Annotated in this window: 56 protein-coding genes (1 of these 56 running past the window's edge); 19 read left to right on the forward strand and 37 right to left on the reverse strand. The window is 64.8% G+C overall.

Annotated elements, in window-relative coordinates; all coding sequences use genetic code 11:
- Positions 1-377: 377 nt before the first annotated feature.
- Positions 378-536, reverse strand: coding sequence for an integrase core domain-containing protein (locus ACJASC_RS11815; protein WP_415146220.1), 159 nt, complete (start codon positions 534-536; stop codon positions 378-380).
- Positions 537-830: 294 nt separating this feature from the next.
- Between ACJASC_RS11815 and ACJASC_RS11820 the strand changes: the two genes are divergently transcribed.
- Complete coding sequence (locus ACJASC_RS11820) at positions 831-2,090, forward strand: IS256 family transposase (protein WP_415146221.1); 1,260 nt, start codon at positions 831-833, stop codon at positions 2,088-2,090.
- A 76-nt stretch (positions 2,091-2,166) separates the two neighbouring features.
- Here ACJASC_RS11820 and ACJASC_RS11825 read toward each other — a convergent pair whose 3' ends face one another.
- On the reverse strand, positions 2,167-2,637 hold the full coding sequence (locus tag ACJASC_RS11825) for a Dps family protein (protein ID WP_415146222.1): 471 nt from the start codon (positions 2,635-2,637) through the stop codon (positions 2,167-2,169).
- A complete protein-coding gene (locus ACJASC_RS11830) occupies positions 2,634-3,122 on the reverse strand; it encodes a hypothetical protein (protein WP_415146223.1) in 489 nt (162 codons plus the stop codon). Before ACJASC_RS11830 ends, ACJASC_RS11825 begins: the two co-directional genes overlap by 4 nt.
- A gap of 200 nt (positions 3,123-3,322) precedes the next feature.
- Here ACJASC_RS11830 and ACJASC_RS11835 point away from each other — a divergent pair, with 200 nt between their 5' ends.
- The 11 genes from ACJASC_RS11835 (at position 3,323) to ACJASC_RS11885 (ending at position 13,845) form a co-directional block, all read left to right on the forward strand.
- On the forward strand, positions 3,323-4,180 hold the full coding sequence (locus ACJASC_RS11835) for an ABC transporter ATP-binding protein (RefSeq protein WP_415146224.1): 858 nt from the start codon (positions 3,323-3,325) through the stop codon (positions 4,178-4,180).
- Positions 4,177-5,187 (forward strand): FecCD family ABC transporter permease, encoded by a 1,011-nt coding sequence (locus tag ACJASC_RS11840; RefSeq protein ID WP_415146225.1) that lies wholly within the window; start codon positions 4,177-4,179, stop codon positions 5,185-5,187. Before ACJASC_RS11835 ends, ACJASC_RS11840 begins: the two co-directional genes overlap by 4 nt.
- Positions 5,184-6,233, forward strand: a complete 1,050-nt coding sequence (locus ACJASC_RS11845; RefSeq protein ID WP_415146226.1) for a FecCD family ABC transporter permease — start codon at positions 5,184-5,186, stop codon at positions 6,231-6,233. The genes ACJASC_RS11840 and ACJASC_RS11845 overlap by 4 nt, the downstream gene beginning before the upstream one ends.
- Positions 6,234-6,238: 5 nt before the next feature.
- Complete coding sequence (locus tag ACJASC_RS11850) at positions 6,239-7,111, forward strand: (2Fe-2S)-binding protein (protein ID WP_415146227.1); 873 nt, start codon at positions 6,239-6,241, stop codon at positions 7,109-7,111.
- Between the two features lie 115 nt (positions 7,112-7,226).
- A complete protein-coding gene (locus ACJASC_RS11855) occupies positions 7,227-8,186 on the forward strand; it encodes an ABC transporter substrate-binding protein (RefSeq protein ID WP_415146228.1) in 960 nt (319 codons plus the stop codon).
- Between the two features lie 22 nt (positions 8,187-8,208).
- Positions 8,209-9,168, forward strand: a complete 960-nt coding sequence (locus tag ACJASC_RS11860; protein ID WP_415146229.1) for an ABC transporter substrate-binding protein — start codon at positions 8,209-8,211, stop codon at positions 9,166-9,168.
- A gap of 150 nt (positions 9,169-9,318) precedes the next feature.
- Complete coding sequence (locus ACJASC_RS11865) at positions 9,319-9,993, forward strand: MotA/TolQ/ExbB proton channel family protein (RefSeq protein ID WP_415146230.1); 675 nt, start codon at positions 9,319-9,321, stop codon at positions 9,991-9,993.
- Position 9,994: 1 nt separating this feature from the next.
- Positions 9,995-10,378 (forward strand): ExbD/TolR family protein, encoded by a 384-nt coding sequence (locus tag ACJASC_RS11870; RefSeq protein ID WP_341213743.1) that lies wholly within the window; start codon positions 9,995-9,997, stop codon positions 10,376-10,378.
- A gap of 3 nt (positions 10,379-10,381) precedes the next feature.
- Positions 10,382-10,780 (forward strand): ExbD/TolR family protein, encoded by a 399-nt coding sequence (locus ACJASC_RS11875; protein WP_415146231.1) that lies wholly within the window; start codon positions 10,382-10,384, stop codon positions 10,778-10,780.
- Complete coding sequence (locus tag ACJASC_RS11880; RefSeq protein ID WP_415146232.1) at positions 10,777-11,661, forward strand: TonB family protein; 885 nt, start codon at positions 10,777-10,779, stop codon at positions 11,659-11,661. The genes ACJASC_RS11875 and ACJASC_RS11880 overlap by 4 nt, the downstream gene beginning before the upstream one ends.
- 138 nt (positions 11,662-11,799) lie before the next feature.
- Positions 11,800-13,845, forward strand: a complete 2,046-nt coding sequence (locus ACJASC_RS11885) for a TonB-dependent siderophore receptor (protein ID WP_415146233.1) — start codon at positions 11,800-11,802, stop codon at positions 13,843-13,845.
- 220 nt (positions 13,846-14,065) lie between these two features.
- Here the strand turns inward: ACJASC_RS11885 and pcaF are convergent, their stop codons facing one another.
- The 3 genes from pcaF to ACJASC_RS11900 are packed head-to-tail and all read right to left on the reverse strand — an operon-like array spanning position 14,066 to position 16,651.
- Entirely contained in the window at positions 14,066-15,262 is a 1,197-nt protein-coding gene (gene pcaF, locus ACJASC_RS11890; RefSeq protein ID WP_415146234.1) for a 3-oxoadipyl-CoA thiolase, read from the reverse strand.
- Position 15,263: 1 nt separating this feature from the next.
- Positions 15,264-15,947, reverse strand: a complete 684-nt coding sequence (locus tag ACJASC_RS11895) for a 3-oxoacid CoA-transferase subunit B (RefSeq protein ID WP_415146235.1) — start codon at positions 15,945-15,947, stop codon at positions 15,264-15,266.
- Positions 15,944-16,651, reverse strand: a complete 708-nt coding sequence (locus tag ACJASC_RS11900) for a 3-oxoacid CoA-transferase subunit A (protein ID WP_415146236.1) — start codon at positions 16,649-16,651, stop codon at positions 15,944-15,946. The genes ACJASC_RS11895 and ACJASC_RS11900 overlap by 4 nt, the downstream gene beginning before the upstream one ends.
- Before the next feature lie 132 nt (positions 16,652-16,783).
- Between ACJASC_RS11900 and ACJASC_RS11905 the strand changes: the two genes are divergently transcribed.
- Positions 16,784-17,545 (forward strand): IclR family transcriptional regulator domain-containing protein, encoded by a 762-nt coding sequence (locus ACJASC_RS11905; RefSeq protein ID WP_415146275.1) that lies wholly within the window; start codon positions 16,784-16,786, stop codon positions 17,543-17,545.
- On the opposite strand, the gene ACJASC_RS11910 is transcribed toward ACJASC_RS11905, so the two are convergent.
- The 7 genes from ACJASC_RS11910 to pobA are packed head-to-tail and all read right to left on the reverse strand — an operon-like array spanning position 17,525 to position 23,188.
- On the reverse strand, positions 17,525-18,592 hold the full coding sequence (locus ACJASC_RS11910; RefSeq protein ID WP_415146237.1) for a 3-carboxy-cis,cis-muconate cycloisomerase: 1,068 nt from the start codon (positions 18,590-18,592) through the stop codon (positions 17,525-17,527). The two genes, ACJASC_RS11905 and ACJASC_RS11910, sit on opposite strands and share 21 nt — an antisense overlap.
- Positions 18,589-19,389, reverse strand: a complete 801-nt coding sequence (gene pcaD / locus ACJASC_RS11915) for a 3-oxoadipate enol-lactonase (protein ID WP_415146238.1) — start codon at positions 19,387-19,389, stop codon at positions 18,589-18,591. The genes ACJASC_RS11910 and pcaD overlap by 4 nt, the downstream gene beginning before the upstream one ends.
- A gap of 11 nt (positions 19,390-19,400) precedes the next feature.
- Positions 19,401-20,237 carry a 3-oxoadipate:acetyl-CoA acetyltransferase gene (locus ACJASC_RS11920; RefSeq protein WP_415146239.1) on the reverse strand — a complete coding sequence of 279 codons (837 nt, stop codon included), beginning with the start codon at positions 20,235-20,237 and terminating at the stop codon, positions 19,401-19,403.
- Positions 20,238-20,246: 9 nt separating this feature from the next.
- A complete protein-coding gene (gene pcaG, locus ACJASC_RS11925; protein ID WP_415146240.1) occupies positions 20,247-20,849 on the reverse strand; it encodes a protocatechuate 3,4-dioxygenase subunit alpha in 603 nt (200 codons plus the stop codon).
- The gene (gene pcaH / locus ACJASC_RS11930) at positions 20,849-21,628 is read right to left on the reverse strand and encodes a protocatechuate 3,4-dioxygenase subunit beta (RefSeq protein ID WP_415146241.1); all 780 of its coding nucleotides are present in this window, start codon (positions 21,626-21,628) and stop codon (positions 20,849-20,851) included. The genes pcaG and pcaH overlap by 1 nt, the downstream gene beginning before the upstream one ends.
- Positions 21,625-22,002, reverse strand: coding sequence for a 4-carboxymuconolactone decarboxylase (pcaC, locus tag ACJASC_RS11935; protein ID WP_415146242.1), 378 nt, complete (start codon positions 22,000-22,002; stop codon positions 21,625-21,627). The genes pcaH and pcaC overlap by 4 nt, the downstream gene beginning before the upstream one ends.
- Positions 22,003-22,018: 16 nt before the next feature.
- Positions 22,019-23,188, reverse strand: a complete 1,170-nt coding sequence (gene pobA / locus ACJASC_RS11940) for a 4-hydroxybenzoate 3-monooxygenase (RefSeq protein ID WP_415146243.1) — start codon at positions 23,186-23,188, stop codon at positions 22,019-22,021.
- 104 nt (positions 23,189-23,292) lie between these two features.
- On the opposite strand from pobA, the gene pcaQ reads away from it, so the two are divergent.
- Entirely contained in the window at positions 23,293-24,198 is a 906-nt protein-coding gene (pcaQ, locus tag ACJASC_RS11945; protein WP_415146244.1) for a pca operon transcription factor PcaQ, read from the forward strand.
- Between the two features lie 9 nt (positions 24,199-24,207).
- Here pcaQ and ACJASC_RS11950 read toward each other — a convergent pair whose 3' ends face one another.
- The 9 genes from ACJASC_RS11950 to ACJASC_RS11990 form a co-directional block, all read right to left on the reverse strand.
- Positions 24,208-25,527 (reverse strand): TRAP transporter large permease, encoded by a 1,320-nt coding sequence (locus ACJASC_RS11950; protein WP_415146245.1) that lies wholly within the window; start codon positions 25,525-25,527, stop codon positions 24,208-24,210.
- The gene (locus ACJASC_RS11955) at positions 25,524-26,039 is read right to left on the reverse strand and encodes a TRAP transporter small permease (protein WP_415146246.1); all 516 of its coding nucleotides are present in this window, start codon (positions 26,037-26,039) and stop codon (positions 25,524-25,526) included. The genes ACJASC_RS11950 and ACJASC_RS11955 overlap by 4 nt, the downstream gene beginning before the upstream one ends.
- Positions 26,040-26,048: 9 nt before the next feature.
- Complete coding sequence (locus ACJASC_RS11960; RefSeq protein ID WP_415146247.1) at positions 26,049-27,062, reverse strand: TRAP transporter substrate-binding protein; 1,014 nt, start codon at positions 27,060-27,062, stop codon at positions 26,049-26,051.
- A 268-nt stretch (positions 27,063-27,330) separates the two neighbouring features.
- Positions 27,331-29,223 carry a bifunctional sugar phosphate isomerase/epimerase/4-hydroxyphenylpyruvate dioxygenase family protein gene (locus ACJASC_RS11965; RefSeq protein ID WP_415146248.1) on the reverse strand — a complete coding sequence of 631 codons (1,893 nt, stop codon included), beginning with the start codon at positions 29,221-29,223 and terminating at the stop codon, positions 27,331-27,333.
- A gap of 2 nt (positions 29,224-29,225) precedes the next feature.
- Positions 29,226-30,065 carry a shikimate dehydrogenase family protein gene (locus ACJASC_RS11970; protein WP_415146249.1) on the reverse strand — a complete coding sequence of 280 codons (840 nt, stop codon included), beginning with the start codon at positions 30,063-30,065 and terminating at the stop codon, positions 29,226-29,228.
- Positions 30,066-30,086: 21 nt separating this feature from the next.
- Positions 30,087-31,610 (reverse strand): tripartite tricarboxylate transporter permease, encoded by a 1,524-nt coding sequence (locus ACJASC_RS11975; protein ID WP_415146250.1) that lies wholly within the window; start codon positions 31,608-31,610, stop codon positions 30,087-30,089.
- On the reverse strand, positions 31,607-32,125 hold the full coding sequence (locus ACJASC_RS11980; protein WP_415146251.1) for a tripartite tricarboxylate transporter TctB family protein: 519 nt from the start codon (positions 32,123-32,125) through the stop codon (positions 31,607-31,609). Before ACJASC_RS11980 ends, ACJASC_RS11975 begins: the two co-directional genes overlap by 4 nt.
- Positions 32,126-32,210: 85 nt before the next feature.
- Positions 32,211-33,206, reverse strand: a complete 996-nt coding sequence (locus tag ACJASC_RS11985; RefSeq protein WP_415146252.1) for a tripartite tricarboxylate transporter substrate binding protein — start codon at positions 33,204-33,206, stop codon at positions 32,211-32,213.
- A gap of 118 nt (positions 33,207-33,324) precedes the next feature.
- Positions 33,325-34,257, reverse strand: a complete 933-nt coding sequence (locus ACJASC_RS11990) for a LysR family transcriptional regulator (protein WP_415146253.1) — start codon at positions 34,255-34,257, stop codon at positions 33,325-33,327.
- A gap of 282 nt (positions 34,258-34,539) precedes the next feature.
- Here ACJASC_RS11990 and ACJASC_RS11995 point away from each other — a divergent pair, with 282 nt between their 5' ends.
- Complete coding sequence (locus ACJASC_RS11995) at positions 34,540-35,484, forward strand: AEC family transporter (protein WP_415146254.1); 945 nt, start codon at positions 34,540-34,542, stop codon at positions 35,482-35,484.
- A gap of 219 nt (positions 35,485-35,703) precedes the next feature.
- On the opposite strand, the gene fucP is transcribed toward ACJASC_RS11995, so the two are convergent.
- The 8 genes from fucP to ACJASC_RS12035 all read right to left on the reverse strand — a co-directional run bounded on the left by fucP (position 35,704) and on the right by ACJASC_RS12035 (position 45,381).
- Positions 35,704-36,966, reverse strand: a complete 1,263-nt coding sequence (gene fucP / locus ACJASC_RS12000; RefSeq protein WP_415146255.1) for an L-fucose:H+ symporter permease — start codon at positions 36,964-36,966, stop codon at positions 35,704-35,706.
- Positions 36,967-37,365: 399 nt separating this feature from the next.
- A complete protein-coding gene (locus tag ACJASC_RS12005; protein WP_415146256.1) occupies positions 37,366-38,373 on the reverse strand; it encodes an aldo/keto reductase in 1,008 nt (335 codons plus the stop codon).
- A 79-nt stretch (positions 38,374-38,452) separates the two neighbouring features.
- On the reverse strand, positions 38,453-39,430 hold the full coding sequence (locus ACJASC_RS12010; protein WP_415146257.1) for a glycoside hydrolase family protein: 978 nt from the start codon (positions 39,428-39,430) through the stop codon (positions 38,453-38,455).
- Between the two features lie 125 nt (positions 39,431-39,555).
- Positions 39,556-40,650, reverse strand: a complete 1,095-nt coding sequence (locus ACJASC_RS12015) for an ABC transporter ATP-binding protein (RefSeq protein ID WP_415146258.1) — start codon at positions 40,648-40,650, stop codon at positions 39,556-39,558.
- A gap of 11 nt (positions 40,651-40,661) precedes the next feature.
- A complete protein-coding gene (locus tag ACJASC_RS12020; RefSeq protein WP_415146259.1) occupies positions 40,662-41,819 on the reverse strand; it encodes a carbohydrate ABC transporter permease in 1,158 nt (385 codons plus the stop codon).
- A 10-nt stretch (positions 41,820-41,829) separates the two neighbouring features.
- Positions 41,830-42,807 (reverse strand): carbohydrate ABC transporter permease, encoded by a 978-nt coding sequence (locus ACJASC_RS12025; RefSeq protein WP_415146260.1) that lies wholly within the window; start codon positions 42,805-42,807, stop codon positions 41,830-41,832.
- Positions 42,808-42,926: 119 nt separating this feature from the next.
- The gene (locus ACJASC_RS12030) at positions 42,927-44,282 is read right to left on the reverse strand and encodes an ABC transporter substrate-binding protein (RefSeq protein ID WP_021695623.1); all 1,356 of its coding nucleotides are present in this window, start codon (positions 44,280-44,282) and stop codon (positions 42,927-42,929) included.
- 76 nt (positions 44,283-44,358) lie between these two features.
- The gene (locus tag ACJASC_RS12035; RefSeq protein ID WP_415146261.1) at positions 44,359-45,381 is read right to left on the reverse strand and encodes a substrate-binding domain-containing protein; all 1,023 of its coding nucleotides are present in this window, start codon (positions 45,379-45,381) and stop codon (positions 44,359-44,361) included.
- A 97-nt stretch (positions 45,382-45,478) separates the two neighbouring features.
- Between ACJASC_RS12035 and ACJASC_RS12040 the strand changes: the two genes are divergently transcribed.
- A complete protein-coding gene (locus ACJASC_RS12040) occupies positions 45,479-47,065 on the forward strand; it encodes an alpha-amylase family glycosyl hydrolase (RefSeq protein ID WP_415146262.1) in 1,587 nt (528 codons plus the stop codon).
- Between the two features lie 399 nt (positions 47,066-47,464).
- Here the strand turns inward: ACJASC_RS12040 and ACJASC_RS12045 are convergent, their stop codons facing one another.
- The 6 genes from ACJASC_RS12045 to ACJASC_RS12070 all read right to left on the reverse strand — a co-directional run bounded on the left by ACJASC_RS12045 (position 47,465) and on the right by ACJASC_RS12070 (position 51,721).
- A complete protein-coding gene (locus ACJASC_RS12045) occupies positions 47,465-48,124 on the reverse strand; it encodes an HAD family hydrolase (protein WP_415146263.1) in 660 nt (219 codons plus the stop codon).
- Positions 48,124-48,360 (reverse strand): tautomerase family protein, encoded by a 237-nt coding sequence (locus ACJASC_RS12050; protein WP_415146264.1) that lies wholly within the window; start codon positions 48,358-48,360, stop codon positions 48,124-48,126. The genes ACJASC_RS12045 and ACJASC_RS12050 overlap by 1 nt, the downstream gene beginning before the upstream one ends.
- Positions 48,361-48,377: 17 nt before the next feature.
- Positions 48,378-49,217: a hypothetical protein gene (locus tag ACJASC_RS12055; RefSeq protein ID WP_415146265.1), complete on the reverse strand. Its 840-nt coding sequence runs from the start codon at positions 49,215-49,217 to the stop codon at positions 48,378-48,380.
- Between the two features lie 46 nt (positions 49,218-49,263).
- Complete coding sequence (locus ACJASC_RS12060; protein WP_415146266.1) at positions 49,264-50,016, reverse strand: AfsA-related hotdog domain-containing protein; 753 nt, start codon at positions 50,014-50,016, stop codon at positions 49,264-49,266.
- A gap of 25 nt (positions 50,017-50,041) precedes the next feature.
- Positions 50,042-50,605 carry a hypothetical protein gene (locus ACJASC_RS12065; RefSeq protein WP_415146267.1) on the reverse strand — a complete coding sequence of 188 codons (564 nt, stop codon included), beginning with the start codon at positions 50,603-50,605 and terminating at the stop codon, positions 50,042-50,044.
- A 174-nt stretch (positions 50,606-50,779) separates the two neighbouring features.
- A complete protein-coding gene (locus ACJASC_RS12070) occupies positions 50,780-51,721 on the reverse strand; it encodes a LysR family transcriptional regulator (protein WP_415146268.1) in 942 nt (313 codons plus the stop codon).
- A 73-nt stretch (positions 51,722-51,794) separates the two neighbouring features.
- Between ACJASC_RS12070 and ACJASC_RS12075 the strand changes: the two genes are divergently transcribed.
- From ACJASC_RS12075 to ACJASC_RS12085, 3 genes are read left to right on the forward strand one after another with little or no spacing between them, the layout of a single operon-like run.
- Positions 51,795-52,778: an aldo/keto reductase gene (locus ACJASC_RS12075; RefSeq protein WP_415146269.1), complete on the forward strand. Its 984-nt coding sequence runs from the start codon at positions 51,795-51,797 to the stop codon at positions 52,776-52,778.
- Positions 52,775-53,161, forward strand: a complete 387-nt coding sequence (locus ACJASC_RS12080) for a carboxymuconolactone decarboxylase family protein (RefSeq protein WP_415146270.1) — start codon at positions 52,775-52,777, stop codon at positions 53,159-53,161. The genes ACJASC_RS12075 and ACJASC_RS12080 overlap by 4 nt, the downstream gene beginning before the upstream one ends.
- Before the next feature lie 42 nt (positions 53,162-53,203).
- The gene (locus tag ACJASC_RS12085) at positions 53,204-54,394 is read left to right on the forward strand and encodes an MFS transporter (protein ID WP_415146271.1); all 1,191 of its coding nucleotides are present in this window, start codon (positions 53,204-53,206) and stop codon (positions 54,392-54,394) included.
- 293 nt (positions 54,395-54,687) lie between these two features.
- Here the strand turns inward: ACJASC_RS12085 and ACJASC_RS12090 are convergent, their stop codons facing one another.
- Positions 54,688-55,122, reverse strand: partial view of an IS256 family transposase gene (locus tag ACJASC_RS12090; protein WP_415146272.1) — the 3' portion only. Its footprint extends 771 nt past the window's final position; the window shows 435 of its 1,206 coding nt (coding positions 772-1,206); its start codon lies off the right edge, out of view; its stop codon occupies positions 54,688-54,690.

Below are 55,122 nucleotides of genomic sequence, written 5' to 3' on the forward strand. Positions count from 1 at the left end.
GGCGGGAAAGGCTCTCACCTCGCTGTCCGCTGGCTTACAGTTCTGTAAGGCAGCATGCCCAGAACGGACGCAACCAGTTTCCCGGTCATCCATGGCGATGCGCCGCAGCAGAGGAGCGGACTGAGCGAGTCTGTTAGTTGTGGAGGCCCGTAGGTGTTGCAATCTCCGGTGATGAAATAGAGATCCATGTATGGCGTTGCTCTGCCCCCTGAAAACGCGACCGTTTGAACTTGAAGTTTTGGGCTAAGCCCAACTCCACCCCGTCCCTGGCCCGGGCGCTATGCGACCTTTCGAGATGGTTCGAGTTGAGCCGCGAATGCGCTGGGGGTTGAGTTTCCCAGCGCCGAATACGGCTGATGGTCATTGTGATCGATCCTCTATTCATTGATGCGTTGGCGGGCGTCATCCATTGACAAGAGCCATGAGGCGTTCAGGCACTCCTGCCCGAGCCGGGCGTCGGAGGCCTCGATGTAAGCGTTGTCGCTGGGTTTCTCAGGCCGCGAGAAGTCCAGCCCCACCTTGTCGAGTAGGCCCACTGGTTGGGCAAACGGCTGGCAAATTCAGGCCCGTAGCACCTCTGAAAAGGAGGCCATGGGCGCCTGAGAAGACCTCACCTCGCGCAGTAGTCGGCCGTGACCTCCTTTTCAGAAGCGCTACAGCAGCGAGTTTATTTTGCGACGGCTATGGTACGCTCGCGTGCCGCGGGGGCCCATCTGACACGGAGAACGGCGCCCTGAGCTATGGCTGAAAATGGGTGATGCGGTCTGAGAAGGCGGCGTATCGTGGCGGGTGCTGAAGCCTGCCAGAACCTCCCGAAGGAGCGATACGCCATGAAGAACGATACTGACATCATCCCGCTTCGTCAGCCCCATTCGCTGGACGATCCCTTGACCGAGATTGCCCGCGAGGGGGCGCGTCGGATGCTGGCTGCGGCCTTACGAGCGGAGGCGGATGCCTTTGTCGCAGAGCTTGCCGAGACCCGTTTGCCGGACGGGCGCCAGCGCGTGGTTCGGCATGGCTACGGCCCCGAGCGTGAGATCCAGACCGGGATCGGCGGGCTCTCAGTCAGGCGACCGAAAGTCCGGGATCGGTCGGCGGAGAACGAAGCGGATAAGATCCGCTTCAATTCCGCCATCCTGCCAAGGTGGGCGCGGCGCTCCCGCAGCTTGGACGCGCTGCTGCCGGTTCTCTATCTCCGCGGCATCTCGACCGGGGACTTCCAAGAGGCCCTCGCGGCCCTGCTCGGCGAGAACGCCCCGAACCTGTCGCTTGGTGTGCTGTCGCGCCTGACCGGCGAATGGGAGGCAGAGTATGGGCGCTGGCAGCGCCGCGACCTCGCCGCGCGCCGCTACGCCTATGTCTGGGCTGACGGGGTCTATCTCCAGGCTCGGATGGAGCCGCAGGCCGAATGCATGCTGGTTCTCATCGGCGCGACGCCGGAAGGAAAGAAAGAGCTCGTGGGCTTTCAGGTCGGCATGCGTGAGAGCGCGCAGAGCTGGCGCGAGCTGCTGGTCGACCTCAAGGCGCGCGGCCTGACCTGCGCTCCGGAAATCGCTGTCGGCGACGGCGCGCTCGGGTTCTGGAAGGCGCTCGATGAGGTATTTCCCAGCACCAGGCACCAGAGGTGCTGGGTTCACAAAACTTCGAACGTGCTGAACAAGGTCCCCAAATCCCTCCAGCCCGCCGTCAAATCCGACCTGCGCGAGATCTGGCAGGCCGAAACCCGTGTCGCCGCCGAGGCCGCGCTGGACGTGTTCGTCGAGAAATACGGCGCGAAATACCAGAAGGCCGCAACCTGTCTGAGCAAGGACCGCGAGGCGCTGTTGGCGTTCTATGATTTTCCCGCCGATCACTGGGACCATCTGCGAACCTCGAACCCGATCGAGAGCGTGTTCGCCACTGTCAGGCATCGCACGGTTCGCACGAAAGGTGCGCTATCCCAGAAGACGGCTCGGCTGATGGTCTACAAGCTCGTGCAAGCCGCCGCGAAGGGATGGCGTCGCCTGAAGGGCGCCAACCAGTTGCCAATGGTGATCGAGGGCGTCAAATTCACCGACGGCGTCCTCGACGCCAAAAACCGCGCCGCCTGATCAAAGCGCGTCACCCAAACTCAGGCATAGCTCCGGCGCCCTCGGGGCGCCGCTCGACTGTCTTGGCCGCCGTTTGTCAGCCGAGGTGCGCGCGCAGCATCCAGGCGAACTTTTCATGGGTCCGCCCACGCTCGATGGCGAGATCCTCGGTCAGCGTATCGCCGTGGCCGGCCGCGAGTTCGCCAAGTCCTCCCAGCGTCGCGGCGATGGTCTCCTGAGCTCTCATCAGGATCTCGACCATCTCACGGTCACTTTGGTGCCCGTCATGCTCCTTGACCTTGGATCGCTGAAGCATCCCCGCGAGCTGACCCTCGGCATGGACATTCAATGCACGAATGCGTTCCGCCAGATCATCCTGAGCCTGGAAATGGTCTTCGTAGATTTCCTGGAACAAACGATGCAATTCGCCAAAGGCCATGCCGGTGACGTTCCAGTGGAAATTCTGGGCGAGCATCGTGGTCACGGCGGTTTCCGCCACGCTCTGGTTCAGCGCCTCGGCGATCTCCTTCCGAGCGTCGGGGCTCAACTCGATGGCAGGCTGTGTCATGACGCAATCCTTTCCAACTTCGGGGATGCCGGATCATCTGTCGCATCCGCCAAGCGTGTCAACGCGTCACTATCGGACGCGACACGGACGACCAGATGGACCAAAGATCGCCGAACCTGCGCTGGCACGCGGCTGTGCAGCAGGAACGTGGCGCTGGTCAAATCCTCGTCGCGCAGAGCGGCGATCAGGCGCAGCAGCCAGCTTTCGTCGAAGGACAGCGCTCGAGCGGTCGGTCGATAGAAGCGGGGGGAGCAGCCGAGCGCTTCGCCCAACGTCCTGATCAAGGCATCGAGCACGGTTTGCGGGGGGATGTCCCGCCGAGTGCCAACAATGGCACAGGCCTGCGCCAGCTCGATCCGGCTCCGAGACCGGCAGCGCAGCGCGGACAGGCGCATCTGGGCAAGCAGCCGCCGGTCCTTGGGCTCCAACGAAGCTCGCTGGTCGCTGTCAGGGACAACACGGGGACCGGAGGCGGCGAGGAACATAGCTTTATCCTGGTTCAGTATCGCTCGAGCATCTCGTTCTCCCGACAATCTCCATCGGGCATCACGTTGAAAAAGTGGGCGGTTAGACATCAGCGTCTACAGCTCCTTCTTCCGGCGCCTTTCATACCCGACCAATCTTGTCAGTCAACTTGTTTAATCCGACAGATTTGCTTAGGCATGAGTCGTGATGGAGGCAGAGCATGACCAGACACGACAATTCGGACGCTCCTGAAGAGAGCGCTGCACCCAGGCTTCGCGTGTCAGGTGTCTCGGTCGGCTATGGGTATGCGCCGATCGTCCGCGACGTGTCGCTCGATGTGCCCGACGGTGCCCTGACCGTGCTGGTCGGGCCGAACGGGTCCGGCAAATCCACGCTCATGAAGGCTATGGCGCGCGTCCTGCCCGTCAGCGTCGGGGAGATCACCCTCGATGGCCGTCCTATTCAGGCGACGCCGACACGCGAGGTCGCCAGGCAACTTGCGCTGCTGCCGCAGGGACCGATCGCCCCGGAGGGGCTGCGCGTGCGCGAGCTGGTGGCGCAGGGCCGCTTTCCGCACCAGTCGCTTTTACGGCAATGGTCGCGACGGGACGCCGAGGCCGTCGATGCTGCGATGCAGGCCGCTGACGTGATCCAGTTCGCGGATCGGCCAGTGTCGGATCTCTCGGGGGGGCAGCGCCAGCGCTGCTGGATCGCCATGGTTCTCGCCCAGGAGACCGGCATCCTGCTTCTGGACGAGCCGACAACGTTCCTCGATCTCAAGGTGCAGGTCGACCTGATGCTGCTGCTGCGGCGCATCGCGAAGGAAGAAGGGCGGACGCTGGTTGTCGTCCTGCACGAGCTCAATGTTGCGGCCGCCTTCGCCGATCGCCTCGTCATGATGAAGGAGGGCCGTATTGTTGCCGATGGCCCCGTGGAGAGCGTCTTCACCCCGTCCGCCCTCGACGAGGTCTTTGGTCTCGAGGCGAATGTCTTGCGTGATCCCGCGAGTGGCCGCCCGGTCTGCGTGCCCGCTGTCGAGCCGGCCGAGAGCGTCGCGCCCTGGCTTGCCGCGCAATGACGTCGCTTCCGACACGCTCGGCGTGGCGACGTGCCGGGCTTGCACCCGTATTGGGGCTTGCCGCGCTCGCGCTGGCCTTTGCATGGCATGTCTCGGTCGGGGCCAGGATGATACCGCTCGCGGTCGTGGCCGAAGCGCTGCTGTCATATGACAGTTCGGTCTTCGAACATGTCGTGATCGTCGATCTGCGCCTGCCGCGCGCGCTGTTGGCGGCGGTGGTCGGTGCCGCGCTTTCGGTGTCGGGCGCGCTCATGCAGGGCGTGACGCGCAACCCCCTGGCCGATCCGGGCATCCTCGGCCTGCTGATCGGCGCCTCCTTCGCGGTGGTGCTCTTCGTGGGCGTGTTCGACCTCGCCACGCCAGCCTTGATCCCACTGGTCGCGGCCCTCGGGGCGGTCATAGCGGCCATGGCCGTCTGGGGCATCGCCGCAGCCGCGCCGGGCGGGGCGATGCCGCTCACTCTCGTTCTGTCGGGGGCGGCGGTCACGGCCTTTCTCGCGGCGCTCGTGACCATCGCGAACCTGCTCGACGAGCAGAGCTTCGAGCAGTTGCGGGTCTGGATGACCGGCTCCCTTGCGGGCGCGCAAGGCGATGTCATTCGCTGGGCCCTACCCTGGTTCGGCGCCGGGCTGGCCGTGGCCTTCGCCGTCGCACGGCAAATCACGGCGCTCGCCATGGGGGAAGAGACCGCCATAGGCTTGGGGCTGAATATCGGACGATTGAAAGCGCTCACGTTGTTCGCCGTAGTGGCGCTGACGGCTGCCGCGGTGGCCATGTCCGGGCCGATGGGGTTCGTGGGCCTCGTGGTGCCGCATGCCGTGCGTCTCTTCGCAGGGCAGGACTACCGGCGGATCGTTCCATGGTCGGCGATCGCCGGCGCGGGCTATCTCCTTGTCGTGGACGTGGCCGCGCGGATGGTGCTGGCACCGGTCGAGATATCGACCGGCCTCGTCACGGCACTCCTCGGCGCGCCGCTCTTCGTCTGGCTGGTGAGGGCACGACTGTGAGCGCGGGTCTGCTTCTTAGGCTCGACGGGCCGGTCACCTACGCCCTGCCGATCCGGGCGCTCGGCGTGCTGGCGGTCCTGCTCGGCCTGACCTGCGCCTTCGTGCTTGCAAGCCTGATGGCCGGCAGCTACCCGCTCGAGGCCGCCGAGGTCGCCGCGACCCTCGCCGGACGGGCGCCTTCGGACATGGCGCAGACGGTGGTCTGGCAGTTCCGCTTTCCGCGCACCCTCGCTGCACTGGCGGCCGGCGCGCTGCTGGCTTTGTCGGGCGCGACGCTCCAGAACGTCACGCGTAATCCGCTGGCTGATCCCTCGCTGGTCGGGGTGAGCCAGGGGGCGGGCCTTGCCGTCGTCGCGGCGATCGTGGCCTGGCCCGAGTTGCCGCAGGCGCTGCGGCCCCTGCTCGCCTTTGGCGGCGCTCTCTCGGTGGCCGCGCTGATCCAAGGGATCGCCATGCGCAGATCGGGCGGCGCGACGATGCGGTTCATCCTGACCGGTATCGGCGTCGCGGCCTTCATCTCCGCGATGACCTCGGCGTTTCTGACCTATGGGCAGATCGACCGCGCGCTCTCGGCCTTGGGCTGGCTCGCGGGTTCCGTCCATGCGGCGGGCTGGGGCGAGGTGGCGATCCTGGGCGGCGCGCTGCTTTGCCTTGCCCCTGGCCTGGTCGCGGCCTCCCGCCCGATGGCAGCGATGCGCATGGGACCGGAGATGGCCGTGGGGCTCGGGCTGCGGGTCGGCCGGACTCGCATGGCGCTTGTCACGCTCTCCGTGGCCCTCGCCGCGGCGGCCGTGGCGATGGTTGGACCGATCGGCTTCGTCGGCCTCGTCGCGCCCCACCTCGCCCACCGGCTGGCGCGCTGCGCCATCGGTCTCCACCTCGCCCTCTCAGCGGCGGTCGGCGCGCTTCTGGTGGGCACGGCGGATCTTACGGGTCGTGTCGTCTTCGCCCCGGTTCAGATCCCCGCGGGCCTCGTGACGGCGGTGATCGGCGTGCCGCTCTTCGTGTGGCTCCTCCTCCGCACCAAAGGGAGGGAGACCTTGTGACGTCAATGATACGGCTGGAACGCACCGAGGCACGATCCCGTAGCACCGCGATCCGGGTCGATGCCGCCTGCCCCGATGTCGCGACGGTGGCCGCGCGCCTGCCCCGGCTGCGCGACGCCTTCTCGGCGCGGCTGCATGCGGGCCCTGCACCTGGAGAGGCGCTTCGCCTCGATGCGCCGGATGCGGCTCTCCTGGAGGCATGGCTTGCCGCAGAGATGCAGGCGCAGGACGGCGCCGACGACAAGCTCGCCGCGGCCTACCTGCTGGGTCGGATCGCCTTCGCCGTCAGCGAGGTGCTCGCGGCCCTCGCGCTGCAGGGCCTGCAACCCGCGCGCCTCGCGCCGGATGCCGTCGCGCTGACCGCCCGCCGGGCCGCGTGGCATCTCGATGGGCAAAGCGGCGAGGGCCGCGCCTATGACATCGTGCTTGCCGGGTCAGACCTCGTGCCTTGCGGCGCCCCCGCCGCGATGCTGGGCGCCGCGCTGCCCGAGTTGCTCGCCCCGCTCGTCCTGTATCTCATCGGTCGCTCGGGCCTGTCGCGGGGGGCGCTATGGCGGCTCGTCGGCGACGCCTTGTCGGGCGCGCTCCTGATGCAGGGCAAGCACGTCGGGCGAGAAGAGGAGGCCATGGAGATCGCCCATGCGGTCCTGCGCGATCGACAGAGCCCGCTCTATTCCCGCCAGACCGGCTACTTCCGGATCGATCTGCCCGAACGGCCGGACATCGCCGAATGGTTCCGGGTACGGGGCGGCTGCTGCCGCTACTACACGACGGAAGGCGGTGCATATTGTTCGACCTGCGTCCTGCGTGACCCCGAAAGCCGCGAGGCGCTGCTGCGCGCCCATCTGCGCCGCAAGCACGGGCTGGACGGAACATGATTGCACACGCCCCCGACCAAGCGCGCGGGTATTGCGGTCCACTCCCTGCCCGCCCCCTACCGCGAGATCCGTCGCCACGGGTTCGACATCCCATTTCGCACAACCGGAGAAGACCATGCTGCGCCTGACCACGGCCATTTCGACCATCATCGGCCTTGCGGGGCCTGTAGTCGCGCAGGACTACCCCATGACCATCGAGCACAAGTTCGGCACCACGGTGATCGAGGAGGCACCCGAGCGCGTCGCCTCGCTGGACTATGCCGGGGCTGACGATCTGCTCGCCCTTGGCGTGCAACCCGTGATCATTCGCCATTGGTATGGCGATTATCCCCGCTCAGTCTGGCCCTGGGCCGAGCCCCTGCTCGAGGAGACCCCGACGATCCTGCGCGGCCAGATCGATTTTGAAGCGATCGCCGCCGCCGAACCGGAGGTGATCGTTGCCCTGTGGTCTGGCATCACGGCCGAGGAATACGAGCGCCTGAGCCTGATTGCACCGGTCGTGGCAGTCCCCGAAGGGGTCGGCGACTACGCTCTGCCATGGGACGAGCGCGCGCTCTTGACCGGTAGGGCCGTCGGACGCGAGGCGGAAGCCGAAGCCCGGATCGCCGCGGTCGAGGCCGAACTTCAGGCGGCGGCCAAAGCCCATCCCGACTGGGCCGGAAAGACCGCCGCCGTCGCCTATCTGTGGGGCGGCGATCTGGGGGCCTACACCTCGAACGACGTCCGTCCACAATTGCTCGCAGAGCTCGGCTTCGAGACGCCGCAGGCGATCGACGATCTGATCGTCGGCAACGAATTTGCGGTCGGCTTTTCTCCCGAGGATCTCTCGCCGATAGATACCGATCTCCTGGTCTGGCTCCCCGAGGAAGGGAACAGGCAGCCGATCTTCGACCTGCCCGCGCGCAAGTTCCTCGATGTCGCCCATGAAGGCGGCGAGATCTTTCTCGACGAGGAGTTGACCGGCGCGTTCTCGCACGCATCGCTCCTGTCGATCCCCTACGCCGTGGAGCGGATCGTCCCGATGATCGTGACCGCTCTCGACGGTGATCCGGCGACGCCCGTCGATGCGAACTGAGCATGAGACAAGGAGACCTTTCATGAAGCATGTCGTCACCATGGCCCTGATCGCGGTCGCCGCACCCGCGGCCGCGCAGGAGGCCCGCACCGTGATCGACGACACCGGGTCCGAGGTCACCCTGCCCGGCAATCCGCAGCGGATCGTGTCGCTGCACGACACCTCGCTGACGGTTGCCCTGCTGGAACTGGGGATCGAGCCGGTCGGATCGCATGGACGGACGCGAACGGATGGAACGCCCTATATCCGCTCCTCCGCCACTGCCACTGGGATGGATTTCGACACCTCCGACATCGCGTTCATGGGCAACCTGCCCGCTGATGTGGAGCGAGTCGCCGCGGCCGATCCCGACCTGATCGTGACGACGAACTGGCAGACGGCCGACGTGGATCGGCTACGCCGGATCGCGCCGACCTATGTCTTCGACATCGCGACGACCGACGACTTCGATGTCTACGCCAAGCTTGCGGAGCTCACGGGGCGCGGCGACCGCCTCGCGGCACTCGAGGCGCGCTACGCGGCACAACTCGATCTGATCCGCAGCCAGATCGACACGGACGCGCTGCGTGTCTCGGTCATTCAGGGCCATGACGGCGAGCTGCTGGTCTGGAACACCTACGGCACGCTCGGGAAGGTCCTGCGCGACGCAGGCTTCGAGTTTCCGGAGATCGTCGACGCCATCGAGGGCAATCAGCGGCAGACGTTTTCGGCAGAGATGCTGCCGCGGTTCGACGCTGACATGATCTTCGTCACCTATCGCGCCGATCGCGGCGAGACGGTGGCCGATGCCAGGGCCGCTCTGGAAAGCGTTCTGCCGTCATGGTGCGAAGCACTGCATGCCTGCCGCGAGAACCAGGTCGTCTACCTACCGCGCTCCCTGGCATCGACTGCGACTTATGACGCGGCCAGCACCCTCGCCTACACGATCCTCAGCCATGCGGACGGGCGCGCATTGGCGATGATGCCGGATCGGCTTCGGTAACAGCCGAAGAAGGTCGTCCCGCTCATCGGTCGGCACAGCAGGCGAACACCGCACCGGCAGGTCGTCTGGCCGATCCGCATTCCCTCGGCTCCAAACCCGGAAATGACGATCCGCCCTGTGGGCGCATCCTCTACAAGAAAGCAATCGCATATGAACGAAATCTGGACAGGCCTGCGCACCGATCTCGAAGGCGGCTGGGAGGTGATCTCTATGGGCGGTCCGGCGATCTGGGCGATCGCGGCACTTTCGGTGATCACGCTGGCATTGATCCTGTGGAAGGCTTGGCGGCTGGCGTTGCTTGGCGCCTGGAACGGCGGGCGGCGCACCCGGCGAGCGGTCGAGCAGTGGGGTGCCGGCCAGGAGGCCGAGGCGCTGGCGCTGGTCGAGGGGCGGCGCAGCTGCCGGGCGCGGCTGGTCCAAGCGGCGATGCGGGCGCGGCGGGATTTCGACGACGCCGCAGCGCAGGCTGAAACCGAGCGCGTGGCCCGCGCTCTGTTGGCCCGCGCCAGAACAGGTCTGCGGCCGCTTGAGCTGATCGCGACCATCGCCCCGCTCCTTGGCCTTCTGGGTACGGTGCTGGGCATGATCGCCGCCTTCCAGGCCTTGCAGGAGGCAGGCAGCCGTGCCGATCCGGCGGCGCTGGCAGGCGGCATCTGGGAAGCGTTGCTGACCACCGCCGCCGGCATGGCCGTGGCAATTCCGGCCTCGATGGCGCTGACCTGGTTCGAGAGCGTCGCCGATCGGCTGCGCCATGAGATGGAGGACGCCGCGACCCGGATCTTCCTGCGTCCGTTGGCCGTCGAACCGATTTCGCAGGCGGCCTGAGATGAACCTTGCCAATCTCGACCGGCCACGCCGCCGCATCAGCCTGACGCCAATGATCGACGTGGTGTTCCTGCTTTTGGTGTTCTTCATGCTTTCGGCCCGCTTCGGCCTCGACCAGCAGCTGCCGCTGAACGCCGTAGGTCAGGAGCCGGGCGAGGGCTGGCAGGGGCCACCGCGGCTGGTCTCGATCGGCCCCGACGATCTAGCGCTCAACGGCACGTCGGTCGCGGAGGCGACACTGGCCGAGGCGCTGGCCGAGCTGGTCGAAAATACCTCCGACACCATCGTGCTTCGGGCCGAGGCCGGCACCGACCTGCAGCGGCTGGTGGCGGTGATGCAGCGCCTTTCGGCCGCTGGATACGGTCAGCTCGTGTTGGTGGAGTAGCACATGACCTTCGACGAGCCGCCCCGGAGGCCGCAGGCCGAGAGCATCGTTCCGATGATCAACGTCGTGTTCCTGCTGCTGATCTTCTTTCTGATGACGGCGCAGATCGCGCCGCCCGAGCCATTTGAGGTGACGCCGCCCGAGGCCGAAGCAGAGATGCCGGCCACCGCCGAGCTGGTGCTGCACCTCTCAAGCAAGGGCGAACTGGCCTTTCGCAACACTGTTGGCGAGGGCGCGGTCGCTGCGGCCTCGGCCGAAGCCGGGAACTGCGACGAATGCGACATGCCGCCGCTGACGCTGCGCGCCGATGCGGGCGTACCCGCGGTGCGGCTCGCGGCGCTGCTGCCCGAGCTGTCGGCTGCCGGCTTCTCGGCGATCGAGCTCATGACGGCCGCGCAATGAGAGGGTTGCTCGAAGGCGGAGGCTTCGTGGCGCTGGCGCTTGGCGCGCATCTGGCGCTCTTGGGACTGCGTCCTGAGCAGGGTGCGCCGGACGCCGCCGGCGCGGGCGGGGCCGAAACGGTGACGCTGGCGGCTGCCGACGCCCGGGTCGTGGCGCTGGTCGAGGATTGGGAGCGACCGCCTGAAAAGATGGAGACGGTGGAGATCGCGCAACCGCGGCCCATCGAGGCGCCCGAAAGGCCGCGCATGCCTGCGATGCAGCCAGATGTCGCACCGAGCGCGCCAAGCGCACCGGTGCCGCCAGCCGGGCCGGGCCTCGCCGTACCGCAGGCCCCCGAGGCCCCCCGGATCGACACCGCCACGGCCGAGCCGCGGCAGCCCATGGCCGAGCCTCCGGAAGAGCGGCCGCAGCCACGCCCCGACCGCCCGCCTGAGCCGAAGCCAGAACCGGAACCCAAGCCAGCTCCGCAGCGCCAGGCCGACCCGCAGCGCCAGCCCTCGCCGCCGCACCAGGCGCAGCGCGCGGCGGGCACGGGCGGCGGGGCTCAAGCGGGCGCGGCGCAGCGCCAGGCTGCGCCCAGCCTCTCGCCGGGGCAGATGCAATCCCTCGTCGCGCAATGGGGCGCGCAGTTGCGCGCGCAGATCGAGCGGCGCAAGCGATATCCGAACGCCGCGCGCGGCGCGTCCGGCACGGCCACGGTGCGCATCACCCTCGATCGCGCCGGCCGGTTGACCGGTCTCGCTCTCGTGGGCTCGTCGGGCAATCCTGCGCTCGATCAGGCGGCACTGGCCGCGGTGCAGGCCGCGCGTCTGCCCGCGTCACCGCGCGGCCTGAACGATCCGAGCTACAGCTTCACCTTGCCGATGATGTTCAACGGGTGAAGCAGCAAATTCTTGACTGTTTAGGTAGGCTAATATAGCCGATGCGCAACCCAGCCGCCAAGGCAAGGCAATTCCAGAAAAATCCATTGGAGACGGGACATGCTGCTTCGGCGCACTGCTATATCCGTCTGCGCCCTCATGGCGGCTCTTCCGTCCGTGGCGCAGGACATTCAACTCGACGCGATCACCATCGAGGGCGATTTCGAGGACACCTTCTTCGGCGATGCCGTGGCCCTCGACAGCAACGTGACCAAGACCGGCGCCTCGATCGCCCGGACGCCGCGCGCGATTTCGGTCGTGACCGAGGCCGAGATCGCCGAACGCGGCGCCCAGGACGTCGAGCAGGCGCTGCAATACAGTGCCGGGGTTTTTGCCGGCGAGTATGGCCTCGACAACCGTTCGGACTGGTATCTCGTGCGCGGCTTCCGTCCCGCCACTTTCCATGACGGGCTGCCGGCGCGCTACGGCTTCTACAATGATACCAAGCCCGAGCCTTTCCTGCTCTCCGAGATCGGCGTGCTGCGCGGTCCGGCTTCAGGCCTTTACGGCAATGGCGAGGTCGGCGGCGTCGTGAACACCGGGTCCAAAACCTCCACCGAGGTCTCCGACAACGTCGCCCAGTTCCAGATCGGGTCGCATGATCGCCGCCAGGTCAGCCTCGACATGTCGCACGACCTCAACGCCGACGGCAGCCTGCGCGGCCGCCTCGTGGCACTGGCCCGCGACAGCGAGACCCAAGTCGATTATAGCCGCGACGACGCCTTCGCGATCGCCCCCTCGATCACGTGGGAGCCGCAGCTCGGCACCAAGCTGACCCTTCTGGCCAATCACCAAGAGAACCAGGGCAGCCCGATGATCCAGTTCGCTTCTCTCTACGGCACGCTGGAACCGGCGCCGAACGGTGAATTCCTCGACGACAGCCTGTTCGTCGGTGAGCCGGGTTTCGACCGCTTCGACAGCGAAAGCCGTGGCCTGACGCTTCTGGCCGAGCATCGCCTGTCGCCGGTTTGGTCGCTCGACGCCCGGATGCGCGCAAGCCGGGGCGAGGCCGACTACCGGCACGCCTGGTGGGCCTTCGACGACTACCCGACGCGCTTCAACGATGACGGCACGATCGACCGCACCTTCTATCGCGCCGAGAACGAGCTCGAGACCTTTGGCACCGATCTCGCCGCCACTGCCGACTATTCGGTAGGCGAAGTCGAAATGCAGACCCTGCTCGGCCTGAGCTACAACCGCGGCAAATACGACAGCGACTTCGGCTATGGCGAGCAGATCGCCACGATCGATCCCTTCGATCCCGACTATGTTGGCGCCCCGAACGTCACCGTGACCGACAATCCCGCCAGTACGGTAGAGGAACGGGGCGTCTACGTGCAGAACCGGGCGACCTTCGGCGGAAGCCTGCATCTCGACACCGGGCTGCGCTATGGCGAGATTGAAACCGGCGAGACCACGGGCGCCTTCAGCTCGGCGGCGGTCAACGCCGAAGACGACGCCGTGACCGGCAATGTCGCGCTCCTTTACGCCTTCGAAAATGGCGTCTCGGCTTATGCGAGCTATGCCGAGAGCTTCCGGCAGGAGATCGTCGGCACCGATGCGCAGGGCGATCCATTCGAGCCGACGCGCGGCGATCAGTACGAGGTCGGGCTGAAATACCAGCCGCTGGGGTCCAACAGTCTGTTCACCGCGGCATTGTTCGACCTGACCAAGTCCAACCTCGCCATTGCCGATCCGGACAATCCCGGCTTCAGCATCCAGACAGGCGAAGTCGAGGTGCGGGGGCTCGAATTGGAGGCCCAGACCCGCTGGCGCGATCTTCGCTTCGATGCGAACTGGACCCTGCTCGACACCGAGAATGCCGATGGCAATGCCATCGCCTCCGTGGCCGAGAGCTTTGGCTCAGCCTGGGTTACCTTCGACCCCGAGACGGGCCCGGCGCAGGGGTGGCAGGCAGGCGCCGGAGTCCGCTACTCGGGCGAAAAGCAGGATGGCAGCGGCAGCAGCACCACGCCGGATTACACGCTTTATGATGCGCGGATCGCCTATGGCACCGACGACTACGAGGTGGCTCTCAACATCCGCAACGTGGCTAACGAGGAGCATGTGACCTACTGCGCCAGCGCCGCCTGCTACTTCGGCGAGGGCCGCGACATCTCGCTGACCACCAGCATCAAATTCTGAAACCACGAGCGGAGGCGCTCCGGGGCGCCTCCGCCGCTATGGGACGGCAACCACAGCCGGATCCAATGAACTAAGCACGGATCATCGTGTTAGTAATCAACAGCTATGGCGGCGATGATGGCCCTGGGAGCGAGATCATAGGGTCTAAAGCTGCCAACCCTGCTCGAAAAGAGATGTCGGCTCCAATCGGCCCGAAGTCGGATCCCGCTGCGGTTCTATCTCACATCCCTTCGAGTGCCACGGCGATGCCTTGGCCCACGCCGATGCACATGGTCGAGAGCGACTTCTCACCCGGTTTGAGATCCAGCGCGGCGGTGCCGGTGATCCGCGCGCCAGACATGCCCAGCGGGTGTCCGAGCGCGATGGCGCCGCCATTGCGGTTCACCCGTGGGTCGTCATCGGCGATGCCGAGATCACGCAGCGTGGCGAGCCCCTGGCTCGCGAAGGCCTCGTTCAGCTCGATCACCGCGAAGCCGTCCGGCGCCAATCCAAGCCGCGCCATCAGCTTCTTCGAGGCGGGCGCGGGGCCAAAGCCCATGATGCGCGGCGCGACGCCCGCTGTGGCACCGCCAAGGATACGCGCGATCGGGGTCAACCCGTGCTTCTTCGCCGCCTCGGCGGAAGCGATGACCAGCGCCGCCGCGCCGTCATTGACGCCCGAGGCGTTGCCCGCCGTCACCGAGCCACCATCGCGGAACGGGGCGCGCAGCTTGGCCAGCGCCTCGAGCGAGGTGGCGCGGGGATGCTCGTCGGTGTCGACGATCCTCGGATCACCTTTGCGCTGCGGGATCTCGACGGGGATGATCTCACGCGCCAGCCGTCCCGAGGCGATGGCCTCGGCGGCCTTGACCTGGCTGCGCAGCGCGAAGGCGTCCTGATCCTCGCGGCTGATTGCAAAATTCTCGGCCACGTTCTCGGCCGTCTCCGGCATCGAGTCGACGCCGTATTGTGCCTTCATCAGCGGGTTCACGAAGCGCCAACCGATGGTGGTGTCGAAGATCTCGGCGGCGCGGGAAAACCCGCTTTCGGCCTTTGGCATAACAAATGGCGCGCGGGACATGCTTTCGACGCCGCCCGCGATGATCAACTCCGCCTCGCCGGCACGGATCGCCCGCGCGGCGGTGATCACCGCGTCCATGCCCGAGCCGCAGAGCCGATTCATCGTCGTGCCCGGCACCGTCACCGGCAGACCGGCGAGCAGCGCCGACATCCGCGCGACGTTGCGGTTGTCCTCGCCCGCCTGGTTGGCACAGCCATAGATCACCTCGTCGACCGCCTCCCAGTCGACCCCTCCGTTGCGCGCCATCAGCGCACGCAGCGGAATCGCCCCGAGATCGTCGGCGCGCACGCCAGCCAGCGCGCCGCCATAGCGGCCGATGGGGGTGCGAATGTAGTCGCAGATATAGGCGTCGGTCATGTCAGAGCTCCGGAACGGTGAGGTCGGCCACGGGGCCGTCGAGATTGAGCGTCGCGCCGGTCACGGCTTGCAGATCGTTGAGCGAGATCGCGGCGAGCTTCTCGCGCAACACGAAGCGGCCCCCCTCGATATCCACCACCGCCAGCGAGGTGTAGACCCGCGTCACGCAAGCGACCCCGGTGAGCGGCAGCGAGCAGCGCTCCACCAGCTTGGGCGCGCCGGTCTTGGTGACGTGGTCGGTGATGACCGCCACGCGCCTGGCGCCATGCACCAGATCCATCGCACCGCCCACCGCCGGAACGCCGCCTTTGCCGACGCTCCAGTTCGCCAGATCGCCGGTTTCGGCCACCTCGAAGGCACCGAGGATCGCCACGTCGAGATGGCCGCCGCGCACCATGGCGAAGCTGTCGGCGTGGTGGAAGAAGGCAGCGCCGGGATTGAGCGTCACCGCCTTCTTGCCGGCGTTGATCAGGTCCCAGTCCTCCTCGCCCGGCGCCGGTGCGGGGCCGAAATCGAGGATACCGTTCTCAGTGTGATAGATCGCCTGCCGCCCCGCGACCTGGTAGCGCGCCACCATCTCGGGGAAGCCGATACCGAGGTTCACGTAAGCGCCGTCCTCGATGTCCTGCGCCGCGCGCCAGGCGATCTGGGCGTTCGACAGCTTGATGTCTGAAATGTCGGTCATGGATACACGGCCTCCGCCCGGTTCAGCTCCTCTTCCTGTTGCGGGGCTTCGACCCGCACCAGCCGCTTCACAAAGATGCCCGGCGTCACCACCTGCTCGGGGTCGATCTCGCCCGGCGCCACGATGCGCGTCGCCTGCACGATCGAGACGGCGGCGGCGCTGCACATCAGCGGTCCGAAGTTGCGCCCCGCCGCGCGGTAGGTCAGGTTGCCGTGCCGGTCGGCCGTCTCGGCCTTGACCAGCGCGTAGTCGGCCTTGAGCCATCGTTCCTGCACGTAGCCACGCCCGTCGAACTCGGCCGTGGGCTTGCCCGCCGCCAGGTCGGTGCCAAAGGAGGTCGGCGTGTAGAAGGCCGGTATGCCCGCCCCGCCCGCGCGGATTCGCTCGGCCAGCGTGCCCTGCGGCACCAGCTCCAGCTCGATCTCGCCCGCGAGATAGCGCTGTGTGAAGGCGCGCGGGTCCTTCGATTTCGGGAAGGAGCAGATCAGCTTGGCGACCATCCCCGCCTCGATCATCGCGGCGAGGCCGACATGGCCGTTGCCCGCGTTGTTGTTGATCACGGTGAGGCTCTTTGGCCCCGCATCGATCAGCGCGTGGATCAGCTCGATCGGCGCGCCCGAGCCGCCGAAACCGCCGATCATCACGCTTGCGCCGTCGGGGATGTCCGCCACCGCCTCGGCGGGGCTGGCGACCGTCTTGTCCATTCTCCTACTCCTCCGCTACGCCGCGCCATGGCGCGGATCCATGGCGTCCGTCCTACGGTTCGGCACACTGCCGGAGCAAGCGGCGGCGTTCGCATCTCGATCTTTGTTCAGTCACCGTCTAAATTTGTGCGCATGGCGAACAAATCATCCGATGTCATCGCGGCCTTCACCAAGGGCCTGCGCGTGATCGAAGCCTTCGACGCGGACCATCCGCGACTTTCCGTGGCCGAGACAGCCGCGCGCACGGGGCTTGATCGCGCCACGGCGCGACGCTGCCTGCTGACGCTGGCGGCGGAGGGTTACGCCGCCCATGACGGAAAGTACTTCACGCTGACACCGCGGGTGCTGCGGCTCGGCATGGCGGCGCTCGCCACCCTGCCGCTGGCGCAGATCGTGCAACCTTGGCTCGACCAACTGTCCGAGCGAGTTGGTCAGTCGGCCTCGGTTGCGATCCGCGACGATACCGAGATCGTCTATCTCGCCCGCGCCGCGCAGAAGCGGGTGATGTCGATCGGGCTGATGCCCGGCTCGCGGCTGCCGGCGCATTGCACCTCGCTCGGCCGGGTGCTGCTAGCCGCGCTGCCAGAGACAGAAGCTCGTGCCATTGTCGAACGCAGCGATCTCGCGCCGCGCACGGCCCTGAGCCTGACCGACCCGGAAGAGATCATGGCCCGGGTGGCGGCGGCGCGCGACGAGGGCCATGCGATCATCGACCAGGAGGTCGAGATCGGGCTGCGCTCGATTGCGGTGTCATTGCGCAATACCCGCGGGCAGGTTGTCGCCGCGCTCAACATCGGGCTCGCCGCGACCCAGAGCGAGGCCGGGGAACTGGCACGCCGGTTTCTCCCGGAGATGCGCCGCCTGCAGGCAGGGCTAGAGAGAGTGCTCTCCTGACGATCCAACGCTCCGGAGCGTGTTGCAGAGCCCCGTCGCCGCCGAGAGACTCCGGCCCGAGGCCATGACCATCTGGGGCAGGATCATCCATTCGAGCGCCCAAGCCGCGCCGGAGCGCTCCTGCTCGTGAATCAATGATTGGTGCATGCCTGAAAGCTGTGTCGCGTTGAACCGTGCCAGCGTCACAAGAAGTTCGGCCAGGACCGGGTTCTGCTTGTGGGGCATGGCCGAGGAGGCGCCGCCTCCGGCGATCGAGATCTCAGGCGGAGATTGCTGTGCCATAAGGGCGATGTCCTGCCCCATCTTGCCCAGGCTCCCGCTGATCAGCGACAAAAGACCGGCGAATTCGGCTATGCCGTCGCGGCGCGCGTGCCATTGCGGTCCGTTCGCCAGACCGAGCTCCCGGGCGAGATGAGCCGCGATGGCCTCGCCGTGCCCGTTCAATCCTTCGCGCGTGCCGACCGGGCCGCCGAACTGAAGCTTGGCGACCTGGGGCGCGAGCCGGTCGAGCCTGTCCAGGTGATCGCCGAGCGGTTGCGCCCAAGCATCAATCCGGTCGCCCACCGTAATCGGCAGCGCCGCTTGCATCCGCGTGCGGCCCATGAGCGACCGCGTCCCGTGCCGGTCGCGCATTTCGGCAAGGTCGCTGGCCAGCGCGGTGATCCGGCCACGCAGCAGCGTGCAGCTGTCACGCAGGCAGCAGGCCAGCGCCGTGTCGATCACGTCCTGAGATGTCGCCCCTTTGTGGACTGCCGCCGCCGCTTCTCCCGCCGCTGCCTTGAGCTGCGCCACCAGATCCGGGACCGGTAAACCGTCCGTTGCCGTGGCGTTGGCAAGGCGGACGGTGTCGATCCGAGCCGCCTCGATGGCCCGGGCCGCAGCCGCTGCAACCTCGGGGGATGCAATCCCCACCGCCCCCAAGGCACGGCTATAAGCCGCCTCGAAGCCGATCATATGCTTGAGATGGGCGTCCGCGCTCCAGAGCGCCGCCATCTCGGCATCGCCGAACAGACCCGATAGCCAAGGGTGGTCGAACACCGCGCTCATCCGAGGCGGTCCAAAAGGTCCTGCAGCATCTCCACGACTGCCTCGGGTGCCTCGATGCAGGGCAGGTGCCCGACCCCATCGAGGCAGCGATATTCAGCGCCGGGGATCAGTTCCGCCAGTTCCCGTACCAGCGCGGGCGGCGTCGCGCCGTCCCTCTCGCCCGCAAGGCAAAGCGTGGGCACGGCGATGGCCTTCGCTGCATCGGTCAGGTCAGCATCGCGGATCGCCCGGCAGGTGGCGGCGTAGCCCGCCGCAGGTGTCCGGGTCAGCATGTTGCGCCAGCCCGCCAGCTGTTCGGGATGCGCGGCCCTGTAGTCCGGCGAGAGCCAGCGCTCGAGGATCGGCTCGGAGATTGCGGCGATGCCGTCGCGCTCCACCGTCTCAATCCGGGCATTCCAAGTCGCGGCATCGCCGATCCGGTGGCCGGTATTGGACAAGAGCAGCCCCCCAACGAGATCGGGCCGGTCATGGGCCAGTCGCTGTGCGATCATCCCCCCGACCGAAACGCCGCAGACGAGGGTGCGGGAATACCCGTACAGATCCATGAGCCCAGCAAGGTCGGCAGCAAGGCCCGACATGTTGGTCGCCCCCTCATCGGAGAGCCCATGGCCCCGCTTGTCCCACAAGAGCAGCGGCCTGGTGGGATCGAGACCGGCCACCACCGCCTGCCAGATCCGCAGGTCGGTGCCAAGTGAGTTTACGAAGACCACCGGTCGGCCGTCGCCCGGCCGCACGATATGGTGCAGCACCTTGCCGTTCGGCGCGGCGAACCGCAGCCCTGCCTCGCGATCGTGCATCCCATCCTCCCTCAAAGTTGGGGCATCTTCAGGTGCAGGATCTTGCGCGCCTGCTGCCATGTCGCCACCGGACGCTCGTACTTATCGCACAGACCGACGGCGCGTTTCACCAGTGCTGCGTTCGACGGTGCGAGCGTTTCGCGGTCGATGCGCACATTGTCCTCAAGGCCGGTGCGGGTGTGGCCTCCCTTGGCAATGGCCCATTCGTTGATCGTGAGCTGCGCCGCACCGATCCCGGCGGCACACCACTGTGCGTCGGGCGCGAGGCGCTTTAGCGTCTCGATGTAGAAATCGAAAATTGGCTCGTCGACCGGCATCGCGTTCTTCACCCCCATCACGAACTGCACGTAGAGCGGCCCTTTAAGCCGCCCGTCGGCAGCCATGCGCGTCGCTTGCACGATATGCGACAGATCGAAGGCTTCGATCTCGGGTTTCACGTCATGAATGATCATTTCCGAGGCGAGCCAGTCCACCAGGTCGGGCGGGTTCTCGTAGACCCGCGTCGGGAAGTTGTTCGAGCCCACCGAGAGCGACGCCATGTCCGGTTTCAGCCCCAGCATGCCTCCACGCTCGCGTCCCGCGCCTGAGCGACCGCCGGTGGAAAGCTGCACGATCATGCCCGGACAGTGCCGCTCGATCCCCTCCTTGAGGCGCGCGAAACGCTCGGGGTCGGAGGTAGGGCGGCCCTCCTCGTCGCGCACATGACAATGCGCGATGCTGGCCCCCGCCTGAAAAGCCTCATGCGTACTTTCAACCTGTTCAGCGATGCTGATCGGCACCGCGGGGTTGTTAGCCTTGGTAGGCAGGCTGCCGGTGATCGCGACGCAGATGATGCAGGGATCGGTCATAGGCCCACCTCAGATGTCGAAGAAGATCGTCTCATTCTCGCCCTGAAGGCGGATGTCGAAGCGGTAGGCGCCCTCCCCCTCGGGCCGCGCCAGGAGCGTCGGGATGCGGTCTCGGTGTTCGATCCGCGCGAGGATCGGATCGGCAGCGTTAGCCCCGATCTCATCAGCGAAGTAGAGCCGCGTCTGCAGCCCGAGATTGATCCCGCGCGCGACGATCCAAACCGAGACATGCGGCGCCATGAGCCGCCCGTCGCGAAACGGCACCGCGCCGGGCTTCACCGTCTCGAAGGCGAATTCGCCGGTTTCCATGTCGCCCGCCTGCCGCCCCCAGCCGGCGACGCCCGGGTCGGCGCCGTCCTGACCGGCATAGCGCCCGGCGGCGTCGGCCTGCCAGATCTCGACCATTGCATCCTTGAGTGCAGCGCCGGTTCCGTCGAACACGGTGCCGCGGATGGTGATCCGTTCACCTTTCGCGTCGCCGGTGATTATCCGTGTCCCGAGGTCTTCCTCGTAAACTCCTTCGATCCCTGCAAAATTCGGCAGAGCGCCGATATGCACATAGGGGCCCGCCGTCTGGCTCGGGCTTTCCTTCAGGCGCTCGATCCGTTGCATCACAGCCCCTCCATGCGGTTCTCGAACAGGGTTTGGCGACGGCCCCTGAGCACGATGTCGAAACGATAGACCCGCGCATCCATCGGGATCGTCGCCTCCATGTCGAGCTGTGCCACGAGGCTTTCGATCCCATCGCGGGTGGGGATGGTGCCGACGATCGGGCAGTGCCAGATCATTGGATCGCCTTCGAAATACATCTGGGTAACCAGCCGCTGGCCCCAGCTTTGCCCAAAGACCGAGAAATGGATATGTGCGGGCCGCCAGTCGTTCGGCCCGTTGGGCCAGGGATAGGGCCCCGGCTGAATGGTGCGGAACTCGTAATTGCCGAACGCGTCCGTGAGGCAGCGTCCACAGCCGCCAAAATCCGGATCGAGCGGGGCGAGGTAACCCTCCTTCTTGTGGCGGTACCGCCCACCGGCATTGGCCTGCCAGACCTCGACCAGCGCGTCCGGCACGCCGCGCCCGTCCTGATCAAGCACCCGGCCCTGCACCACGATGCGCGGGCCGATGGCCCCCTCAGGGCTCTTCGCGAAATTGTGGATCAGGTCGGCATCGAGCGGCCCCAGCACGTCACGGGTAAAGACCGGTCCGGTCTCCTCGCTCAGCGTCGTTGGGAAGGAGATCGGCGCGCGCGAAGGTGAGCGCGCGACGGAGGTCTTGTAGGCAGGCGTCAGCGCCGCCGGATGCCAGGCACGGTCGCGTGCGTAGAGCCCGCCGCCTGCCCGGTCGTGACCGCCCGGGGTCTGGGTTACGGCCTGTTTCTGCTTGAATGGGGTCATGTCGCCTCCATCTCCGCGAAGGTCTTCTTGGCGATCGCGATTGCGTGGTTGGCTCGCGGGACACCGGCATAGATCGCGACATGCAGCAAGGCCTCGAGCACGTCGTCGCGGCTGGCGCCTGTGTTCGCGGTCGCCCGCAAGTGCAGCGCCAACTCGTGATCATTGCCCAAGCCCGCCAGCAGCGCGATAGTCAGCATCGACCGCTCGCGGTCGCTGATCGTGCCGCGCGACCAGACATGGCCCCATGCCGCGTCGGTGATCATCGCCTGGAACGGCGCGTCGAAGTCGGTCTTGGCCACCTCGGCGCGATCGACATGGGCATCGCCCAGCACCCGCCGGCGCGTCGCCATCCCGGTTTCTCTCAGATCGCCCATCACATCTTCCCCCATCTCAGTATGGCAGCCCGACATAGTTCTCGGCCATTGCCTGCTGCGCGGCCCGGTTGGTGCGGAGAAATTCCAGCTCAGCACGCTGCATCCGCAGGTCGAAGGGGCTCTGGTCCGGGTAGCGGTGCAGCAGCGACGAGAACCACCAGGAAAACCGCTCGGCCTTCCAGACCCGCGCCAACGCCCGCTCGGAATAGCGGTCGATCCCCTCGTCGTAGCCTTCCTCGTAGAACTGTCGAAGCCCGTTGTAGAGGTAGTGCACGTCCGAGGCGGCGGTATTCAGCCCCTTGGCTCCAGTGGGCGGCACGATATGCGCGGCATCCCCGCACAGGAATAGCCTTCCCCAGCGCATGGGTTCGGTGACGAAGGAGCGCAGGGGCGCGATCGACTTCTCGATCGACGGCCCGGTGACCAGCCGCTCGGCCACCTCGCCCGGCAGCCGCCGCTTCAACTCTTGCCAGAAGGCCGCGTCGGTCCAGTCCTCCGGCTTGTCGCTGAGCGCGCACTGGATGTAGTAGCGGCTGAGGTTGACGTTGCGCATCGAGCACAGCGCGAAGCCACGCTCGGAGTTGGCGTAGATCAGTTCGTCATCCACAGGCGGCGTCTCGCTGAGGATGCCGAGCCAGCCGAAGGGGTAGGTCTTCTCGTATTCGCGCCGCACCGAAAGCGGGATGGTCTGACGGCTGACCCCGTGGAACCCGTCGCAGCCCGCCACGAAGTCGCAGTCGATCCGGTGCTCGGTGCCGCCCTGATGGAAGGTGACATGCGGCGCGTCGGTGTCAGCGTCGTGGATCTCGACATGCTCGACCTCGAACTCGATTTGACCATTCGCCTTTTCGCGCGCGTCATAGAGATCGCGCGTCACCTCGGTCTGGCCGTAGACCATGACCGAGTGACCAGTCAGCGCCTTGAAGTCGATATGGAACGTGCCGCCCTCATGGGCGATCAGCGTGCCGTCATGCGCAAAGCCCTCGCGCTGCATCCGCTCGGCCACGCCAGCCTCGCGCATCAGGTCGAGAAGCCCGCGCTCCAGCACGCCAGCGCGGATTCGGCTCAGCACGTAGCCGCGCGTTTTGCGCTCCAACACCACGTTGTCGATGCCCCGCACGTGCAAAAGCTGCGACAGCAGCAGGCCCGATGGGCCGCCGCCGATGATGACCACCTGTGTGCGCATCACGTCCTCCCTCTCTTGCGCAAAGGCTATCCGCCCCATATGCACAAGTAAAATGACCTTTTCGCCCCGTTTATTGCGAGGATCGGCAAGTAATGGATCGCCGCTTGAAGTTTCGCCAAGTCGAGGTCTTCGTCGAGATCACCCGTCGCCGTAGCCTCAAGGCGGCGGCCGAGCATCTGCACCTGACCCAGCCCGCGATCTCCAAGACGCTGCGCGAGTTGGAGACGCAACTCGGCGCGACGCTGCTGCTGCGCGACCGCGGCGGTGTGACGCTGACCCGCGAGGGGGCGGTGTTCCTGCAATTCGCGCAGATGAGCATCGCTGCGCTGAACCAGGGTCTCGACAGCCTCGAAGGCATCGGCGCGGGCACGGCGGCGCGGCTGGCGGTGGGCGCCCTGCCCTCGGTTGCGGCCAAGCTCTTGCCCGAGGCGGTGCGCATCCATGCCGACCGCGCGCCCGGTGCGCTCTTGCACATGGAGGACGGGCCGCACGGCTTTCTCACCGGCCGGCTGCGCGACGGCGCGCTCGACATGGTTGTGGGCCGGCTCGGCGCGGCCGAGACGATGACTGGCCTTAGCTTCACCCAGCTTTATTCCGAGCATGTCGCAGTCGTGGTCGCGCCCGATCACCCGCTGGCGGGGACCGCAGATCCGACGCTGATCGCCGGCTGGCCGGTCGTCTACCCGTCGGAGCGTTCGGCGATCCGGCCGCTGGTCGACCGCGCGATGATCGCCGCCGGCGCCGGCGTGCCGCCGAGCCGGATCGAAAGCGTCTCCGGCGCCTTCGGGCGCAACATGGCCCTCGGCGAGGCGCACGCGGTCTGGTTCATCAGCCACGGCGTCGTGGCGCGCGACATCACCGCCGGACGTCTGGTGGCGCTACCGATCGACATGTCCGGCACCGCCGGGCCGGTGGGTATCATGATGCGCGCCGAGGAAGAGCCGCTGCCCGCGCAGCGACTCTTCCGCCAGTCTCTCACCGACGCGGTGACAGCGCTCGACCTCGCCTAAGGCTGCCTACTAGCCCAAGAAGCGTACCAACCCCAGCGTGATCGCCGGAAAAGCGATCAGCGCTCCGATCCGGATCACGTCCGAGACCAGGAAGGGGAGAACGCCTCGGAAGCTCTCAATCATCGGCACATCGCGCGCCATGCCGTTGATGACGAAGACGTTCATCCCCACAGGAGGCGTAATCAGCCCAACCTCCACGACCACCACCGCGATGATGCCGAACCAGATCAGGGTATCTTCCTGTGACATGCCGAAATCGAGCCCCGCCACAATCGGGTAGAAAATCGGGATCGTCAGCAGCAGCATCGACATCGAATCCATGACGCAGCCTAGAAGCAGGTAGAGCAGCAGGATCGCCAGCAACACCAGCATCGGCGACAGCCCCGCCTCGGTGATTGCTTGCGCTATCAGCAGCGGCGTCCGGGTCTGCATCAGGAAGGCGTTGAAGGTTTCGGCCCCAAGCAGGATCAGAAAAATCATCGCCGTGGTCCCAGCCATGCCGCGCAGGCAGGCCATCAGCCCTTCGAGGCGCATCCCGCCGTGAAAGACCGCGAGCAGACCGGTCCCGAAAGCCCCGATGGCGGCCGCCTCGGTGGGGGTGAACCAACCGCGATACATGCCGACCACCACGAGTGCGAAGATCGCGATGATGGTCCATGTCTCGCGCAGCGCCGAGAGCTTCTCGCCCCATGACGCTCGTGGCCCGGCGGGACCATCTTCCGGATTGCGGTGTACGAAGACCGCGACCGCAATCATGTAGCCGACCGCTGCCAGCACCCCCGGCACCATAGCCGCCACGAACATCTTGGCGATGCTCTGCTCGGCCATTAGCGCGTAGAGCACGAGGATCACCGAAGGCGGGATCAGGATGCCCAGCGTGCCGCCCGCCGCCAATGAGCCGGTCGAAAGCGCTCCGGAATAGTTATGTCGCTTCATCTCGGGCAGCGCCACCTGCGCCATGGTAGCCGCCGTCGCCAGAGAGCTGCCGCAGATCGCACCGAAGGCCGCGCACCCCCCGATTGAGGCCATCGCCAGACCGCCCTTACGGTGGCCTAGAAAGGCCGCCGCGGTGCGAAACAGCGCCCGGCTCATCCCGGCGCGGGTCGCGAACTCCCCCATGAGCACAAAGAGCGGAATCACCGACAGCGAATAGGTTGAGAATTGGTGGAAGGTCGATGTCTTGAGGAACGCTAGCAGCGGCAGCATGCCGGTATGCAGCCCGTAGCCGCTAATGCCCACCGCGAGCATCGCGACCCCGATCGGCACCCGCACCGCCATCAGCACCAGGAGCGCCGCGAACCCCGCCAGCCCGGCGGCGATCCCGGTCATGCCCGCGCCCCGCGCAGATGCCCCAGCATGGTCGCCGCACAGGTCGTCACGAGAAGCGACATCGCCGGCAGCACGATGAAGAAACTCCACCAAACCGGCAGCCGCAGCACCATGGTCTGCTCGTCATACTCGTGCATCTCGACGCCCCCCAGCGTGAGTCGCCAAAGCAGGAGCGCCGCGATGGCGAGGTAAAGAAGATCACCCATCGCATCGAGCAGATGAGTCAGCCGCGGACCGGCCCTCTGGGTGAAGAAGTCGACCACTACGTTGCCACCCGTTGCCTGACACCAAGGCAGAAAACAGAAGATCGCGATCGCCGAGCCGATCTCGACCAGCTCGTAATCGCCGGGGATCGGCCGGCCCAGCACCCCGCGCAGGGTCACGCTCGCCACCGTCACTAGCATGATGGCAAGGATCGACAGCCCGCCGATCCCGGCGAAGACACGAGTGAGCCGCATCAGCCAGCCGGGGAGCGCGACGCGCCCCCCGTCCATGGTTCCGCTCTCGGACATGGGTCCGCCCTACTCGCCGCGCTGCGCGGCGATCATGGACCGCGCCGCGTCCAGAACCTCGGCGCCGTTCTCAGTGTTCTCGACCCAATCATCGATCACCGGCTGGGTTGCCGCCTTCCACTCGCCCAGCTTATCCTCAGGGATCACCACGACATTGCTTCCCGCGGCGATCGCCGCCTCGCGCTCCGCCGTTTCGGCCGCGTCGAAGGCCTCCCCTGCCAGTGGGGCAAGATTGACGCCGGAGTTGTCGTCGATCACCTGTCGCAAGTCGTCGGGCAGGTTCTCGTAGACGCGCTCGTTCATCACCAGCGCCATGACCGAGGTCGACAGCCCGCCGTTTTCCGATCCGATTTCGGTATGGTCCTTCGCCATCTCCTCGATCCTGAGCGAGCCGAACACCTCCCAGGGGATCACCGCGCCGTCGATGACCCCGGTTGTCAGTGCCTGCGCCACCTCGGGCACCGGCATGCCGACGGCTGTGGCGCCAAGCGCGCCAAGACCCTCGGTCATGGTGCGTGAGGGGGCGCGGATCTTTTTGCCAGCGAGGTCATCGAGGTTCTCGACCGGCCCGCCGCGCATGTGGAACTTGTAAGCCGCAGGCGCGTGCAGCAGCAGCGTATGCACGTCGTCCAGCTCCTCGCCAAGATACTCGGCTTGGAACTCCTGCAGCGCCATGGTGGTCTCGGTGGCGGAGCCAGCCACGAAGGGCAGCTCGAACACCTCCGAGATTGGGAAGCGGCCCGGGGTGTAGCCCAGAAGGGTCCAAGCCACGTCGACGATGCCGTCACGGGCTTGGTCAAAGAGCTGCGGCGGCTTGCCGCCAAGCTGCATCGACGGGTAGATCTGCACCTCGATGCGACCGTCCGACTGGCTCTCGACCATCTCCTTCCAAGGCTCCAGGACGCCGGTCTGGATCGGCGCCGCAGCAGGAAGGAAATGGTGTACCCTGAGCGTGACCTCTTGGGCCGCGGCCGGGCCGGCCAAGGAGACCGCCACCAGCGCAGTGCAAAGCTTCGTATTCATGTCATCTCCTCCAGATGTCCGCTCGTGCAGCAGGCAACGCCAGTCGACCCCATCGCAACTCGAAAGCCCCGAGCCCGTGCGACCGTTTCGGACCCGATAGGGGACGGCGGCCTAGATGGATGATGACGAGCATTCCTCTCCCACAGGGAAGATGGCATAACTGATCTGGCTGGGAAAATGACTTTTCGCGCCGATTACTTGCCGAAAATGGAAATCTAGCGGCCAGTATTCGGCCAATGAGCGCCGTTCAATGCCCGGACGACACGGCTCAGGCCTTCGGCACTCCCTTCGGCCGAACAAGTCTTTTCTGCGCCGCTATGCGGAACGGCGCGTTGGGCGCGCCATAGCCGCGATAGCCATCGCGACGCTCGACGATCTCGTAGAACAGGCCATCTGCGCTCGGCTGCGAATAGAGCTGGAAGAACTCCCCACGCTCATCGCGGTCGTAGAGGATCTGGTTGTCGCGCAGTCGGTCAAGCAGGCCCGGCGCGAGATCGAAGCGAGCGGCGAGATCATCATAGTAGTTTGACGGGATCGGTAGCGCCGAGAAACCACCTTTCGCCAGCGCCGATGCCGTCGAGAGGATGTCGTCGCAGGCGAAAGCAATGTGCTGAACGGCCGAGTTGAAGCTGTCGGCAAGGAAGCGACCTGCGAAGGTGCGGTGCGTCTCGGCGCCGTTCAGGGTGATGCGCAGCGCGCTGTCGGGCGCCTCGACCGCCTGGCTTCGCACCAGCCCGTCAGGATCGACGACATCGACCATCGGCGCCTTCGCCATGTCGAAGATCGAAGTGTAGAACAGGGTCCAGCTGAGCATCTCGTCATAGGCCATCGTCTCGGCGAGATGGTCAATTCGCGTCAGGCCAGCGCCAGCGAGGTCGGTGCCTTCGGAAACCGGCACGAAGTCCCGCTCCCAAACTCCGGCGAGATCCGAGGTCTCGTCAATGAAATGCATGACCGAGCCGCCTACCCCGCGGATCGCGGGGATGTCGGTTTCGCCCGGGCCGACCGGCTGGTGAAACGGGTTGGCGCCGAGCGCCTCGGCCCGGGCCTGCGTGGCGGTGGCATCCGACACGCCGATCCCGATGTCGCAGATGCTGGTGCCATGCGTCACGTAGGCGTCATGGGCAAAGCCGCGGGTCTCGGTGTTGATCACGACCCGGATCTCGCCCTGCTGCCACAGTGAGACGGATTTGCTGCGGTGCTGTCCGATCAACGCGAACCCCAGCGACCGAAGCTGCCGGGAGAGCTTGTCGCTTTCCGTGGCGCTAGTTGCGAACTCGATGAACTCCACGCCGGTCGTGGTGATCCGATCGGGCATCTCAGGCAGATCGAGTTTCAGTCCCGGCTCCTGCCGCCGAACCCGGTCCATCAGATGTGTGAGCGAGCGGTGGCCGTCGCGAGCAACTGTCTCGGGGCGACCGCCGCGAAACTGGTCGTTGAAAATCTCAAGGCTGACCGGTCCCGTGTAGCCTGTCGCCATCACCGCACGCATGAATGCATTGACGTCGAGATCACCTTCGCCAGGCATGTTTCGGTAGTGGCGCGACCAGTAGAGCAGATCCATTTCGATCAACGGCGCATCGGCGAGCTGTACAAAGAAAATCCGGTCGCCCGGGATGCGCCTGATCGTCTCCGGGTCGAGCTTGCGGCCCAGCGTGTGGAAGCTGTCAAGGATCAGCCCGACATTGGGATGGTCGGCGCGGCGCACCACCTCCCAGGCATCGCGATGATCGTTGACATGCCGCCCCCAGGCCAGCGCCTCGTAGCCCACGCGCAGCCCGCGCTCTGCGGCGCGCTGCCCGAGTTCACGGAAGTCATCGGCGGCGCGGTCGATGCCGCCCACTGCATCCTCGGCTACAGAAGAGCAGACCAGCACCAGATCGGTGCCCAGCTCCTGCATCAGGTCGAACTTGCGCTCGGCCCGGTCGAATGCCTTGATGCGGCGGGCGCCAGTCAGCCCCTCGAAATCGCGGAACGGCTGGAAGATCTCGATTGACAGCCCGTGGTCGCGGATCATCGCTCCGATCTCGGCGGGCGTACCGGCTTCGGCAATAAAGTCCTGCTCAAAGATCTCGATGCCGTCGAAGCCGGCAGCGGCGATGGCTTCGAGCTTCTCGCGCAGGTTTCCCGGTACGGAGACGGTGGCGATGGAGCGGCGCATGTTCAGTCCTCCCTGAGACGAGCGCGCAATGCGTCCTCGTCGAGACTGCGGCCGGTAAAGAGCCGCGAGGCGTGGACGCCCTGGTAGAAGTAGAGCTCCCAGCCGGAAATGATTTGCAGGCCCTCGGCGGCCGCGCATGTAAGAAACTGCGTATGCTCCGGCGTATAGACCGCGTCGAAGGCCCAGGATGCGCCCGCCATGGCTTGGCGCGGCAGCGGTGTCCCCGGGTATCCCTCCATGCCCAGAGGCGTGCAATTGATCAGCCCGTGGGCGCCGTGGCTCGCCTGTTCCGCATCGTCATGCACCTCGACGGCCATGCCCGGCGCTGCGGCGCGCAGCTCGCCTGCCAGAACCTCGGCCTTGCCGCGGTCACGGTCTACTAGCCTCAGCACCGTCGCGCCGAGGCCAGCAAGGCCGAAGGCCACGGCCCGGCCCACTCCGCCGGTACCGATCATCAGCACCGTGCCGGGGCGGGTGTCGCCCCGGACGCGGGCATAGGCCGCCTTGAAACCGGTATAGTCGGTATTGTGGCCCTTGGGCCCCTCCGGCTCGAACAGCACCGTGTTGACCGCACCGATGCCGCGAACCAGCGGATCCTCGACCGTCACCTTGCGCGCCGCGACCTCCTTGTAGGGATAGGTCACGTTGATGCCGCGGTAGCTGCGGGCGCATTCGGCAAAGACCGCGTGGAAATCCTGGCCCAGATCGGCAGGTATCAGGCTGTCATAGGTCGTGGGCCGGCCCAGCATCTCGCCGGCGATGCGGTGCAGCAGCGGCGAGCGCGAAGCACGGATGTTGTCGCCGATCAGGCCGAGACGAAGTGTCGGAGTGTCGGTGGTCATGGTGATGTCGCCTTGCATGGATCAGATCCCGTCGCCGCTGGCACGCAGCGCCGCCCGGCGCGCGCGCCAACCGGTCCAGATCGGGGTCTGGCTGAAGAAGATGAACAGGACCGCGAGCAGCAGGACCAGCGACAGCGGGCTGGTGACGATACCGCGGAGCAGCAGGCCGAGGCTCTCCTGGTCGGAGATAATCGCACGGCGCCAGTTCTCGTCGATCAGCCGGCTCAGGATCACGCCGAGGATCACCGGGCCGACCTGGTAGCCATAGGTCTTGAGCAGATAGCCGAAGGCGCCGAAGAGCAGCATCCAGTAGACATCGGTGATCGAGTTGTTCACGGCATAGGCGCCGACGATCGATAGAAGCAGGATCAGCGGGATCAGCACCGCGCGCGGCATCTCGACGATCTTGGTGAAGAGCCGGATGCCGGTGAGCCCGAAGATCAGCATGAAGATATTGGCCAGCACCAATGCCCCGGTGATGAACCAGAACATCTGCGGCTGCTCGATCATCAGCATCGGTCCCGGGTTCAGCCCGTGGATGAAGAGCGCGCCAATGATGATTGCGGTCACCGCGTCGCCGGGAATGCCCAGCGTCAGCATCGGGATGAAGGCACCGCCCACCGCGGCATTGTTGGCGGTTTCAGGCGCGACCAGCCCCTCATGCGCGCCCTCGCCGAACGGCACCTTCGGGTTCTTGGTAACCCGCTTGGCATGGTCATAGGCCATCAGTGCCGCGATATCTCCACCCGTTCCGGGCAACGCGCCGATGATGACGCCGATCGAGGAGGTCTGCACCGAGAGCGGCAGGAACTTCCAGATCGCGCCCCAGCTCGGCACGATGCGACCGATGGTCTGTTTGATCGCGGCTTTCTCGATATGGTGCAGCTGCGTCAGCGCCTCGGAGACGCCGAACAGGCCGATCATCACGGCGATGAAAGAAATGCCGCCCCACAGCTCGACCACCCCGAAGGTGAAGCGCTCCTGCGCGGTGAGCGGATCGAGCCCGACCGCCCCGATCAGCAAACCGAGGCTACCCGCGAAGACGCCCTTAAGCAGGCTCTCGCCCGAGAGCGAGCCAACGAGCAGGATGCCCAGGATCGCCAGCAGCATGTAGTCGCGCGGCTGAAAGGTCAGCGCGAACTCGGACACGAAGGGCGCGGCCACTGCCAGCACGCCGATGCCGATGAAGCCGCCGACGAAGGACATGACGGTCGACAGGCCGATCGCCTCACCCGCCTGCCCCTTCTGCGCCAGCGGATAGCCGTCGAGCGCGGTTGCAATGGCTGAGGGCGCGCCCGGGATGTTGAGCAGGATCGCGGTGCGCGAGCCGCCATAGACCCCGCCCATGTAGATGCCGACCATCAGGCACAGCGCCGGGTAGACATCCCAAGCGAAAGTGAAGGAGATCAGGATCGACACCGCCATGGTGACCGAGAGTCCTGGGATCGCACCCACGTAGATGCCCGCGAAGGTGCCCAAGGCCACGAGACCCAGAAGCTTCGGATCAAACCAGGCGATGGTGAAATATTGCAGCGCTTCGATCATTGCGCGTCCTCCCCCGAGAACAGACCGCCCAGCCAGGCCAGGATCTCGCCCTCAGGCACGATGCCCGACGGCATCAACACGGTGAAGACGATGCGGAAGATCAGGTAGACCAGCGCCAGCGAGAACAGCGAGATGCCGAAGCTCCATGCGAGGCCACGCTTGCGCAGGCCGTAGACCGAGAGCGTCAGGAACACGAGCGAGGTCGGCAGGAAACCGAGCGGCTTCAGCAGCAGCGCGTAGCCCAGCATCATCGCGAACATGATCAGGATGACGGGCGGCGTGATATCAGTGAAGAAGCGCAGCGGCGCACGGTCGGTCAGGCGAAGTGTCCTGAACAGAATTACCCCCGAGGACACCAGCATGATGAAGGTCACCGCCATGGGGAAGGCGCCGGGCGAGGACAGCGCCTCGAAGCCTGCGATCCCCCAGGCCTGCCAGAGCAGGAAGCCGCTCAAACCGACCAGAAACACCGCAAAGGCGGTCTCTCCGGGCATTTTCTTGTTCGGGTCATGCATGGATGTGTCCTCCCTGACAGTGCCATGGTCGGAAAATCGGTAGGCCGCCGCCACGCGGTGCGCGGCGGCAGCCGGTCGTTTGCGCTTACTCGGGGCGCGGAATGCCGAACTCTTCGGGAGAATTCTTGGCGATGCCCGCATCATGGACCAGCCAGCTGGTGACGGACTGCCACTTGTCGAGGAAGGCCTGCGCTTCGTCGCCGGAGATGTTCATCACCTCGAAGCCGCGGTCATCCATCAGCTGCTGGAAATCGGCGTTCTCGACGCCGGCCGCATAGGCCTCGCTGAGCTTGGCAACCACGTCATCGGGTGTGCCTTCCTTGACGAAGACGCCGAAGAACGGTCCCCAAGGCAGATAGGTCTCAAAAGCCGGGTAGGCTTCGGTGATCGGCGGCACGTCAGGCAGGGCTTCGTGGGCCTCGGTGTCGATCAGCGCCAGCGGCTTGATCCGGCCAGCTTTGATCGCCTCGATCGACGCGCCGAGCACGGCGGGCATCACGTCGATCGCGCCGCCCTGCAGCGCGGTGAGCGCGGGGCCATCGCCGTCATAAGGCACCGCCGTCACCGGCAGTTCGATCTCGGTTTGCAGCATCGCGGTGACCACAGAGGGCAGGCCGCCGGGACCGGTCGAGCCGAACTTAACCTCGTTCGGATTCTCCTGGATGTAGGCAACCATCTCTTCGAGCGTGTCAAAGGGCGCGTCGTTGTTGGCCACGAGGATCGGCAGACCACGCGCCAGCACGTTGATCGGCACGAAACTGGAGTAATCCGTATCGCCGAGTCCCATGACCTTGTAGAGCAGCGGGTTCTCCGCGCCCATCAGGAGGGTATAGCCATCGGCGTCCTGTGCCGAGGCGAACTTGACCGCGATGGCACCAACGCCACCGGTCATGTTCTGCATGATCACCTTACCGCCGAGCACCTCCTCAGCATGCGGCGTCACCGCGCGCATCACCGTGTCGGTAGAGCCGCCGGCCCCCCACTGGATGATGCCTTGAATTTCTTTTTCGGGGTATTCGGCCAACGCCGGCGCGGCGGTGGCGGCGAGCGCGGCAAGCGCTCCGATGAAGATCGACTTCATGATATCCTCCCTGGAGATGATGCTGCAGGCGGGCACTCCCCTGCCCGATCACAGCCAGACACTGCGCGCATCAGGCCGTAACGTCAAATGCCTATGATGCTCCATCATTAACCTGATGTTAATTGGCTTCGGGCCGACGCTGCCACTCTCGCAGGGTCACGGCGCGATTGAGTTCGTGCCGCAGATCATCGATCGCGCGCTCGGCAAAACCCGAAAGAACCCGGCCTTTCTTCCAGCAGGCATAGGCGGTGATCGCGCTCGGCTCATCGAGCGGCAGCCGGGTTAGCCCGGGCATGTAGACCTCGGCCACCGAGAACTCGTCGATCAGAGCCACCCCCAGCCCATGGCGCACGAGGCTGATGACGGTCTGGGCGAAGCGGCCGCGCATGGCATGGGTCAGTGTCAGACCCGCATTGGTAAAGGGTTGCATCAGGATCGCGCCGTAGGGGTCGTCGGGATCGATGCCGATCACTTCCTCGCGTACGAGATCATGCACAGAAACGCTGGACCTCTGCGCCAGTGGGTGATCGTCAGGCACCACTGCGACGAGTTGGCCAGTGGCAATCGCTTCGTTCTCAATCGCAGGGTTCTCGACGGGGTAGCTCATCATTACGAACTCACCGCGTTCGAGGAGCAGATAGTCGAGCGTTTCCTCGATCTTGAGGATGTTGAGATCGATGTAGAGATCGGGCCATCGTTTGCGTATTCGTCGGATGGCGCGCGCGGCAACGAACTGCGCAATGGAAGGCGCCGAGGCGAAGGACAGCCGCGCGTCCTCGCCCCGCTGCAACGAGGCTATGGCAAGGCTTAGATTTTCGACGTTCTTATAGACACGCCCGATCTGGTCAAAAATCGCGCTGGCTTCGACCGATGGGACGAACAAGCCGCCTTTGCGCTCAAAAAGCCGTAGGCCCAGCGACTCCTCGGTATGTTTCACTAATCGGCTGATGCCCGGTGCCGATACGCCAAGCAGGGTCGCAGCGCCATTGATTGTCCCGGTCAACATTACCGCGCGCACCACCTCCACCTGGCGCAGCGTCAGATCTCGCATCGCAAGTCCTTTCGGTCCCCCGCATCGGCATAGCCGAATTCCAGACGCTTCCACACGTCAAAATCTAAACAAGCGGAGTAAGACCAAATCATTGTCGATAGCACACTAAGTGAGAGGCTGTGTTGGGTCGGACTAAATCCATCCTTGAACACGACAGTGATACGCGAGCCCTTGCCCTATGGCTCTCCTGCATAAAAGGTCCCGCCGAGGTCAGTCGCGAGTCGGCACCCCAGCCGACGGGTCACGCCCGTCCCGCGGAACCGGATGGTGCAAGAGAGGTCCATGCTCGACATTCTCCCAATAACTGGCGTGATCTTCGTGTTGATCGGCCTCGGATACCTCTCGGTGCGGATAGGCGCTCTCGCCCCGGCCGACATGGGGGCGCTGGGAAAGTTCGTGCTGGGCTTCGCGCTGCCCGCGCTGATCTTTCAAGCTGTCTCGTCTCGCCCTCTCTCTGAGATCGCCAATCCGGGCTATCTTGCCGCCGTGCTCGGCGGGTCGTTGTTCGTCTTCGTTGCCGGGTATTGGTGGGTGCGGCGCAGTGGTCAGTCTGCGCAGGCGAGCACTTTCCAAGCGATGGGCATGTCCTGTGCCAACAGCGGCTTCATCGGCTATCCGGTCCTGCTCATGGCCCTACCATCCGTGGCCTCGACGGCGCTCGCCATGAACATGATCATCGAAAACCTGGTCATGATTCCGCTCGTGTTGATCATGGCCGAGCGGTCGCGCGCGGCCACTGTCTCGGGCCGCCGGCTGGCGCTGCTCATCGGTGGACGGCTGCTGCGCAATCCGATTGTCCTCGCGCTGGTACTTGGCCTCGGGGTGTCGAGCCTCGACCTGACCCCGCCGGTCCTCGTCGATCGCCCTGTCGAGATCTTGGCGAACGCCAGCGCGGCCCTGTCGCTGGCAGTGATCGGCGGCACCCTCGCCACCCTACCGCTGAACGCGTTGAACGCCTCCGTGCTCCCTGTCGTCATGGGAAAACTGCTGTTGCACCCCGTCGCCGTCGGCGCCGGGCTCGTCGCGATGTCTGCCGCCGGGCTGGGGGTGGGCAACGCACGGCTGCAAGCTGCCGCCATCATCTTGGCGGCCATGCCTGCCATGGGGATTTATCCCATTCTCGCACAGCGCTTCGGACAGGAGCGGAACGCTGCATTGGCGATGTTCGCCATGACCGCCCTGTCCTTCGTGACCATTAGCGCGGCCTTGCATTTGGTGCTGCCCTGAAGGGCGTCGCACATCAGTCGCCTGCTGGGCTATGGTCGAGGTCGCCAATCTCGGTTCAAGCCTGCTGATCGGCATCTACACTTCCTCGCCTACGCAGCACGTTCGGCAGAGAAATACATTGTGTGATCAATCCTGGGAGCGTGCTGCCAGCCTATAGCAAAGGGGCGGCTCCACGCTGACGGAGCCGCCCCTGAAGACCACCGACGGTCGCGAACCCGGTCAGGGCGCTTGGTGCGCCGCTCTGCGCGGCGCTGCAGCAAGGTCGAACAGCCCGTAGCCCATGACGACCAGAAATGCCGCCGCCGGCACCACGTAGGAGAAGGCCGCACCTGCGGCGTCGATCACTGCGCCTTGCACCAGTGGCAGCAGCGCGCCGCCGAGGATCGCCATCACAAGGCCAGCCGAGCCAAACTTGGTATCCTCGCCCAGCCCCTCAAGCGCGATGCCGTAGATGGTCGGGAACATCAGCGACAGGCAGGCCGAGATCATCACCACGGCCCAGAGTCCAGAAAGTCCCGGCACCAGCGCGGCATAAAGCGCGAGCCCTGCCCCGGCCAGTGCCAGCCCCGCCAGAAGCAGTGCCGGACGAATGAAGCCCATCACCCAGACCATCGCAAAGCGCGAGATGAGAAACACCAGAAGGCTCGCCTGCAGGTACCATCCAGCCCCGGCCTCGTCGGTGCCGATCGCGTCGACCGCGTATTGCAGCGTGAAGGTCCAGACGCAGGTCTGCGCCGCCACGTTGAAGAACTGCGCCACCACGCCGAAGCTGTAATGGCGGTTCCGCAGAAGCCTTTTCAGCGTCGCGCCGAAATGCACTTCGTGACCTGCTTCGAGTTCGTGCTCGCTCGATGTGGGCATGCGGCTCAGCGCGATCGCAATCCAGATCGCCACCAGCACGACGGCAAATCCGACATAGGGAATCATCACCGCCTGCAGCTCCTGCGCGCGCAGAGCGCGCAGTGCTTGCGCCCCCATCATGGCGCGCTCCTCGGCACCGGCGGTGTTCAGGTTGGGCAGGATCAGCGCCGCCGAAAGGAACACCCCAATATTGGTACCGACCGGGTTGAATGCCTGGGCGAGATTGAGCCGGCGCGTAGCGTTACCTTCGGGTCCCATGGCGATGACGAAGGGGTTCGCCGACGTCTCCAGGATCGACAGCCCGCCCGCCAGAAGGAACAGCGCCGCCAGGAAGAAGCCATAGGTCATGGCAATGCTGGCCGGGTAGAACAGGAAGGCGCCCGCGATGGCACAGCCCAGCCCCACCAGGATCCCGGTCTTGTAGGAGTAGCGGCGATTGATGAAGGCTGCGGGCAGTGCCAAGCAGAAATAGGCACCGTAATAAGCGAACTGCACAAAGGAGGACTGCAGTGCGCTCATCGAGAAGATCTTGGAGAAGACCTGTACCAGCGGGTCGGTCATGTTGGCCGCGATGCCCCAGGCGGCAAAGCAGGTAACGATGAGCAAGAATGGCAGTTTCATGCCCTCATGCAGAAATCGTGTCGGCTGGTTCATGCGTTCTCCCTTTCGAGCCTCCAAGCCCCCATGACCGCCGATGCGGGGCTGGGTGCGCGGCGCCTTTTGGAAGCATCAGCCGTCCTATGCCAGTGCGCGCAGAGAGGCCTCCCGCACTTCAGGCAGAATATTTCTCGCGGAGTGACAAATTAGGGATGACATTCTGCCTGCGCTGCCTCCGGCGGCCTGTGTCGACGGTCGCAGGCAAGCCTCGGCGGCGGAACGGATCGCACCGATTCATGACAAAAGGCATGTCCGGCCAACGGAACCGGTGCCGGGCCGCACGCGGCCTGACAGCGCCGCCCGCGAGCGACGCAGAACGATGTCCTGCGAAAGCGGCGGAGCTATCGCCCCCCGCCAAGCGCTTCAGCGTTTCCCCGAAGATCCGATCCTATAAGGGTAGAGCGTCTCGGGTGCCGACACCTCGTTCAGGGCCTGCATCTCGCCGTCGCTCAGCGTCAACGCCACCGCGCGCAGGTTGTCCTCGAACTGCTCCATCGTGCGGGCTCCGAGGATCACGGATGCGACCGACGGGCGCTTCAGCAGCCATGCGAGGGCGACCTGCGGCACGCTGGCGCCTTGCGCTGCGGCGATCCGTTCCACTTCGGCGACGATGGCCCAGTTGCGCTCGGTGGCACGGCGCTCCCAGCTTTCCTCGTAACCGGCATCGGCCTCGGCCACACGGCCCTCGCTGCGAGGAGTTCGGTCGGCCGACGTGTACTTGCCGCTCAGGAAACCGCCTCCGAGCGGGCCCCACGGCACCAGCCCGAGGCCTTCGCTTTCCAGAAGGTCCGGGAACTCATGCTCTATGTCGCGCAGCACGAGGCTGTACTGGTACTGGGCCGCCACCAGCGGCAGGAATCCGCGACGTTCGGCGATGCCCTGTGCCTTCATTACCTGCCACGCCTTGAAGTTCGACACGCCTATGTAGCGGATCTTGCCACCGCTCACGAGATCGTCGAAGGCGCGCAGCGTCTCCTCGAGGGGGGTCAGCGGGTCCCAGCCATGCATGTAGAGGATGTCGATCCGGTCGGTGTCTAGCCGGCGCAGGCTGGCCTCGACCGAGGCCATGACGTGATGCCGCGACAGGCCGACCTCGTTGATCCCCTCGCCCATTGGCCAGCGCAGCTTGGAGGCGATGACCAGCTCCTCGCGCCGGCCCTTCGCGGCCCGACCCACGATCTCCTCGGAGCGGCCGCCCGCATAGACATTGGCGACGTCGATATGGTTGCCGCCTGCCTCGATAAAAGCATCGACCATGGCACGGGCCGTCGCCTCGTCGGTGCCCCGACCGCCGGTCTCGCCGAACAGCATGGTCCCAAGCGCCAGTTCGGACACCATCAGCCCGGAACGGCCCAATCTGCGGTACTGCATCGAGTTACTCCTCGTCATGTTATTAAGGTGATCGCCGCGCGGCATACATCGCACGCGGCCGTGGCAGCCTGAGCCTGTTTCAGCCAGCATGCTCGATGAAAAGGCGCCCGTCGCCAGCGACCTTCAGCGGCACCGGGTCCATCACATAGCCGCCGAAAGCATCCTTGCCACCATCGGCGAAGCCCATGATGACCCAGCCGTTTTCCGTTTCCAGCACGCGCGCCGCGTAGCGGCGGCACGGCAGGTCGCCGTCGAGAAAGCCCGGTGCCACAGTCCATGGCCCACGCGGGCTCTCTGCGATGAGGTAGTGGTTGCCGGTGACCGGCGGTACACCCGCCTTCGTCTTGCGCTCTTCAGACCAGTGGATGTCGGCAGTACAGAACAGGCAGTACCAGCGCCCGTCGACCTCGAAGACTTGCGGCACTTCAAGCTGGCCATAATCGCCCACGAAGACCGGCGGTTGCAGCGTCCATTCGTGCAGGTCAGGCGAAGTCGCAAAGCCGATCGCGCCGCCGGCATTGGCCTCGGCTATGCCCGGTGCGCGGGCCGTGAAATACATCAGCCAGCCATCGCCGTCGGAGTCCTTCATCACGTAGGGGTCGCGCATCGCCCGGTCGGGCCAGAAGCCCACCTGCATCTCGGCCTCGTAGTGGATTGCGTTCGGCCCCTCCAGATCGAGGCACAGCCCGGAGCCGACGCGCTCCCACGAATGCATATCGGTCGAGGTGGCGTGGCCGATACGCTGGTAGAGACCCTTCTCGGCCGAGCCGCCGCCGGTGTAGAACAGGTGCCAGACCCCATCCGCCCCCTGGACCACCGAGCCAGTCCATGTGGTGGTGTCGTCCCAGGCCGGCGTCGGCGCGGGCTTCAGGCAGGTGCCCTTGTGCTCCCAGTTGATGAGGTCGTCCGAAACGGCATGGCCTTGGGAGACGTTGAAATGCCGCAGGTCCGGATCGCCGAGCGACTTGTCGGCCTGAAGGAAATAACCGTGCCAGCGCTCCCCGTCATGGGCATACCAGCTGTCCCAGATCCATTTGTCATCGAGCGAAAGCGGCATGTCGTGTCCTTGTTGAAGTCGTAGACTGGCCCGTCAGGACCGTGGTCGCGCGTTGATACAAAGACGCGCGAGCTTGAGTTCAGAACCAGCTTGGGTTCGACGGAGATCAGGCTGGCTTCATTGCATTAGCGGTAGTAGAGCGAGCGGCCATCGCGAAAGATCTGCACCTTTTCGGGTGCAACGGTCATGTGGACATGGCGCCCGCGCAGATCGCCGTGAATACCGGGCAGCTTGGCGATCACCGGATCGGCGCCGCCTGCCTTTTGGAAATAGAGGATGGTAACCTCGCCCAGCGACTCGGTGAAGTCGACCTTTCCCTCGAACAGGTAGTCGCCGCCCGCCTCCACTTCGGTCATGTCCTCGGGGCGCACGCCGACATTTACCGAGGCGCCCATATCCGCCTCGGTAGAGGGTGCGTTCGACACCGCGACGCCACCGCCGTCAAGTTTCACGGTGGTCTGCGCTCCGGTGCCGGTGATTCGGCCCGGCAGCAGGTTCATCGCCGGGCTGCCGATGAACTGCGCCACGAACTCGTTCTCGGGCCGCTCGTAAAGCTCGAGCGGGGTGCCGACCTGGGCGATGCCCTTGTTGGCCAGCACCACGATCCGGGTCGCGAGTGTCATCGCTTCGACCTGATCATGCGTGACGTAGATCATGGTGCTGTCTGGCATCGACTCCTTGAGCTGGGCGATCTCGATCCGGGTGGCGACGCGCAGCGCCGCGTCGAGGTTCGAGAGCGGCTCGTCGAAGAGATAGACCTTAGGGTCGCGCACGATCGAGCGGCCGATCGCCACCCGCTGCCGCTGACCACCCGAGAGCGCCTTAGGCAGGCGGTCGAGATAAGGTTCGAGCTGCAGGATGCGGGCGGCGTTGGAGATCGCAGCCTCGATTTCCTCCTTCGACTTCTTCGCGAGCTTCAGGGCGAAGGCCATATTGTCGCGCACCGTCATGTGCGGGTAGAGCGCATAGGACTGGAACACCATGGCGATGCCGCGCTGCGCAGGCGGCACGTCGTTGACGACCTGACCATCGATCTCGAGCGTGCCGCTGGAGATTTCCTCGAGCCCGGCGATCATCCGCAGAAGCGTGGACTTGCCGCAGCCCGAGGGCCCGACGAAGACCACCAGCTCGCCCTTGCCGATCTCGAGATCAATGTTCTTCAGGACCTCGACCGACCCGCCGTAGGTCTTGGCCACGTCCCTGAGTTTGAGTTCGGCCATGTCTGGTCTCCTTATTTCACGGAGCCGGCCAACAGGCCGCGCACGAGATAGCGTTGCAGGGAGAAGAACACCGCGAGCGGCACCGCGATCGAAACGAAGGCTGCCGTCGCGAGGATGCCCCAGTCCCCGCCGCGCGAGCCCAAGAGATCGTCGGCGATCTTCACGGTCATCACCTTGGCCTCGTCCGATGACGGCAGGAAGACCTTGGCGATCAGCAGGTCGTTCCAGGTCCAGAGAAACTGGAAGATCGCGAAGGCCGCGAGTGCCGGGAAAGAAAGCGGCAGGATGATCTTTATGAAGATCTGAAAATCCGTGGCCCCGTCGACCTTGGCACTCTCGATGATATCGCGTGGCAGGCCGATCATGTAGTTGCGCAAGAGATAGACCGCGAGCGGTTGCCCGAAGGCTGCATGCGCGAGCCAAATGCCGAGAAAGCTCTGGCCGATGCCGACCGCGTTATGCAGTTGCAGCATCGGCACCAGCGCAAGTTGCAACGGTACCACCAGAAGTCCCACGATCATCGCGATCATGAAACCACGACCGCGAAAGTCCATCCAGGCCAGCGCGTAGGCCGCGAAGGCCGCCATCAGGATCGGGATGATCGTCGCGGGGATCGTCACCGTCAGCGTGTTGATGAAGGCGCGGTCCATGTTGTCCGAGGTCAGCACCGTCTCGTAATTGGCGAAGGTGAACTCGGGCGGCGTCGCGGCAATGAAATAGACGCGCGCGCCGCGTCCCTTGGGCTCGGTGGCCGAGGTGTAGCGGTAACTGCCGTCGCTCTGCATGGTGAGGGTTTCGCCCTTGCCGATCTCGGCGGTGGTGCCGGCCTCGTATTCGCCTGGCGCCCGGCCGCTGTCGCCGAAGGCAGTGACGCGGCCGCTTCCGTCCGGGAAGCTGCCCGAGACCTCTTCGTCGGTGAAGATGCTGGCCTCGACAACCCAGAGATCGCCGTCCCGGGTGACGGCCACCGTGTCGACCCGGCCGCGATAGGCCTGTTCGACCGAGGAAAACGACTTCCACCAGCCGCTTTCGGAGATCTGGTCGCGGTCGCGGAATGACGAGACCAGAAGCCCGATGGTTGGCACAAGCCAGATGATGACGAGAGCCGCGACGGTGATGTGCGTGGCCCAGACGAGGCCCGATTTCCTGCCTGCGATATGCGTGCTCATGATCCCTCCCTCAGCGCAGTTCTTTGCGCGCCTGCGCGATGTTGGAGATCATGACCGGCGTGACGATGAGCATGATCAGGATGGCGACCGCGGTGGCCCGCCCGTCGTCGCGGAACATGAACTGCATCATGTAGCTGGGCAGGATCTGCGTGTCGAAGTTGCCCCCCGTCATCGCGTAGACGATGTCGAAGACCTTCAGGGTGAGAATGGTGATCGTGGTCCAGACCACGGTGATCGTGCCGGTGATCTGCGGCACCTGGATCTTCATGAAGATCTGGAACGGGTTGGCCCCGTCGAGGATCGCGGCCTCGATCGTCTCCTCGGGAATGCCGCGCAGCGCGGCCGAGAGGATCACCATGGCGAAACCGGTTTGCACCCAGATCAGGATCACCATCAGGAAGATGTTGTTCCAGAACGGCAGCTGCAGCACGTCGATCGGCGCAAGTCCCGCCCAGTCGCGCAGCGCGTTGATCAGGCCGATGTCCTCGTCGATGGCGTAGACGAACTTCCAGATCAGCGAGGCGCCGACGAAGCTGATCGCCATCGGCATGAAGATGATCGACTTGGCGATGTTGCCCCATGCGATCTTGTCAGTGAGCTGGGCGATGATCAGCCCGAGGATGGTCGAGGCGGCAGGCACCACCAGCGCCCAGAGCACATTGTTCATGAAAGCCGTGCGGAACTCGCCCGATCCGATCAACGAGGTGTAGTTGCCAAGCCCGATGAACTCGTCGCCCGAACGGTTGTAGAGCGAGCGGATGAACGACCCTACCACCGGATAGAGCAGATAGAGCCCGAGCGCGAAGGCCGTCGGAAACAGGAACAGCCAGGGTCGGATGCGGCTGGCGCGGTTGATGTTGCGCGAGGCGTGCGGCCCCTTGGCCGGGAAGAGCACCCGGTCAAGAAACTGGTTCGAGAGATAGAAATAGGCGAAGCAACCGCCGACCCCGACCACAATGGTCATGAGGCCCTGAAGCGCCGGGTTCATGGGCGAGCCTTTCCGTCACATGGATGCGGCGGACCTTGCCGCGAGGGACCGCCGCCGCGGGGCGGGAGGGCCCCGCGACGGCGGCGGTCACCGGGGCCGGACGCGACCCCGGTGCGCGATCACTGGATCGCGTTCCAGCGCTCTTCGATCTTGTCGGCGACGCTCTGGGCTTCGGCGCCGGTGGTGTAATCCACCATGCCGGTCCAGAAAGCGTTGGTGCCGATCTCGCCGGGCATCAGATCCGAGCCGTCGAAGCGGAAGCTGGTGGCCGAGGTCAGGATCTCGCCAAGCGCGCGCTGCGTGTCGGTGGTGTAGATGTCGAGGTTGGCGCCGGCATGCGGGGTCAGGAACTGGCCCTGGCTCATCATGATCTCATGCGCAAAGGGCGTCTCGAGGAACTCGATGAAGCCGCGCGCGACCTCCGAGTCCTTTGTCATGGTGGTCAGGCCACCCGAGCCCAGCACCGGCCGGCCGAGATCGGCATTGGCCTCGAAGGGCGGAAAATAGAAGAACTCCGCATCCTCGCCCACGACCACGTCCTCGGGAAAGAAGATCGGGATGAAGCTGGCTTGCTTGTGCATGTAGCACTCGGGCGGGAACTCGAAGAGACCGTCGGGCGCGTCGCGGAAATCTGTGGTGGCGACAGCCTCGGGTCCAGCCGGCGTGTAATCGGGGGTCCGCGCGTAGTGGCCGTATTCCTCGATCGCCGCGACAATGCGCTCGTCGTTGAACGGTATCTCGTGGTTGACCCACTGGTCGTAGACGTCGACCGGCACGGTGCGAAGCATCATGTCCTCGACCCAATCGGTCGCGGGCCAGCCGGTGGCCGCGCCAGAGCCAAGCCCGATGCACCACGGCGTGCCGCCATCCTCGACGATCTGGTCGCTGAGCGCCTTCAGCTCTTCCTGGGTTTCGGGGATCTCATAACCCGATTCCTCGAACTGTTCGGGCGAATACCATACGAGACTTTTGACGTCGGTGCCGAAGAACAGGCCGTAGATGTTCTTATCGCCCTCAGCGCCATCGAAGGTCGCCAGATCGGCCCAGGAGGACCCGGCGGCATAGTTCTCAGTGACCCAATCGGCGACCTCCTGGTCGAGCGGCTGGAGCACGCCCTGCTTGGCAAGGTCCTTGGCAAGGCCGGGCTGCGGGAAGTTGGCGATGTCGGGCAGGCCGCCGGCTTGTGCCGCAATGACAATGTCCTGCTCGAAGCTCTCGGAGCCCGAATATTCGACGCTGGCCCCGGTGGCTTCGGCGAAATAGGCGTAAAGATTGCGATAGCGCTCGGCATCGTTGCCGGTGTTGGCGCCGGCGATCTTCAGCGACTGGCCCGAATAGTCATGGCTGTCGGCGAAGGACTGATAGCTGTCCCAGTTGAAGGCACCCTCCCCGACCGGGTGGAGCAACTCTTGCGCCGAAAGCGGCGCGGCGGAAACGAGTGCGAGCAGGCTTGCGCCCGCGAAACGGCGGATCATGCGAATTTCCCTCCCAGAGACGTCGAGCCATGCGACCCGAAACGATTTGGACTTAAACGTTTCGGATGGCGCTCCGTCAACCCTGAATCTCTGAGGTGGACCCGCCAGCATTGAATTCGTGCGGAAGAATGCGATTTTCGATCGAGGCCTCACCATGCTCGATCCGGGCCTTCAGCGCATCGGCCAGCGCCACCCAAGCCGCAGCCAGCGGAGACCGGGTGCCGCCGAGAACCGGCACGAATCCCTCCGGCTCATAGCCTCTGAGCCCGTCGTCATGCGCAAGAACCGACAGATCTTGGGGGATGCGCAGCCCCATCGCGGCAGCGGCATCGTAGACACCCCGCGCTAGCATTACGTTGCCCGCCATGATCGCGGTCGGCCGATCTGGGCGGCGCAGGGCCGAACGCGTTGCCTCGCGGCCCTGCGTTTCGGTCATCGGCCCGTGCTCCGTCCGAACCGTATCCGCGCCAAGCCCTGCCCCGGCCAGTGCCCATGCGACCCCCTCGTCCCGAGCCTCCGCGAACAGCGCACCTTTCGGACCATTGAGGAACAGGACACGGCGATGCCCCAGATCCAGCAGGCGCGACAGCAGATCCGCGCCCACCGCCGCGTTGTCGATATCGACATGCGGGTGCGCTCCCGAACCGGGATTTCCGTGGACAACAAAGGGGATACCGGACTTAGCCAGCCCCTTGATCAGTGCTCCGCCACGCGCTGGCTGAATCACTACGAAGCCGTCGATGCCCCCCCCACGGATCAGCTCATCATGAGCCTCGCGCACATCCTCTCCGGGGGCCGCCACGTGCAGCACAAAGCGCATCCCCCGCCCCGAGATCTCGGTCGACAGCCCGGTGACGATCTCGAGCAGCACCGTGCTTTCCTCGACCGCCCAATCGCCCGGCACCACCATAGCGACGATGCCCGAGCGGCCGGTCTTGAGACCCCTCGCTAGCGCGTTGGGCCGATAGCCGAGCCGTTCCGATGCCTCGACGATCCGCTGACGGGTTTCTTCCTTTACATCCGGGTAGCCCGCAAGCGCGCGGCTGACCTGGGTGATCGATACGCCGACTTCGCGGCTGACATCCTTGAGCGTGACCATGGATCTTCCTCCACCGCCCGCGAGGCTATTGCAAGCGCGGGCGGTTACGTCATAGCTATGCGACTCGAAACGATTTGGAAAGCATGGGAGAGACGGTATGGCCGATGATTGGTGGCGCAAGGCGGTCGTGTACCAGATCTACCCGCGGTCCTTTCAGGACAGCACAGGCAATGGCTCAGGCGATCTCAGGGGCATCAGCCGGCGGCTCGGTCATGTTGCCGATCTCGGCGTCGATGCGGTCTGGCTGTCACCGATCTATCCGTCGCCCATGCGCGACATGGGCTACGACGTCTCGAATCACCGCGACATCGACCCGATGTTCGGAAATCTCAAAGATTTCGATGCGCTGATCGCAGAGGCCCACCGACTCGGGCTCAGGGTGATTCTCGACCAGGTGCTGTCGCACACGGCGATCGACCACCCGTTCTTTGCCGAGAGCCGTCAAAGCCGTGGCAACCCGAAGTCCGACTGGTTCGTCTGGGCCGACGGCAAGCCGGATGGCACGCCACCCAACAACTGGCAGGCGATCTTCGGTGGCCCGGCGTGGGAATGGGAGCCGAAGCGGCGGCAGTATTACTTCCACAATTTTCTGACCGAACAACCGGACCTGAACTTCCACAACCCGGAGGTCCGGGTTTGGGCCGCCGACACGCTGCGCTTCTGGATGAATCGCGGCGTTGACGGCTTCCGCCTCGACACCGCGAATTTCTACGTCCACGACGCCGAGCTACGGGACAACCCGCTCGATGAGCGTGCGATGGCGAGACCAACGCTGCGGACCTACGACATGCAGTTCCCCGAGTTCTCCAAAAACCGGCCCGAGGCGCTCGAGGTAATGGCCGAGCTGCGCGCCGCAGTCGAACCCATGGGTGGGGTACTGATCGGCGAGATCGGTGAGAGCCACCATCCTATCGAGCGCTTGGCCGACTACACCGCGCCGGGACGGCTGCACATGGGCTATCACCCCGAGATGATGGGCGCGACCTTCACCGCGGCGCATTTCCGCGACCAGATCGAGCGCTACTACGCGTTAAATCCCGACGGCGTGCCTTCATGGGCCTTCTCCAACCACGACGTGCCGCGCCATGTCACCCGCTGGGCCTCACACGCCACCGACCCGGAGAGCTTCGCCAAGCTCTGCGCCGCCCTGCTGTTGTCGCTGCCGGGGTCTGTCTGCCTCTATCAGGGCGAGGAGCTGGGTCTGCCGGTGCCGCCGCTTTCCTTTGACGAGCTGGTCGATCCCGAGGGGCTACGCTTCTGGCCCGAAAACCCGGGCCGCGACGGCGCGCGCACGCCCATGCCGTGGGAGGCCGAAGCCTCGCAGGCCGGCTTCTCGACCGCCCCGAAAACGTGGCTGCCGGTCAAGCCCGTACACCGGGATCTTGCCGTGGACCGGCAGGCAGATGCGCCGGACTCGGTGCTGTCGTTCTACCGGATACTCTTGGCATGGCGACAAACTCTTCCGGCCATCGGCGGTATGCAAGTCGAGTTTCTCGATCTGGACGAGCCTCTGCTCGGTTTCCGAACGGGCGGCTTGCTCTGTCTTTTCAACCTGGGATGCGGCGAGGTCACGGTGACCATCCCTGATGCGCTAAAGGCGGACCACGTCCAATATGCCGTGACCAAAGAGGGCCGCTGTCACCTTGGCCCGAACGGGTTCCTTCTGGCTCGGCTCATTACGTAGCGCGGCTCAGGCCAAGCTCGATGACAAGGCTTTGTCATCGAGCCTGCCATTGAAGCTGGGGGTAAACTGATGGTGAGGGGATTATCAGATCATGGCCTGAGAAGCCGTCCTTCCTGCAGCGCGCGGCGAACGGCTGTTTCTCGCCCATTCGGCCTTGAGTACGCGCGCTTAGATCAGACATTTTACCTATCGCAAATGCTGCGGAACGGCCTTCACAAAGCGGTCTCTAATACCTTGCCGCATCAGGTCGCGTCATCCCCATAGACCCCACAAACGACCGGTTCGCCGGATCACGCGCATATGGAAAACGAGGGTTTGCCGGACTTCAACTGCAACTCCCACCCTTACGCCTCGAGCGGCAGTGACCGCTTTCGCGGTCCTTACCGTCCACAGATATTGTCACGCCGCAAGGTCGAGAGTTGGCCAGCCGCGACTCTTGGCAGCCTCGGCGAGACCCACATTCGAACCGACTGCAACCGGATGGCCCACGCATTCGAGCATGGGGATATCCGATACATCGTCGCCGAAGGCCCAGCACTCCGCCGCCGTCAGATCCTGTTCTGACAAGAAAGTCGCTATAGCCACGGCCTTTCCTGCTCCGATTGTCTGCGGCGCGTCAATTTCTCCGCTGTAGAAGCCGCCGGGGCCGATCAGCATCTTGGTAGCGAGAATATGGCGCACACCCAGATGACGGGCGAGCGGCTCCAGCGCTTCCTCGAAGGAGCCTGAAACGAAGACGGGGGTAATTCCCTGGCGCGCCATGTCGCGCAGTTGCGCGACGGCAGGCGCATGGAACAATTCATCTTCGATCACACCCCGCCCCCAAGATTCACCCGCGTCGGCGAGCTTCAGGGGATCGGCGCCGGCAAGGAAACGGTAGTAGTCGCGGTTCAGTTCTTCTCGCGGCGTGCCAACGGCATGGGCCGCCGCGAAATGCGCTTCAAACTGCGACAAAAGAGCGGGGTCGCGTAGCCAATCCTCGCACCAGTAGCGAAAAAAGGAAAACATGCTTTTTGTCCGGACAAGCGTGTCGTCCACATCGAAAAAGGCATATCTCATCACACGGTTTCCTCTTCTTCGTAGGCCTTGCGGCGACTCTTGGCAGGAAAATCTGAAGCACTTCCCACCACTCCGGCATCGGCCCAGCGGGACGGGGAAATCTCGCTCAGATAAATACTGATCTTGTCGAGCGGGATACCGGTTACCCGATGCATGGTGGCAGTCATCTCGGTCAAAAGTTCTTCGGCTTTCTCCTGGTCCTTCATCTCGAAGGTGGCAATTTGAACGACGGGCATGGTGATTTCTCCTGTTGTCAGGCGTAGGTCTGGAAGTCTTGGAAGGACGGCGCGCGCAACTTCAGTTGCGCGTGGATGTCCCCGCCCAAACCGTAGCGGCCGATCGCGCCGCCATGGCTGAGTTGGTAGCTCATCCACAGCACGACGACGTTGATGACGCGGTTCGCGCCGGGTGTTCCAGGCTCGGGGAATGGGTTTGGTAAACGTGCGTGGAAGCGTGCGTCACCCTCTTGATCGGTGACGAGGACGTTCGGGATCCCCAAAGGCCCGGGTCTGGTTGGGCCCTCTGGATTCAGATCATGCTCCCTCAGTGTCATGATCGTATAGAGCGAGCAGGGCAGTAGTCCCGAGAGCTCGAAGTCGAAATCCGCAGCCTGACCGCCGAGCGCTGAAGCTACCGTTAGCCGACCTTCAGCTCTCGCCCAGTCCTTCAAACGAACGGGGCTGCCGAGTTGTCGACCATGCTCGGGACGGGCGTCCGGAATCGGCGTTTCATGAAAAGCGTAGCTCGGCCGTTGTTCCTCGTTCGCGCCGGGATACTGCGCAGGCGCGAAGACCATCGGATAATTGGTACAGGGCAGCGGCAGAGGCAGGGTGTGAAGCACCTTTTCGCCCATTGCCGCTGGCATTTCGGCGCCAAACTCTTTGACAATGGTATATGGCGCACGTTTTCCAAAGGAGGGCACAGGGCTGTCCGCCCTTACAATGGCGCGGCCCCATTCTGTCGTGACCGTCCCGTCGTCCGCATCCCGGTTCAGCGCACCGATTACGATGAAGTTGCCGTCTTCGTCCATTACCTCGCTCGGGGGATAGAGTGGGCCTTGGGTCGTCAGGCTGAGGTCATAGCTGATCTGCATGGTGCGCCTCTCCAATCGCTGTCATGGGCGGCCGGGGGAACTGGGGTCAGGCGGGGGTCGCGTGGGACATGTCCAGGACGGCGGCGGTGGCCTGCATGGCCATGGATGCCTCCTTCGCAGCGATCACCTCGTCGGGATAGGCAGTGAAGGCAAAAGTCGTGCGGGTGCGCACCTCGCCGCCCTGCACCAAGTCGACTTCCACCTCGAACCGCTGGCGGCGTTCGTTGATGTCCTTCGACACGATCCGGTAATCCATATGAGCAGGCAGGGGAAAAACGAAGCCCAGGAAGGCCGAACTCATCCCGTTGATGACGAAATAGGATTTGTGGTTCGCACCTTTGAGGAAGAATTCCTCGGTAACGGCGAGAAAGGCTTGGCGGGCAGCTTCGACAAGAACCATGCCTTGCACATGCTGGCCGGTCTGGTGATCGCCCATCAACTCGCAGCTCTCGTCAATGCACAGATCCAGCCGGAACGTGTCTTCGCCCACGGCTTCGGGCGGACCGATCAGGGTATTGCAGGGTTGGTGCTTGTGAGACAGATCCGCCGTGGCGCGAGCGCGTGTGTCCTTCAGCGTGGCAATATCCCAACGTGCCGCGTGACCGTCCGATGCTTCGATCAGGGCCACGATCTCGGCCCGCTCCGCATCCGAGATGCCTTGGCCCATGACCAGCCGGGCGCGGTCGGGCAGAAGATGGCCCGGCAGGACGAGAAGCGCCCTGAGCTGGCTCAGGGTCAATGTCCGCGCGTTGACAGTGAAATCGGCGAACTTGTCGGCGACGACGATGTAATGTTCCATGTCCGTATCTCCTGATAGGCCCGGGTTACGCGGCCAGCGTGGCAGGGCTTTGATAGATCTTGGTGTAAAGACCCTCGGTCCCGCCGGTGATGTACGTGTCGCCCGCCTGGCGCACGATCTCGGCATAGGCGTCCGAGGTGAAAGCGGCGGCGTAGTCTTCGGGCGCGGCGGAGAAGCCCGCGACGAACATCACGCCGGGCTGACCGCTGATCACCGAATGATAGGCGAGGAAGATCTCGGCGGCATCGTGGCCGCGCACCACTTCGAAGATCGTCTCGTTACGCCACGCGCGGTAGGCGGCCATTTGCTCGGGTTTCACCTCTACGTGGCGCAGTTGCACGTAAGGGGTGTCAGGCAAGGGCGTTGCACAGGATTTGGGGGCCTCGACGAAGCTCAGAAGTTCGCGACGCACGTCGCCTACGAGGTGGTCGGCCAGACGTCCGGCTTCGGGACCGAACGTCCGGTTGAGATCATCCAGCGTCGCGTTGTCGGTCATCGCGCGCAGTTCCAGCACTTCGTCGCCTTCCATCGAGGCGAAGACGCGGGTGGTATCCGTATCGCCCAAGGCGTTCGCAAGGGTTTGGGCCATTCCCGGCTTTACGGGGAATCGGGAGGTCAGAATGAAGCGGGCTGGCATTGTGGTCTCCTTCGGTTTTGCTGCACGGCAGCATGCCGCGCACCGTTACCCTAGGCAGAACGATCACCGCAGGGCTCTACTGAAAGGAGGGAAGATGTTTTCCAAAAACGGAAAAGCTGTAGCGGATTACCGCCCGCTCAGTCGATCCTTGTGAGCCTGCGCGAGGTCGCGCAGAAAATCGGCCACCACCTTCACGCGAGGTGTCGAGGCTAGGTCGGATTGAGTGACCAGATAGATGGATTGGTCAATTCCCAGATCGCCGTGGATGCAAACCAACTCCGTGTCGCGGGCAAGGAGATGGGGCAGGACGGCCAGTCCCAGGCCCGCCTTGCAAGCCGCCAGTTGTGTGGCGAGCGACGTGGTGGTCACGACGGGCGGACGACCTTGCAGGACGCGTTCGATCCATTGGGCCGCGGGCAGATGGGATTGCGCCTCGCACCATCCGATTAGCGGGTCGGCATCGAACGGCCCCGCATCGGGCGCGGTCCCGTGAGCGGTTGCCAGTTCGGCGGTGCCGTAAAGCCCATAACCCAGCATTCCCAATCGTTGGAGGGTTACATTCCCCCGCTCGGGTTTGACCATCCTCAACGCGATGTCGGCATCCCGGCGGTGTAGATTCACCGTGGCAATATCGGTGACGATCTCGACCGTCAGGGCCGGGTGGGCGGCTCTCAGTCGGCCCAACTCGGGGAGGATCAGAGTCGTGGCAAGATTCTCGGCGGTGGCCAACCGTACTGTCCCTGCGATCTCCAGCCGATCCTTCGCGCCCTTGCGCAAGGCCAGCGCGGCCACCTCCATCGCCTCGGCGCTCGGCACCAGTTCCGCGCCGTCCTCAGTCAGACGGTAGCCCGATTGTTGGCGCACGAACAAAGGTACGCCCAAGGCGTCTTCCAGCCGGTCGATTCGGCGCGACAGTGTGGCCAGCCCCACGCCCAACTGGTTCGATGCGGCGCTGAGAGTTCCCGTGCGCATCACGGCGAGGAACGCTCTCGTATCGTCCCAAACCAATCTCTTGTCCGGCCCTTTTCCGATTTTGAAAACCCTTTCGCCACTCTTCGGGGAAGCCACGGCGCGTCCGCAGTGACAAGATAATGCTGCATACGCAAAATGCGCCTGACAAGAAAAACCTTCAGAGGACACCATGCAAAAACGTACTCTCGCCCGCGAATTCCAAGTCTCGGCGATCGGCCTTGGCTGCATGGGGATGAGCGAATTCTATGGTCCTCGCGACGACGAAGTGGCGATGCAGGTCTTGCACGAGGCGACCGATCTGGGAGTCGATTTCTTCGACACCGCTGACATGTACGGTCCTCATCACAATGAACGCCTGCTGGGCGATTTCCTTAAGCAGACCAGCGCGCCAGTAAAAATCGCAACCAAGTTCGGCATCGTCAGGAACCCTGGCGAGTACAAGCGCAGCGTCGACAACTCACCCGCCTATGCCCGCAAGGCCTGCGAAGCGTCGCTGAAGCGCCTCGGGATTGATCAGATTGACCTCTACTACGTTCACCGCATCGAACAGGAGCGCGACATCGAGGAAACTATGGGTGGCCTTTCCAAGCTCGTGGCCGAAGGCAAGATCGCACATGTTGGTCTATGCGAGGTAAGCGCCAAGACGTTGCGCCGTGCTCACAAGGTCCACCCTGTAACGGCGGTCCAGACGGAGTACTCGCTCTGGTCGCGGCACGTCGAGGCTGAAATTCTGCCCGCTTGTCGAGAACTTGGCATTGGCTTCGTTCCTTATTCACCGCTCGGGCGCGGTTTCCTGACAGGCACATTCCAAGGGGAGGCTGAGTTCGAAGAGGGGGATTTCCGTGCGAACCTTCCGCGGTTCCAAGAGCAGGCGCTCGGCGCCAACCGTCGGATCGCCGACGAAGTCGCACGCATGGCGACTGAGAAGGGGTGCAGCCCCGCGCAACTCTCGCTCGCGTGGATCTTAACGAAGGGGCAAGACATCGTTCCAATCCCCGGAACAAAGCGGCTCGAGTACCTACACGACAATGTAGGCGCGGTAGAGGTAAACCTGACAGTTGATGACGTTGCGAAGCTGGAGATTGCTGTCGAAGCGCTGCCCGTCGCGGGAGCGCGCTACACGCCCGAAGGCATGAAGGGGGTGGACGCATGACCGGCGCGCCCGACAGACTGCCGAAAGCGCTGGAGATCCTTGAGCGCCTGGAGGCCGGCGCGCCCGAGAAGGTCACGAAGAATCTCGATGCGTTCCATCCCGACGCCGCCGAGTTGATCCTGGGCTATTCCTTCGCCGATATCGTCGGACGGGACGGCATCGACCTGAAAACACGCGAGATGCTGACAGTCGCCATGCTGGCCGCGATGGGGACGGCGCAAGGCCAACTCGAATTTCACGTCCGCGCCGCGATGAACGCAGGCGTGAGCCGCGAGGAGATCGTCGAAATCGTGCTTCAGGTTTCGGTCTATGCGGGCGTTCCGGCCTGCATGAACGCGATCACTGCTGCGAAAAAGGCTTTCGAGACAGTGGAGGCCGGCTGAAGCCGCTCCTCCGGATCATCCTGAACCCGAAAGGATCGAAACATGACTCAACACGTCACCTCGACGTGGCAGCAGTGGCTCGCCGTCACCGCTCTCGGTGTCGGCAGCTTTGCCATCGTCACGACTGAGCTCGCCCCTGTAGGACTTCTCACGCCTATCGGGACAGACTTGGACAAATCCGAGGCCACCGTTGGCCTCATCGTCACGCTCTATGCATGGATCGGTGCGGCGGCGGCGCTCATCTCGGCCACGACCCTGAGCGCATTGCCCCGCCGCCCGCTTCTCATCAGCCTGATGCTGCTGTTGGCAGCCTCTACCGCAGCTTCTGGCCTCTCATCGAGCTTCGAAATTCTTATGGGCGCCCGTGTTGCCGGGGCGATTGCTCACGGAGCCTTCTGGGCGATGATCGGAACCCTGGGAGCACAGATCGTTCCGCCCAAACACGTGGGCCTCGCCACATCCATCATCTTCGGAGGTGTCTCGACAGCGAGCGTCGCGGGCGTTCCACTCGCGAGCTATTTGGGATCGCTGGCGGGATGGCAGACAGCCTTCTTCGCCATAGCCCTCCTCTCGCTCGCTGTGGCACTTGCGATCCGGACTACCGTACCATCTCTGCCCGGCCAGAAAGGGGTCGATCTCAGTACATTGCGGCGCATTGCCTCGAATAGCCGGTTCCAGAGGATCTTCGCCGTCACGATCCTGTCGATCACAGCGCATTTCATGGCCTTCACCTTCATCGAACCCTACCTGCGAGGTGTTCTTGAGGTAGCGCCTGCCATGATCGCCGTTCTACTCTTCGTATTCGGGGCGGCGGGCCTGCTCGCCAATGTCCTGTGCGGTGCGCTTATCGACACATATCTAAAGACCCTGGTGCTGGGTGCGCTGATCGTTTCGGCCCTGTCTCTCGCGGGCCTTGCATCGCCGATCTCTGCAACCATGCCATTGCTTGCCGGTCTCTTTTTGTTCTCATGGGGCGGAGCGGTCGCGGTGGTTCTTGTGGGTCTTCAGACATGGATCCTCAAAGAAGCCGGAACCGACGCGCTGCCCGCCTCGGCTATTTACGTGGCCTTGTTCAACGCTGCTATCGGCCTCGGCGCGGTTCTGGGATCAGCCGTCCTCGCGCTGTTGGGTCTCGTCGCACTCTTCGTCGTCGCGAGCTTGATGACGGCCGTCTGCCTGGTTGGACTTGCGGCACTCCAGGAACCGGAGCCGCAATCGGTTCCGACGCAGTAGGTTGACCTCTGGAGATTTGCGCGGAGGGCCGGGTATCTGGTACCCGGCCCTCCGCGCAATCTGGCTGTTTGGACCCGGTGGTCTGGCCGGAGTGCAGGAGAGCGGCATATGCGGTCAGGCATGGATGCTGTTCGTCCTTGCGCCTTGATTAGCCGCACCATTCCTGCCACCGAGCTGCGACCGCCATTCTCGCATAATGTGGTTTGAGCCCAATGTTTGCAGCCCGGTCGCACGAAGTGGGTCACGTCCGTCAAGCTGGTGTAAATTCCGGGATGGTCATTGCGGATCATCGGTCAGGCGGCCTGTGTTGATAGGCTGAGAAGCGGGTCGATCTGCGCCGCATCGATGAGCGCGAAGGCTTCGACCTGCATGTAGCGATGCTGGCTCTGCCAGTCGTCGTTCTGCTCGAAGAGCACTGCGCCGATCAGGCGGATGATGGACTCCTCGTTTGGGAAGATGCCGACGACATCGGCCCGCCGCTTCACCTCCTTGTTGAGACGCTCCAGTGGGTTGGTGCTGTGCAACTTCGTGCGGTGCTGGGCCGGAAAGGCCATGTAGGCAAGGACGTCGGCCTCGCTCTCGTCCATGAGCGCGCCGAGCTTCGGCCAGCGTGGTCGTAGCTGGTCGGCGACATGGCGCCAGACTTCGATGGCACTCTTCTGGTCGGGTTGGGTGAACGCCTGACGGATCGCGGCGGCGACTACGGTGTGCTGGCCCTTCGGCACGTG

This window comes from Limimaricola cinnabarinus (assembly GCF_047631075.1).
Taxonomy (GTDB): Bacteria; Pseudomonadota; Alphaproteobacteria; order Rhodobacterales; family Rhodobacteraceae; genus Limimaricola; species Limimaricola cinnabarinus.

What these genes read in the sequence shown, in the direction of transcription:
- ACJASC_RS11820 (WP_415146221.1), top strand. Translation starts at nt 831, where the DNA reads ATGAAGAACGATACTGACATCATCCCGCTTCGTCAGCCCCATTCGCTG.
- ACJASC_RS11825 (WP_415146222.1), bottom strand. Translation starts at nt 2,637, where the DNA reads ATGACACAGCCTGCCATCGAGTTGAGCCCCGACGCTCGGAAGGAGATC.
- ACJASC_RS11830 (WP_415146223.1), bottom strand. Translation starts at nt 3,122, where the DNA reads ATGTTCCTCGCCGCCTCCGGTCCCCGTGTTGTCCCTGACAGCGACCAG.
- ACJASC_RS11835 (WP_415146224.1), top strand. Translation starts at nt 3,323, where the DNA reads ATGACCAGACACGACAATTCGGACGCTCCTGAAGAGAGCGCTGCACCC.
- ACJASC_RS11840 (WP_415146225.1), top strand. Translation starts at nt 4,177, where the DNA reads ATGACGTCGCTTCCGACACGCTCGGCGTGGCGACGTGCCGGGCTTGCA.
- ACJASC_RS11850 (WP_415146227.1), top strand. Translation starts at nt 6,239, where the DNA reads ATGATACGGCTGGAACGCACCGAGGCACGATCCCGTAGCACCGCGATC.
- ACJASC_RS11855 (WP_415146228.1), top strand. Translation starts at nt 7,227, where the DNA reads ATGCTGCGCCTGACCACGGCCATTTCGACCATCATCGGCCTTGCGGGG.
- ACJASC_RS11860 (WP_415146229.1), top strand. Translation starts at nt 8,209, where the DNA reads ATGAAGCATGTCGTCACCATGGCCCTGATCGCGGTCGCCGCACCCGCG.
- ACJASC_RS11865 (WP_415146230.1), top strand. Translation starts at nt 9,319, where the DNA reads ATGAACGAAATCTGGACAGGCCTGCGCACCGATCTCGAAGGCGGCTGG.
- ACJASC_RS11870 (WP_341213743.1), top strand. Translation starts at nt 9,995, where the DNA reads ATGAACCTTGCCAATCTCGACCGGCCACGCCGCCGCATCAGCCTGACG.
- ACJASC_RS11875 (WP_415146231.1), top strand. Translation starts at nt 10,382, where the DNA reads ATGACCTTCGACGAGCCGCCCCGGAGGCCGCAGGCCGAGAGCATCGTT.
- ACJASC_RS11880 (WP_415146232.1), top strand. Translation starts at nt 10,777, where the DNA reads ATGAGAGGGTTGCTCGAAGGCGGAGGCTTCGTGGCGCTGGCGCTTGGC.
- ACJASC_RS11885 (WP_415146233.1), top strand. Translation starts at nt 11,800, where the DNA reads ATGGCGGCTCTTCCGTCCGTGGCGCAGGACATTCAACTCGACGCGATC.
- pcaF (WP_415146234.1), bottom strand. Translation starts at nt 15,262, where the DNA reads ATGACCGACGCCTATATCTGCGACTACATTCGCACCCCCATCGGCCGC.
- ACJASC_RS11895 (WP_415146235.1), bottom strand. Translation starts at nt 15,947, where the DNA reads ATGACCGACATTTCAGACATCAAGCTGTCGAACGCCCAGATCGCCTGG.
- ACJASC_RS11900 (WP_415146236.1), bottom strand. Translation starts at nt 16,651, where the DNA reads ATGGACAAGACGGTCGCCAGCCCCGCCGAGGCGGTGGCGGACATCCCC.
- ACJASC_RS11905 (WP_415146275.1), top strand. Translation starts at nt 16,784, where the DNA reads ATGGCGAACAAATCATCCGATGTCATCGCGGCCTTCACCAAGGGCCTG.
- ACJASC_RS11910 (WP_415146237.1), bottom strand. Translation starts at nt 18,592, where the DNA reads ATGAGCGCGGTGTTCGACCACCCTTGGCTATCGGGTCTGTTCGGCGAT.
- pcaD (WP_415146238.1), bottom strand. Translation starts at nt 19,389, where the DNA reads ATGCACGATCGCGAGGCAGGGCTGCGGTTCGCCGCGCCGAACGGCAAG.
- ACJASC_RS11920 (WP_415146239.1), bottom strand. Translation starts at nt 20,237, where the DNA reads ATGACCGATCCCTGCATCATCTGCGTCGCGATCACCGGCAGCCTGCCT.
- pcaG (WP_415146240.1), bottom strand. Translation starts at nt 20,849, where the DNA reads ATGCAACGGATCGAGCGCCTGAAGGAAAGCCCGAGCCAGACGGCGGGC.
- pcaH (WP_415146241.1), bottom strand. Translation starts at nt 21,628, where the DNA reads ATGACCCCATTCAAGCAGAAACAGGCCGTAACCCAGACCCCGGGCGGT.
- pcaC (WP_415146242.1), bottom strand. Translation starts at nt 22,002, where the DNA reads ATGGGCGATCTGAGAGAAACCGGGATGGCGACGCGCCGGCGGGTGCTG.
- pobA (WP_415146243.1), bottom strand. Translation starts at nt 23,188, where the DNA reads ATGCGCACACAGGTGGTCATCATCGGCGGCGGCCCATCGGGCCTGCTG.
- ACJASC_RS11950 (WP_415146245.1), bottom strand. Translation starts at nt 25,527, where the DNA reads ATGACCGGGATCGCCGCCGGGCTGGCGGGGTTCGCGGCGCTCCTGGTG.
- ACJASC_RS11955 (WP_415146246.1), bottom strand. Translation starts at nt 26,039, where the DNA reads ATGTCCGAGAGCGGAACCATGGACGGGGGGCGCGTCGCGCTCCCCGGC.
- ACJASC_RS11960 (WP_415146247.1), bottom strand. Translation starts at nt 27,062, where the DNA reads ATGAATACGAAGCTTTGCACTGCGCTGGTGGCGGTCTCCTTGGCCGGC.
- ACJASC_RS11965 (WP_415146248.1), bottom strand. Translation starts at nt 29,223, where the DNA reads ATGCGCCGCTCCATCGCCACCGTCTCCGTACCGGGAAACCTGCGCGAG.
- ACJASC_RS11970 (WP_415146249.1), bottom strand. Translation starts at nt 30,065, where the DNA reads ATGACCACCGACACTCCGACACTTCGTCTCGGCCTGATCGGCGACAAC.
- ACJASC_RS11975 (WP_415146250.1), bottom strand. Translation starts at nt 31,610, where the DNA reads ATGATCGAAGCGCTGCAATATTTCACCATCGCCTGGTTTGATCCGAAG.
- ACJASC_RS11980 (WP_415146251.1), bottom strand. Translation starts at nt 32,125, where the DNA reads ATGCATGACCCGAACAAGAAAATGCCCGGAGAGACCGCCTTTGCGGTG.
- ACJASC_RS11985 (WP_415146252.1), bottom strand. Translation starts at nt 33,206, where the DNA reads ATGAAGTCGATCTTCATCGGAGCGCTTGCCGCGCTCGCCGCCACCGCC.
- ACJASC_RS11990 (WP_415146253.1), bottom strand. Translation starts at nt 34,257, where the DNA reads ATGCGAGATCTGACGCTGCGCCAGGTGGAGGTGGTGCGCGCGGTAATG.
- ACJASC_RS11995 (WP_415146254.1), top strand. Translation starts at nt 34,540, where the DNA reads ATGCTCGACATTCTCCCAATAACTGGCGTGATCTTCGTGTTGATCGGC.
- fucP (WP_415146255.1), bottom strand. Translation starts at nt 36,966, where the DNA reads ATGAAACTGCCATTCTTGCTCATCGTTACCTGCTTTGCCGCCTGGGGC.
- ACJASC_RS12005 (WP_415146256.1), bottom strand. Translation starts at nt 38,373, where the DNA reads ATGCAGTACCGCAGATTGGGCCGTTCCGGGCTGATGGTGTCCGAACTG.
- ACJASC_RS12010 (WP_415146257.1), bottom strand. Translation starts at nt 39,430, where the DNA reads ATGCCGCTTTCGCTCGATGACAAATGGATCTGGGACAGCTGGTATGCC.
- ACJASC_RS12015 (WP_415146258.1), bottom strand. Translation starts at nt 40,650, where the DNA reads ATGGCCGAACTCAAACTCAGGGACGTGGCCAAGACCTACGGCGGGTCG.
- ACJASC_RS12020 (WP_415146259.1), bottom strand. Translation starts at nt 41,819, where the DNA reads ATGAGCACGCATATCGCAGGCAGGAAATCGGGCCTCGTCTGGGCCACG.
- ACJASC_RS12025 (WP_415146260.1), bottom strand. Translation starts at nt 42,807, where the DNA reads ATGAACCCGGCGCTTCAGGGCCTCATGACCATTGTGGTCGGGGTCGGC.
- ACJASC_RS12030 (WP_021695623.1), bottom strand. Translation starts at nt 44,282, where the DNA reads ATGATCCGCCGTTTCGCGGGCGCAAGCCTGCTCGCACTCGTTTCCGCC.
- ACJASC_RS12035 (WP_415146261.1), bottom strand. Translation starts at nt 45,381, where the DNA reads ATGGTCACGCTCAAGGATGTCAGCCGCGAAGTCGGCGTATCGATCACC.
- ACJASC_RS12040 (WP_415146262.1), top strand. Translation starts at nt 45,479, where the DNA reads ATGGCCGATGATTGGTGGCGCAAGGCGGTCGTGTACCAGATCTACCCG.
- ACJASC_RS12045 (WP_415146263.1), bottom strand. Translation starts at nt 48,124, where the DNA reads ATGAGATATGCCTTTTTCGATGTGGACGACACGCTTGTCCGGACAAAA.
- ACJASC_RS12050 (WP_415146264.1), bottom strand. Translation starts at nt 48,360, where the DNA reads ATGCCCGTCGTTCAAATTGCCACCTTCGAGATGAAGGACCAGGAGAAA.
- ACJASC_RS12055 (WP_415146265.1), bottom strand. Translation starts at nt 49,217, where the DNA reads ATGCAGATCAGCTATGACCTCAGCCTGACGACCCAAGGCCCACTCTAT.
- ACJASC_RS12060 (WP_415146266.1), bottom strand. Translation starts at nt 50,016, where the DNA reads ATGGAACATTACATCGTCGTCGCCGACAAGTTCGCCGATTTCACTGTC.
- ACJASC_RS12065 (WP_415146267.1), bottom strand. Translation starts at nt 50,605, where the DNA reads ATGGCCCAAACCCTTGCGAACGCCTTGGGCGATACGGATACCACCCGC.
- ACJASC_RS12075 (WP_415146269.1), top strand. Translation starts at nt 51,795, where the DNA reads ATGCAAAAACGTACTCTCGCCCGCGAATTCCAAGTCTCGGCGATCGGC.
- ACJASC_RS12080 (WP_415146270.1), top strand. Translation starts at nt 52,775, where the DNA reads ATGACCGGCGCGCCCGACAGACTGCCGAAAGCGCTGGAGATCCTTGAG.
- ACJASC_RS12085 (WP_415146271.1), top strand. Translation starts at nt 53,204, where the DNA reads ATGACTCAACACGTCACCTCGACGTGGCAGCAGTGGCTCGCCGTCACC.